51 protein-coding genes and 2 pseudogenes (1 of these 53 cut by a window edge) are annotated in these 56,887 nt (G+C 64.5%); 28 read left to right on the top strand and 25 right to left on the bottom strand.

The genetic code is table 11. The annotated features are described in order from the left end of the window. The 3 genes from QZ497_RS19200 to QZ497_RS19190 all read right to left on the bottom strand — a co-directional run. Positions 1–345, bottom strand: the 5' end (the start) of a protein-coding gene (locus tag QZ497_RS19200; RefSeq protein WP_295478092.1) for a LysR substrate-binding domain-containing protein. Its footprint begins 573 nt before the window's first position; the window shows 345 of its 918 coding nt (coding positions 1–345); the start codon lies at positions 343–345; the stop codon falls past the left edge of the window. Positions 346–556: 211 nt separating this feature from the next. Next, complete coding sequence (poxB, locus tag QZ497_RS19195; RefSeq protein ID WP_295478090.1) at positions 557–2,275, bottom strand: ubiquinone-dependent pyruvate dehydrogenase; 1,719 nt, start codon at positions 2,273–2,275, stop codon at positions 557–559. Between the two features lie 89 nt (positions 2,276–2,364). Continuing rightward, a complete protein-coding gene (locus QZ497_RS19190; RefSeq protein ID WP_295478087.1) occupies positions 2,365–2,775 on the bottom strand; it encodes a helix-turn-helix domain-containing protein in 411 nt (136 codons plus the stop codon). Between the two features lie 84 nt (positions 2,776–2,859). On the opposite strand from QZ497_RS19190, the gene QZ497_RS19185 reads away from it, so the two are divergent. Then, positions 2,860–3,717, top strand: a complete 858-nt coding sequence (locus QZ497_RS19185) for an SDR family oxidoreductase (protein WP_295478084.1) — start codon at positions 2,860–2,862, stop codon at positions 3,715–3,717. Between the two features lie 109 nt (positions 3,718–3,826). Beyond that, positions 3,827–4,129: an RcnB family protein gene (locus QZ497_RS19180; RefSeq protein ID WP_295478081.1), complete on the top strand. Its 303-nt coding sequence runs from the start codon at positions 3,827–3,829 to the stop codon at positions 4,127–4,129. A 54-nt stretch (positions 4,130–4,183) separates the two neighbouring features. Here QZ497_RS19180 and QZ497_RS19175 read toward each other — a convergent pair whose 3' ends face one another. Continuing rightward, the gene (locus QZ497_RS19175; protein WP_295478079.1) at positions 4,184–4,861 is read right to left on the bottom strand and encodes a type 1 glutamine amidotransferase domain-containing protein; all 678 of its coding nucleotides are present in this window, start codon (positions 4,859–4,861) and stop codon (positions 4,184–4,186) included. A gap of 154 nt (positions 4,862–5,015) precedes the next feature. On the opposite strand from QZ497_RS19175, the gene QZ497_RS19170 reads away from it, so the two are divergent. Next, positions 5,016–5,840, top strand: coding sequence for an AraC family transcriptional regulator (locus QZ497_RS19170; protein ID WP_295478076.1), 825 nt, complete (start codon positions 5,016–5,018; stop codon positions 5,838–5,840). Positions 5,841–5,847: 7 nt separating this feature from the next. On the opposite strand, the gene QZ497_RS19165 is transcribed toward QZ497_RS19170, so the two are convergent. Beyond that, the gene (locus QZ497_RS19165) at positions 5,848–6,435 is read right to left on the bottom strand and encodes a LysE family translocator (RefSeq protein WP_295478073.1); all 588 of its coding nucleotides are present in this window, start codon (positions 6,433–6,435) and stop codon (positions 5,848–5,850) included. Between the two features lie 191 nt (positions 6,436–6,626). Here QZ497_RS19165 and QZ497_RS19160 point away from each other — a divergent pair, with 191 nt between their 5' ends. After that, a complete protein-coding gene (locus tag QZ497_RS19160; RefSeq protein ID WP_295478070.1) occupies positions 6,627–7,121 on the top strand; it encodes a DUF3828 domain-containing protein in 495 nt (164 codons plus the stop codon). 15 nt (positions 7,122–7,136) lie between these two features. On the opposite strand, the gene QZ497_RS19155 is transcribed toward QZ497_RS19160, so the two are convergent. The 11 genes and pseudogenes from QZ497_RS19155 to QZ497_RS19105 all read right to left on the bottom strand — a co-directional run. After that, positions 7,137–7,361: a DUF6555 family protein gene (locus tag QZ497_RS19155; RefSeq protein WP_295478068.1), complete on the bottom strand. Its 225-nt coding sequence runs from the start codon at positions 7,359–7,361 to the stop codon at positions 7,137–7,139. Positions 7,362–7,652: 291 nt separating this feature from the next. Next, positions 7,653–9,203 (bottom strand): nitric oxide reductase transcriptional regulator NorR, encoded by a 1,551-nt coding sequence (gene norR / locus QZ497_RS19150; RefSeq protein ID WP_295478065.1) that lies wholly within the window; start codon positions 9,201–9,203, stop codon positions 7,653–7,655. A gap of 72 nt (positions 9,204–9,275) precedes the next feature. Beyond that, entirely contained in the window at positions 9,276–10,313 is a 1,038-nt protein-coding gene (locus tag QZ497_RS19145) for an NADP(H)-dependent aldo-keto reductase (protein ID WP_295478062.1), read from the bottom strand. Between the two features lie 31 nt (positions 10,314–10,344). Continuing rightward, the gene (locus QZ497_RS19140) at positions 10,345–11,448 is read right to left on the bottom strand and encodes a DUF1615 domain-containing protein (RefSeq protein WP_295478059.1); all 1,104 of its coding nucleotides are present in this window, start codon (positions 11,446–11,448) and stop codon (positions 10,345–10,347) included. 38 nt (positions 11,449–11,486) lie between these two features. Then, positions 11,487–12,395, bottom strand: a complete 909-nt coding sequence (gene glsB / locus QZ497_RS19135; RefSeq protein ID WP_295478056.1) for a glutaminase B — start codon at positions 12,393–12,395, stop codon at positions 11,487–11,489. Positions 12,396–12,536: 141 nt separating this feature from the next. Further along, positions 12,537–14,924 carry a TonB-dependent receptor gene (locus QZ497_RS19130; RefSeq protein ID WP_295478053.1) on the bottom strand — a complete coding sequence of 796 codons (2,388 nt, stop codon included), beginning with the start codon at positions 14,922–14,924 and terminating at the stop codon, positions 12,537–12,539. Between the two features lie 345 nt (positions 14,925–15,269). Further along, positions 15,270–15,872 (bottom strand): RNA 2',3'-cyclic phosphodiesterase, encoded by a 603-nt coding sequence (gene thpR / locus QZ497_RS19125; RefSeq protein ID WP_295478050.1) that lies wholly within the window; start codon positions 15,870–15,872, stop codon positions 15,270–15,272. A gap of 91 nt (positions 15,873–15,963) precedes the next feature. Further along, entirely contained in the window at positions 15,964–17,028 is a 1,065-nt protein-coding gene (locus QZ497_RS19120; RefSeq protein WP_295478047.1) for a nitronate monooxygenase, read from the bottom strand. Between the two features lie 144 nt (positions 17,029–17,172). Then, positions 17,173–17,697, bottom strand: a complete 525-nt coding sequence (locus QZ497_RS19115) for a glyoxalase superfamily protein (protein WP_295478044.1) — start codon at positions 17,695–17,697, stop codon at positions 17,173–17,175. Positions 17,698–17,891: 194 nt separating this feature from the next. Then, positions 17,892–18,758 (bottom strand): hypothetical protein, encoded by an 867-nt coding sequence (locus tag QZ497_RS19110; RefSeq protein ID WP_295478042.1) that lies wholly within the window; start codon positions 18,756–18,758, stop codon positions 17,892–17,894. 349 nt (positions 18,759–19,107) lie between these two features. Then, positions 19,108–20,157 (bottom strand): annotated as a pseudogene (locus tag QZ497_RS19105) (5-methyltetrahydropteroyltriglutamate--homocysteine S-methyltransferase); the annotation flags it as partial. A gap of 221 nt (positions 20,158–20,378) precedes the next feature. On the opposite strand from QZ497_RS19105, the pseudogene QZ497_RS19100 reads away from it, so the two are divergent. Then, positions 20,379–21,806: pseudogene (locus QZ497_RS19100) on the top strand (methylenetetrahydrofolate reductase C-terminal domain-containing protein); the annotation flags it as partial. 37 nt (positions 21,807–21,843) lie between these two features. Here the strand turns inward: QZ497_RS19100 and dapA are convergent. Then, positions 21,844–22,710: a 4-hydroxy-tetrahydrodipicolinate synthase gene (gene dapA, locus QZ497_RS19095; RefSeq protein WP_295478040.1), complete on the bottom strand. Its 867-nt coding sequence runs from the start codon at positions 22,708–22,710 to the stop codon at positions 21,844–21,846. 260 nt (positions 22,711–22,970) lie between these two features. Next, positions 22,971–23,933 carry a LysR family transcriptional regulator gene (locus QZ497_RS19090; protein WP_295478037.1) on the bottom strand — a complete coding sequence of 321 codons (963 nt, stop codon included), beginning with the start codon at positions 23,931–23,933 and terminating at the stop codon, positions 22,971–22,973. A gap of 113 nt (positions 23,934–24,046) precedes the next feature. Here QZ497_RS19090 and QZ497_RS19085 point away from each other — a divergent pair, with 113 nt between their 5' ends. Further along, positions 24,047–24,451 (top strand): RidA family protein, encoded by a 405-nt coding sequence (locus QZ497_RS19085; RefSeq protein WP_295478034.1) that lies wholly within the window; start codon positions 24,047–24,049, stop codon positions 24,449–24,451. Between the two features lie 63 nt (positions 24,452–24,514). On the opposite strand, the gene QZ497_RS19080 is transcribed toward QZ497_RS19085, so the two are convergent. Beyond that, the gene (locus QZ497_RS19080; RefSeq protein ID WP_295478032.1) at positions 24,515–25,951 is read right to left on the bottom strand and encodes a cytosine permease; all 1,437 of its coding nucleotides are present in this window, start codon (positions 25,949–25,951) and stop codon (positions 24,515–24,517) included. Between the two features lie 615 nt (positions 25,952–26,566). Between QZ497_RS19080 and QZ497_RS19075 the strand changes: the two genes are divergently transcribed. Both QZ497_RS19075 and QZ497_RS19070 read left to right on the top strand, forming a co-directional pair. After that, positions 26,567–27,052: a flavin reductase family protein gene (locus tag QZ497_RS19075; RefSeq protein WP_295478029.1), complete on the top strand. Its 486-nt coding sequence runs from the start codon at positions 26,567–26,569 to the stop codon at positions 27,050–27,052. Between the two features lie 99 nt (positions 27,053–27,151). Beyond that, the gene (locus tag QZ497_RS19070; protein ID WP_295478026.1) at positions 27,152–28,189 is read left to right on the top strand and encodes an LLM class flavin-dependent oxidoreductase; all 1,038 of its coding nucleotides are present in this window, start codon (positions 27,152–27,154) and stop codon (positions 28,187–28,189) included. A gap of 55 nt (positions 28,190–28,244) precedes the next feature. Here QZ497_RS19070 and QZ497_RS19065 read toward each other — a convergent pair whose 3' ends face one another. After that, positions 28,245–28,868 (bottom strand): LuxR C-terminal-related transcriptional regulator, encoded by a 624-nt coding sequence (locus QZ497_RS19065; protein WP_295478023.1) that lies wholly within the window; start codon positions 28,866–28,868, stop codon positions 28,245–28,247. Positions 28,869–29,084: 216 nt separating this feature from the next. On the opposite strand from QZ497_RS19065, the gene QZ497_RS19060 reads away from it, so the two are divergent. From QZ497_RS19060 to QZ497_RS19010, 11 genes are all read left to right on the top strand, one after another. Continuing rightward, positions 29,085–29,612, top strand: a complete 528-nt coding sequence (locus QZ497_RS19060) for a dimethylamine monooxygenase subunit DmmA family protein (RefSeq protein WP_295478020.1) — start codon at positions 29,085–29,087, stop codon at positions 29,610–29,612. After that, complete coding sequence (locus tag QZ497_RS19055) at positions 29,609–30,535, top strand: PDR/VanB family oxidoreductase (protein WP_295478018.1); 927 nt, start codon at positions 29,609–29,611, stop codon at positions 30,533–30,535. Before QZ497_RS19060 ends, QZ497_RS19055 begins: the two co-directional genes overlap by 4 nt. Positions 30,536–30,550: 15 nt before the next feature. Continuing rightward, positions 30,551–31,567, top strand: coding sequence for a DUF3445 domain-containing protein (locus QZ497_RS19050; protein ID WP_295478015.1), 1,017 nt, complete (start codon positions 30,551–30,553; stop codon positions 31,565–31,567). A 24-nt stretch (positions 31,568–31,591) separates the two neighbouring features. After that, positions 31,592–32,722, top strand: coding sequence for an aminomethyltransferase family protein (locus QZ497_RS19045; protein ID WP_295478012.1), 1,131 nt, complete (start codon positions 31,592–31,594; stop codon positions 32,720–32,722). 73 nt (positions 32,723–32,795) lie between these two features. Next, positions 32,796–34,166, top strand: a complete 1,371-nt coding sequence (locus QZ497_RS19040; RefSeq protein ID WP_295478009.1) for an NAD(P)/FAD-dependent oxidoreductase — start codon at positions 32,796–32,798, stop codon at positions 34,164–34,166. Positions 34,167–34,174: 8 nt separating this feature from the next. Further along, a complete protein-coding gene (locus QZ497_RS19035) occupies positions 34,175–36,520 on the top strand; it encodes a DUF1989 domain-containing protein (protein ID WP_295478006.1) in 2,346 nt (781 codons plus the stop codon). Between the two features lie 199 nt (positions 36,521–36,719). Beyond that, positions 36,720–37,724, top strand: coding sequence for a methyl-accepting chemotaxis protein (locus QZ497_RS19030; protein ID WP_295478003.1), 1,005 nt, complete (start codon positions 36,720–36,722; stop codon positions 37,722–37,724). Positions 37,725–37,905: 181 nt separating this feature from the next. Then, a complete protein-coding gene (locus tag QZ497_RS19025) occupies positions 37,906–39,261 on the top strand; it encodes an ammonium transporter (RefSeq protein ID WP_295478000.1) in 1,356 nt (451 codons plus the stop codon). A gap of 48 nt (positions 39,262–39,309) precedes the next feature. Continuing rightward, positions 39,310–39,489, top strand: coding sequence for a hypothetical protein (locus QZ497_RS19020; RefSeq protein ID WP_295477997.1), 180 nt, complete (start codon positions 39,310–39,312; stop codon positions 39,487–39,489). Between the two features lie 351 nt (positions 39,490–39,840). After that, the gene (locus QZ497_RS19015; protein WP_295477994.1) at positions 39,841–41,160 is read left to right on the top strand and encodes an ammonium transporter; all 1,320 of its coding nucleotides are present in this window, start codon (positions 39,841–39,843) and stop codon (positions 41,158–41,160) included. A gap of 11 nt (positions 41,161–41,171) precedes the next feature. Then, a complete protein-coding gene (locus QZ497_RS19010; RefSeq protein ID WP_295477992.1) occupies positions 41,172–41,510 on the top strand; it encodes a P-II family nitrogen regulator in 339 nt (112 codons plus the stop codon). Positions 41,511–41,599: 89 nt separating this feature from the next. Here the strand turns inward: QZ497_RS19010 and QZ497_RS19005 are convergent, their stop codons facing one another. The 5 genes from QZ497_RS19005 to glnT form a co-directional block, all read right to left on the bottom strand. After that, the gene (locus QZ497_RS19005) at positions 41,600–41,935 is read right to left on the bottom strand and encodes a multidrug efflux SMR transporter (protein ID WP_295477989.1); all 336 of its coding nucleotides are present in this window, start codon (positions 41,933–41,935) and stop codon (positions 41,600–41,602) included. Positions 41,936–41,998: 63 nt separating this feature from the next. Next, the gene (locus QZ497_RS19000; protein WP_295477987.1) at positions 41,999–43,321 is read right to left on the bottom strand and encodes an FMN-binding glutamate synthase family protein; all 1,323 of its coding nucleotides are present in this window, start codon (positions 43,319–43,321) and stop codon (positions 41,999–42,001) included. 14 nt (positions 43,322–43,335) lie between these two features. Further along, the gene (locus QZ497_RS18995; protein ID WP_295477984.1) at positions 43,336–44,019 is read right to left on the bottom strand and encodes a protein glxC; all 684 of its coding nucleotides are present in this window, start codon (positions 44,017–44,019) and stop codon (positions 43,336–43,338) included. A gap of 13 nt (positions 44,020–44,032) precedes the next feature. Beyond that, the gene (locus tag QZ497_RS18990; protein ID WP_295477981.1) at positions 44,033–44,938 is read right to left on the bottom strand and encodes a glutamine amidotransferase family protein; all 906 of its coding nucleotides are present in this window, start codon (positions 44,936–44,938) and stop codon (positions 44,033–44,035) included. Between the two features lie 141 nt (positions 44,939–45,079). Then, positions 45,080–46,414, bottom strand: coding sequence for a type III glutamate--ammonia ligase (gene glnT, locus QZ497_RS18985; protein WP_295477978.1), 1,335 nt, complete (start codon positions 46,412–46,414; stop codon positions 45,080–45,082). A gap of 276 nt (positions 46,415–46,690) precedes the next feature. Between glnT and QZ497_RS18980 the strand changes: the two genes are divergently transcribed. The 9 genes from QZ497_RS18980 to QZ497_RS18940 all read left to right on the top strand — a co-directional run. Beyond that, the gene (locus QZ497_RS18980) at positions 46,691–47,281 is read left to right on the top strand and encodes an XRE family transcriptional regulator (RefSeq protein WP_295477975.1); all 591 of its coding nucleotides are present in this window, start codon (positions 46,691–46,693) and stop codon (positions 47,279–47,281) included. Positions 47,282–47,623: 342 nt separating this feature from the next. Next, positions 47,624–48,490 (top strand): formyltetrahydrofolate deformylase, encoded by an 867-nt coding sequence (gene purU / locus QZ497_RS18975; RefSeq protein WP_295477972.1) that lies wholly within the window; start codon positions 47,624–47,626, stop codon positions 48,488–48,490. Continuing rightward, the gene (folD, locus tag QZ497_RS18970) at positions 48,487–49,380 is read left to right on the top strand and encodes a bifunctional methylenetetrahydrofolate dehydrogenase/methenyltetrahydrofolate cyclohydrolase FolD (RefSeq protein WP_295477969.1); all 894 of its coding nucleotides are present in this window, start codon (positions 48,487–48,489) and stop codon (positions 49,378–49,380) included. Before purU ends, folD begins: the two co-directional genes overlap by 4 nt. Then, positions 49,371–50,612, top strand: a complete 1,242-nt coding sequence (locus QZ497_RS18965; RefSeq protein ID WP_295477966.1) for an FAD-dependent oxidoreductase — start codon at positions 49,371–49,373, stop codon at positions 50,610–50,612. The genes folD and QZ497_RS18965 overlap by 10 nt, the downstream gene beginning before the upstream one ends. 13 nt (positions 50,613–50,625) lie before the next feature. Next, positions 50,626–50,928: a sarcosine oxidase subunit delta gene (locus QZ497_RS18960; RefSeq protein WP_295477963.1), complete on the top strand. Its 303-nt coding sequence runs from the start codon at positions 50,626–50,628 to the stop codon at positions 50,926–50,928. Next, the gene (locus QZ497_RS18955; RefSeq protein ID WP_295477960.1) at positions 50,925–53,831 is read left to right on the top strand and encodes an FAD-dependent oxidoreductase; all 2,907 of its coding nucleotides are present in this window, start codon (positions 50,925–50,927) and stop codon (positions 53,829–53,831) included. The genes QZ497_RS18960 and QZ497_RS18955 overlap by 4 nt, the downstream gene beginning before the upstream one ends. A gap of 2 nt (positions 53,832–53,833) precedes the next feature. Further along, entirely contained in the window at positions 53,834–54,397 is a 564-nt protein-coding gene (locus QZ497_RS18950) for a sarcosine oxidase subunit gamma (protein ID WP_295477957.1), read from the top strand. 267 nt (positions 54,398–54,664) lie between these two features. Then, a complete protein-coding gene (locus QZ497_RS18945) occupies positions 54,665–55,438 on the top strand; it encodes an IclR family transcriptional regulator (RefSeq protein ID WP_295477954.1) in 774 nt (257 codons plus the stop codon). Between the two features lie 173 nt (positions 55,439–55,611). Next, on the top strand, positions 55,612–56,887 hold a 1,276-nt coding region (locus QZ497_RS18940; RefSeq protein WP_295477951.1), incomplete at its 3' end, for a methyl-accepting chemotaxis protein.

Genomic DNA, 56,887 nt, shown 5'->3' with positions numbered 1-56,887 from the left:
CAGCAGACCGAACTCGGCGTCGTCCGACAGGCCGATGCGAAACACCTCGGTACTGCTCGCCGGATCGAAATCCTTGGCACGGCTCACGGCGCCGGAGATGGTATCCAGTGCCGGGCGGATTTCCTTGAGGATGTCCAGTGCCCGCGCCGTCGGCTCCATCACCCGGCCATTGCGCAGCAGCAACTGATCGTCGAACAGGTCACGCAACCGCCCCAGCGCGGCACTCACCGCTGGCTGGCCGATGAACAGCTTTTCCGCCACGCGGGTCAGGTTGCGCTCGAACATCAGCGCTTCGAAGATCACCAGCAGGTTGAGGTCGACACGGCGCAGGTCGTTACGGTTCATGGGCGGCTTCCGGGCTCTGATGTGCGAAGGCAAGGCTTTGCATCAGTAGGCACGAAAGTCGCCGCATGGGCTTGTATGCATGTGCCTTGCAACGCCGGCACAAGCGGCTTCAGCCGTGAGAGGCCGGCAGGATCAGCCTATCCGCTGTTATGAACATGCGCTCGCTTCGCGGCTGAAGCCGCTTACCCGGCCTGAATGACCAGCATTGCGGCTAGCGCAGGTTGGTCTTGGCCAGCTCCAGCACCTCGCTGCCTCGCCCACTCAGCACCGCCTTGAGCATGTACAGGCTGAAGCCCTTGGCCTGGGCCAGCTTGATCTTCGGCGGCATGGCCAGCTCCTGCTTGGCAACCACCACGTCGAGCAGCACCGGGCCGGGATGATCGAAGGCGCGGCGCAACGCCGCCGGCAGCTGCTCGGCGCTGTCCACGCGAATGCCGAGGATGCCAGCGCCCAGCGCGATGCCGATGAACTCGGTGGGGTGCAGATCGGTGCCGAACGGCACATAGCCGCCGGCTTTCATTTCCATATCGACGAAACCCAGCGAGCTGTTGTTGAACACCACCATTTTCACCGGCAGGTTCAGCTGGCGAACGCTCAGCAGGTCGCCGAGCATCATCGACAGACCACCATCACCGCACAGCGCCACCACCTGGCGCTGGGGAAACGCCACTTGCGCGCCCAGCGCCTGGGGCATGGCATTGGCCATGGAACCATGGCTGAAGGAACCGAGCAGCCCGCGCTTGCCGTTCATGTGCAGATAGCGCGCCGCCCACAGGGTCGGGGTGCCGACGTCGACGGTGAACAACGCATCATCATCGGCCAGCTGGTCGACCATACGCGTCAGGTACTGCGGATGGATCGGCTGGCCGGCCGGCGTCGGCGTGGCCAGCTCGTCCAGCTCGGCGCGGGATTTCGCGTAATGCTTGAGCGCCTTGTCCAGGAAGCGCCGATCGTCATGTGGCTTGAGGCGCGGCAACAGCGCCTCCAGGGTGTCGCGCACATTGCCGACCAGGCCGAGGTCGACCGGCACACGGCGGCCGAGCTGGGTCGGGTCGAGATCGATCTGCACCACCTTGGCCTTTTCCGGGTAGAAATTCCGGTACGGGAAGCTGCTGCCGAGAATCACCAGGGTGTCGCAGTTGAGCATGGCGTGGTAACCGGAGCTGAAGCCGATCAACCCGGTCATGCCCACGTCGAAGGGGTTGTCGTATTCGATGTACTGCTTGCCGCGCAAGGCATGCACCACCGGGGCCTTGAGCCGCTCGGCCAGGGCCACCACCTGGTCGTGGGCCTCGGCGCAACCGGCACCGCACAGCAGGGTCACTGCCTTGCTGCCATCGAGCAGTTGCGCCAGGGCCTGCAGTTCGCTTTCAGCCGGCAGCACCTGCGGGCGCAAGGCCTCGACCTTGCACAGCGGCGCCTCGGGCGCCGGCTGCAAGGCGACGTCACCGGGCAGCACGATGACTGCCACACCCTGCTGATGAACCGCCGCGCGCATGGCGCGCTCCAGAACCCTGGGGAACTGCTCGGCACTGCTGACCAGTTCGACGAAGTGACTGCACTCCTTGAACAACGCTTGCGGGTGGGTTTCCTGAAAATACTCCAGGCCGATTTCGGACGACGGAATGTGCGCGGCGATGGCCAGCACCGGCACCCGGCTGCGCTGGCAGTCGTACAGGCCGTTGATCAGGTGCAAGTTGCCCGGCCCGCAACTGCCCGCACACACCGCCAAGCGCCCGCTGGCCGCTGCCTGCGCGCCAGCGGCGAACGCTGCGGCTTCTTCGTGGCGGGTGTGCCGCCAGTTGATGGTTTTCAGGCGTCGCAAGCTATCGGACAGCCCGTTCAGGCTGTCCCCCGAAACGCCCCAGATGTCGGTGACGCCAGAAGCGGCGAGGCTAAGTGCGAGATAGTCGGCGATGGTCTTGGACATGCAGGCTTCCTGTATGAATGCGCAAGAAAGGCGTGAGCGGTATGGTTTTCTCGACCGCCCGCTGCGTCCTACAGTTCCAAAAAGCTGCGTCAGGCCATCTGGCTGGCGGCCTCGCGTGCTTCAAGGATGCGCGGCAGGTTGTCCTCGATCCAGCTGGCCAGCCCGTCGACCAGCGCGGCCACCTCCTCGCCCATCGGTGTCAGCCGGTATTCGACATGCGGTGGTACTACCGGCAGTGCCCGGCGCTCGACGAAGCCGTCCTGTTCCAGCTGCTGCAAGGTCTGGGCGAGCATTTTCTCGCTGACCCCGCCGATCTTGCGGCGCAGCTCGCTGAAGCGGTGCATGCCTTCACGCAACACCACCAGTACCAGCACGCCCCAGCGACTGCACACATGTGCCAGCGCCGAGCGCGACGGGCATTCACTGGCAAGCAGCTCGCCAGGTCGGCCAAGCATGGCCTGGGCAAACAGCGACGGAGAAGAAGCAGAAGAATCAGACATGGCACTAACCTTTTTGTACGTACTTACTAAAAGTTAGCACACGAATTAGTCTGCGCACATCCCCACAGAAGCAGAGGATTCACCATGATCGTCGTTACCGGAGCCACCGGCCAGCTGGGCCGCCTGGTCATCGAACAGTTGCTGGAAAAGCTCCCCGCGCAGCAGATCGTCGCCGCCGTACGCAGCCCGGACAAGGCGGCCGACCTCAAGGCGCTCGGCGTGCAGGTGCGCCAGGCCGACTACAACCAGCCCGCCACGCTGGACAGCGCCCTGCAGGGTGCCGAGAAAGTCCTGCTGGTATCGTCCAGCGAAGTCGGCCAGCGCCTGCCCCAGCACCAGGCGGTGATCGATGCCGCACAACGCGCCGGTACCGCGCTGCTGGTCTACACCAGCCTGTTGCATGCCGACCGTTCACCATTGGCACTGGGCGAAGAGCACGCTGGCACCGAGCGCTACCTGCAGGCCAGTGGCGTGCCGTTCGTGGTGCTGCGCAATGGCTGGTATACCGAGAACTATGCCGCCGGTATCCCCACGGCCTTGCAACTGGGCAGTCTCTACGGCGCTGCCGGCGAGGGGCGCATCAGCTCCGCAAGCCGAGCCGACTACGCTGCCGCTGCGGCAGCTGTGCTGCTGACCGCCCAGCCCCCCATTGGCGAGCACATCGAGCTGGGTGGCGACACGAGCTACACCCTGGCCGAGTTCGCCGCCGAGGCCGCACGCCTGACCGGCCAGCCACTGCCTTATGTCGACCTGCCCCAGGCCGACTATCAGGCCGCACTGCTCAAGGCCGGGCTGCCGGCCATTTACGCCGAGCTGCTGGCCGACTCCGACGTCGGTGCCGCGCAAGGCGGGCTGTTCGATGACAGCCGGGCCTTGAGCCGGCTGATCGGCCGTCCCACCACGCCTTGGCAGCAGACCCTGGCCAGCGCGCTGCAAGGCTGAGCCAAATCGGCAAGGCAGTGAATCGAGATGAATGATTTGAGTTGTCGCGGGTCCCACTCTGTAGGCATGGCATACAGCCGCCATTTTGCAGACTGAAGAGGGACACAGCATGAAAAGCATTCCACTGATCGCCGCCCTGACCCTGGCCGGTGCCCTGTGCGGCACCCGACTGGCCGTCGCCGCCCAGCAGACCGAAGCCGAACCCAAGGGTGGCGCGCTCCATCCCTCGGAACTGAAAGTGGGTGAAAAAGCGCCAGCGGACTCGGATCGTGAAAGCGCTGCCATCGACTGGAAGGCCAAGGGATTGCCAGAGCCCGAGAAAGAAAGCCAGTGGGTGCAGGTCAAAGACAAGTACGTACGGGTACAGATCACCAACAACCGGATCATGGAGATCGTGCCGGTCAAGAAGTGAAACGGCTGCAAAAAACAAGGGCGTGCCTGGCACGCCCTTGTCATTTCTGCGCAATCAGCGCAAGCGATTGAGCAGCGCCTTGGCCGCTGCCTCGGAGCTGGCCGGGTTCTGGCCCGTGATCAGGCGCCCGTCCTCGACCACGTAGGATGCCCAGTTCGGGCCTTTCTGGTACTGCGCGCCCTGACGCTGGAACTCGTCCTCCAGCAGGAACGGTACGACCTCGGTGAGCTGCACATCGGCCTCTTCAGCATTGCTGAAGCCGGTCACCCGGCGCCCCTTGACCAGTGGCTGGCCATCGGCGTTCTTGACATGGCGCAGCACGCCCGGCGCATGGCAGACGAAGCCAATCGGCTTGCTGGAACGGTCGAAGGCCTCGATCAGCGCAATGGACACCGGCGACTCGGCGAGGTCCCACAACGGGCCGTGGCCACCGGGGTAGAACACCGTGTCATAGTCGTCCGCCTTCACCGCATCCAGGCGCAGCGTGCTGGCCAGGGCCTGCTGCGCGGCCGGGTCGGCCTTGAAGCGGTGGGTCAGCTCGGTCTGGAACTCGGGCTGGTCGCTCTTGGGGTCCAGCGGCGGCTGGCCGCCGGCCGGTGACGCCAACACCACCTCGGCCCCCGCGTCCTTGAACACGTAATACGGCGCAGCGAACTCTTCCAGCCAGAAGCCGGTCTTGTGGCCGGTGTCGCCCAGCTGGTCGTGGGAGGTCAGGACCATCAGTACTTTCATAACAAGCTCCATGGGCTCGGCGGTCGCCCCGATGGCAACCGAGATGCTATTGAGGCCGTTAAAAGTCCGGCAAGTTCGCCCGGCGTGTCAACCCGCGTGACCTGCATGGGCCAATCGGGCTACCCTGCGGGTTCCGTCAACCCAGGAGGCCTGCATGTCCAGCGCGACCGCTCACCTCGCAGCGCACAAGCCCTACTTCTGGCGCGACGCCGAGCTGCCATTCATCGAAGCCCGCTCGGTCGGCGATGGCCGCCAGGTCTGCTATGCACCGCATTCGCACCGGATCTTCTCGATCGGCGCGATCACCTCAGGCTGCAATCTCTACCGTCTGGAAAAAACCACCACGCGCATTCAGGCCGGCACTGTGGTACTGATGAACCCCGGCCAGGTCCACGCCTGCAATCCCATCGACGACCAGCCCTGGTCCTACATCATGCTCTACGTCGACCCGCAATGGCTGGCCGACATCCAGCCCGATGGCGAAGGCACGGCCTTCCAGCCACTGGCGCCCTCGCACAGTCAGGATCCGGTGTTGTTCAGCGCACTGCTGGCCCTGTACGACACGCTGGTAGACAGCCAGGTGGCGATCCTGCACAAGCAGTGTGCCGCTGTAGAGTTCTTCGACCTCATGTACCGCCAGCTGGGTGGCATTCGACCGGCTACCGACAAACCCGCGCCGCGCATCGAACGGGCCGCCGAGTACATCGATGCGCACTTCCGCCAGCCCCTGCGTCTGCAGGACATCTGCCAGGCGGCGAGCCTGTCGCCCTCCTACCTGATCCGCGCCTTCGAGCAGCGCTACCACATGACGCCCCACGCCTACCTGCTCAACCGGCGTATCCAGCAGGCTCAACGCCAGCTGCGCGACGGCCAGCTGATCGCCGACGTGGCCTGCGACACCGGCTTTGCCGACCAGGCGCACCTGCAGCGCGAGTTCAAGAAACACCTGGCCGCGACGCCCGGGCAATACCGCCTGTAACGGGTCGTCAAGGCAACAGCAGATAACCCGCACAGCCCAGCAACGATGCAGCCATGCAGCGGTTGAAGCCGCGAATCCGCGCCGGGCGGTCCAGGTAACGGCTCAACCTGGCGCCCGCATAGGCCCAGCAGCCCAGCGACAGGTAGCAGATCACCAGATACAGCCCGGCAAACTGCCAGATCAGCACGGCTTGCCCGTCGCCGACGAAGGCCCCCATACCGGCGATACAGGCCAGCCAGGCCTTGGGGTTGAGCCATTGCATGATGGCCCCGGTCAGCATCGTCGGCCGAGCCCTGGCGTGCTCGACGCTCAAGCGGCCGTCGTCGGTGGCCAGTTTACAGGCCATGTACAGCAAAAAGGCCACACCGGCCCATTGGATGCCACGCGTCAGGAACGGCCATTGCTGCAAGGTCTCGTGCAGGCCGAAGCCGATCAGCACCAGCAGCAGCGTGAAGCCCAAGGTGGCACCCAGCACATGGCGCATGCTGGCGCCGAAGCCGAAACGCAACCCCGCGCTGAGCGCCACGATGTTCACCGGGCCGGGGGTAATGGACGACGCCAGCGCAAAGGTGGCCATGGAAATCAATACACTCATCTGTCTGCCTCACCAGAATCGAAAACGACCCTGGCAAGGTAGCGAGCGGCCGCGCGGGGGTATTGAAGGAAATTACCCTGCAGCGCGGGGACGCCCGCCCTGCTCGCCTCTTGCTTTTTTATCGTTTAGCTCTACAAATGCCAGTTATGGGCGGCATGCCGCCATCGTTGTCCTCTTACCGAGTCCACTCCATGTACAAAGCCCTCGCATTCGCTGCCGCCTTCAGCCTCTCCGCACCGGCGCTGGCCGCCTGCCCGGCGAACACACCTGCCGACACCGCACGCTGGATTTTCACCCAGCACGCCGACTTCTACGTCAAGGGCAAGGGCGGGCCGCAGTACCTGTCGGCCAATCTGCTGGACTGGTTGAAGAAGGATTGGGCCTGCCAGGCCAACGGGGATCTGTGCGCCATCTCGGCTGATCCCTGGACCGATGCCCAGGACGGCGAAGTGCAACAGCCGGTGACCTGGAAACAGGTGTCCAATGCCGATGGTCAGGCTGTGGTAGAGATGAGCTACCTGCTCGGCTACAAGAATGCGCCTGCGCAGCAGGGGGTCGAACAGACTACCCGCCTGCTGCTGGTGAAAAGCCCCGCCAGCCAGTGCTGGGTCCTGGACAACCTGCAGGGACCGGGTGACCGTCCCCTGCTCGATGCCCTCCAGGAGTTTCCCTACGACGGTGACTGACCGACGGATGACAACTTACGCCTGGCTCCACTCCACATTGGTGATACCGAAGTGTTCAGCGTAAGGCTTGGAGACGCGCGGCACTCGCTCCAGGCGGTATTTTGGAATTCGCGCCAGGCCGGCGTCCACGCTTGCGTGGTGCCAGGCTTCGGCGTTGTCCATGTGCTTGGCTCGGATGTAGAAACTCTTGAAAGCGCCGTTCAACAAGTAGTCGATCCGGTAGTGTTTTTCCTGGGCCATTAATGGCATTGCCTCCCTTATCTTGATGATCCTGTGCCTGGTCACGCCCTCCCATTGGCAGGTCTGATCGACAGCAGTCCACGTCGCCCCCGACGTGAACCCGCAACGTTTGTCTATCGATACAGTCCTTGGTTGCGTGACAGGACACTGCGAAGTAAGGGACCTGCAAGCTCCGCGAAAGATTCCATTTTTTTCCAGGCTGTCGATCAGCGAGCTGTCTGCATGGCCGCTTGCAGCCCGGTCGGGGCTCAGGTTTCGCAAGAGCAGTCGGCGTCCGAAGGCACGTTTCGCCTAGCGAATGCCCAGACGCCGAGCCAGCCGGCTCAGGTTGGCGCGATCCACGCTCAGCTCGCGGGCCACCTCGGCCCACTTGCCGTGGTGGCGTTGCAGCGCCTGCTCGATGAGGCGTCGCTGGAAGGCGTCCAGCGAAGCCTTCAGCCCTGCGCCCGGCTCTGGCAGCGCTACCTCGTCCTGCCCTTGCACCAGGTCGACAGCCTGTTCATCGCCTTCCAGGCCGAGCATGGCGGCTTCGATGGTCAATACCCTGGGGCGCTCGGCATGTGCCGAGAGCGCCTTGAGCACCGCGCGGCTGATCAGGTGCTCCAGCTCGCGCACATTGCCCGGCCAGCGCCAGGCCAGCAGGCGGTTCTGCGCGTCCTTGTGCAAACGCAAACTGCGCAACCCCATGCGCACGCGATTCTCTTCGAGGAAATAGCCCGCCAGCAGCAGCACGTCGCGACCGCGCTCGCGCAGCGGCGGCACCCGCAACGGGTAGACACTCAGGCGATGGTAGAGGTCGGCGCGGAAACGCCCCTGGCGCACCTCCTCGGCCAGGTCGCGATTGGTGGCGGCGATGATCCGCACATCGACGTGGTGCTCCTGGTCCGAGCCGAGGCGCTGCAACTGGCCGCTCTGCAGCACGCGCAAGAGCTTGGACTGCACCGGCAGGGGCAGCTCGCCCACTTCATCGAGAAACAAGGTGCCGCCGTCGGCCAGCTCGAACTTGCCACTGCGACCGTTCAGCGCGCCCGAGAAGGCGCCCTTCACATGCCCGAACAGCTCGCTTTCCACCAGGGTTTCCGGCAACGCCGCACAGTTGAGGCTGATCAGCGGCTTGTGCGCGCGCACCGAATGCAGATGAATAGCCTCGGCGACCAGCTCCTTGCCGACCCCGGTCTCGCCGGTCACCAGCACCGTCAACGGGCTCCTGGCCACCAGCTGGATCTCCTGCTCCAGGCGCTTGTGCGCCGGGCTCTGACCGATCAGCTCACGGGGCACCTGGCCACCCGCCACACGCTTGTACACCTCCACCAGTTGGCGCTGCTCTTCGACGCCGCGCACCAGCTGGGTGATGCGCTCGCTGGCCATCACCGTGGCCGCCGCCAGGCTGGCGAAGGCCTGCAAGGTTTCCAGGTCGACACTGCCGAACGTGGCAGGGTCCAGCGCGTCCAGGGTCAGCAGCCCCCACGGCGTGCCCTGGATGCTCAGTCGGCAACCCAGGCAGTCGTGTACTTCGAGCTGGCCATGGCCGTCGAGCAGACCGTCGTAAGGGTCCGGCAGTTCGCAGTCGGCAGCGAAGCGCACCGGCTGCTCGCTGGCCAGCAGCGCTTCCAGGCGCGGGTGCTCGACCACGCGAAAGCGCCGGCCTAGGGTGTCAGGACTCAGCCCCTCCACCGCCAGCGGCACCAGCACGTCGTCTTCGAGCTTGAGCAAGGCCACCGCATCGCAGGGCAGCAACTGGCGCAGGGAATGCAACAGGCGGCGGTAGCGCTCGTGGTCTGGCAGTTCACGGGAAAGGTCGGCTACCAGGGGCAGCAGCGAACGCAGTAGCGGATGAGGCATCGGGGCTCCGGTCAGCGGGGGCAGGTTGCGGTCATTATGACCGCAGCCTGCGCGCTGCACACCCGCTGCCGATCAGGGTGCCGGGTTGGGCTGGCGGGTGTGGATGGCTTCGATGCCAGCAATCACCTCATCGGACAATTGCAGGTCGATGCTCGCCAGGTTGCTGCCCAGCTGCTGCAGGTTGGTCGCGCCGATGATGTTGCTGGTCACGAACGGCCGGCTGGTGACATAGGCCAGGGCCATCTGCGCCGGGTCCAGGCCATGCTCGCGAGCCAGCTTCACGTACTCGTCGGTGGCCTGTACGGCCTGCGGGTTGTTGTAGCGCTGGAAACGCTCGAACAGGGTCAGGCGCGCCTCGGCCGGGCGGGCACCGTCGAGGTACTTGCCGGCCAGCACGCCGAACGCCAAGGGCGAATAGGCCAGCAGGCCGATCTGTTCACGGATGGCGATTTCCGCCAGGCCCACCTCGAAGCTGCGGTTGAGCAGGTTGTAGGGGTTCTGGATCGACACCGCACGCGGCCAGCCATGGGTTTCGGCCAAGTGCAGGAAGCGCTGGGTGCCCCACGGGGTTTCGTTGGACAGGCCGACATGGCGGATCTTGCCCTCCTTCACCAGGTCGTCGAGCACGGCCAGGGTTTCCTCGATGGCGACGAACTCGTCGCTGGCGTCATGCTGGTAGCCGAGCACGCCGAAGAAGTTGGTCTTGCGGTCTGGCCAGTGCAGTTGGTACAGGTCCAGGTAATCGGTGTTCAGGCGCTTGAGGCTGCCTTCCAGCGCCGCGGTGATGTTGCGCCGGTCCAGGCGCGGATTACCGTCACGAATGTGCTCCATACGTCCCGGCCCGGCCACCTTGCTGGCCAGCACCCAATCCTGGCGGTCACCGTACTTCTTGAAGTACTCGCCAATGATGCTCTCGGTGCGGGTGTAGGTTTCGCCGCGCGGCGGCACGGGGTACATCTCGGCGGTGTCGATGAAATTGACCGAGGCATCCTTGGCCAGGCGGATCTGCTCGAAAGCCTGCTCCTGGGTGTTCTGCTCGCCCCAGGTCATGGTGCCCAGGCAGATGGCGCTGACGGAGAGATCGGTCTTGCCGAGTGGACGATATTGCATCGGTGGCTCCCTTTTCTCGAATGATGACGGCTCATGGCGCCGCCTGCGGATTACGCCGCAGGCAGCGCTGATAGCGTTCGTTGACCCGCTGGGCGAACCAGGCGGTGGTCAGGTTACGGGTGATTTTCGGGCTTTGCAGCGTGATGCCGGGCAGTATGGCACGCGGCAGCTGTTTACCGGCTGTCTGCTCGGCCATTTCGAACACGCGCCGGTACACCTGGGTGTCCTCGAAGTCTGGCCCCACGCTGCTCTTCAGCTGCTTGTAGATCGCCGGATTGCCCAGCCCCAGGCGCGGGCCGAGGCTGCGTACCGCGCGCTCGGTGGCGCTGGGGTCCAGCGAATCGTGGAGGATCAGGTCACCGTCCAGCGCCAGGTCGATACCGGTGAGGCGGCTGAGCACGCTCTGGAACGCCGCGTTGCGGCTGGCGTACCAGCCGGCGTTGAAGTCGGCGAAGCGGTACAGCGGCTCGGGATAATCGGCCGGGTAACCCAGCAGGTGCAAGGTGCCGAAATACACCCCACCACGGCGGCTGAACACTTCGCGGCGCACAGTGCCGTCTACCGCGTAGGGATAGCCATCGGCGTGCTGCTCGGCGAAGGCGATGCTGACCTGCATGGGACCGCCGGTGTGTACCGGATTGAAGCGTCCGAACAGGGTCTGGCCCAGCGGCACCATGCCGATGAAGTCATCGAAGATCGCGCTCAGCTGGCCTTCGGTGCGCGCCGCGGCCAGGCGCGCCGCGTAGGTCTTGCCGTCTGGCGAGCGCAGGCCCAGCGCCGCGTCAACCAGGGCGCTGGGCAGGTGCAGGCGTGCGGCACGGCGGTCGATTTCCTGGCGCGCGATGCGTGCCAGACCCGGCACCGACGGATCGGCCTGGAAAGTCGACTCCTGCTCGGTGACCGCCAGCACGGAGCAGATGTTCTGCGGGCTGGGCTCGATGTCCTGGGCGCTCAACGCCACCTGAATATCCGTCGCCCAGCCCTGACGGTCTTTGACGTTGGCCGGCAACAGCGCCGCGATACGCTCGCGGGCCTGCTCGGCACTCAGAGGCGGTGGCCCGCCAGGGCGGCTGGCGCAACCGCCCAGCAACAAGGCCGCGACGGCCAGCAGACTGGGTAACAGGCTCGGACTCACTTCAGGCTCCTTGGCTGGTGAAGCGGATCGACTGGCCGTCAGAACACCGACCAGTCGATACGCGCGCTCAACCGTTCCAGCGCCGCCATACCGACCAGCGAATTGCCGGCAGCGTTCAATTCCGGAGACCACACACACACCGAGAAGCGCCCCGGCACCACGGCGATGATACCGCCGCCGACGCCGCTCTTGCCCGGCAGGCCAACGCGATAGGCGAAGTTGCCAGCTTCGTCGTACAGCCCGCTGGTGGCCATGATCGAGTTGAGCTGGGTGGTCTGCCGCGGGCTGAGGACCTGCTCGCCGCTGTGGGCGCAGAAGCCTTCGTTGGCCAGGAAGCCGAAGGCCTTGGCCAGGTCGACGCAGGTCATGCTCAGTGCACAGTGATGAAAGTAGCTGCGCAGTACGTCGTCCACATCGTTATGGAAATTGCCGAAGGACTTCATCAGCCAAGCCGCCGCGGCATTGCGTGAGCGATGCTGGTATTCGGACTCGGCGACCTTGGCATCGGAAATGATGGTGCGATTGCCGCACAGGCGCCGCACGAAGTCGCGCATCGACAGCGCCGGCGCGGCGAAGCGCCCCTGGTTGATGTCGCAGATCACCAGCGCCCCGGCATTGATGAAGGGGTTGCGCGGCTTGCCGCGCTCGAACTCCAGCTGCACCAGCGAGTTGAACGGCTGCCCGGACGGCTCGTAGCCGACGCGCTCCCAGATCGACTCGCCGGAATGCCCGATGGCCTGCACCAGGCTGAACACTTTGGAAATGCTCTGGATCGAGAACGGCGTCAGCGCGTCGCCCGCCTGATGCACCTCGCCACTGTTGCTGTACACGGCAATACCCAGTTGATCCGGGCGCACCAGCTCCAACGCCGGAATGTAATTGGCGACCTTGCCCTGGCCGATCAGCGGCCGCACCTCATCCAGGATTTCGTTCAACAGCTCTTGCATGCAACGCGCCCCGTGTTTTTGGGTGCGCACACTACACCAAGCGCGGAAAAATTGCGCCCGGTCCACCCGTTTTGTCCCCCGCTCGGCGGCCAGGTCGGGCGCCATCCGGCGCTCAGACCCGGCCCCAGCGCTCATGCCGCCCTACCAGCTGTAAGCCACCTGGGCGTAGTAGAAGGCGCCGCTGTAACCGTAGGGCGAGTAGGTGCTGTAAGCCAGGTTTCCGCCACTGCTGGCGAAGTCATTGAGCTTCTCGGGGTATTGGTCGGTGACGTTGTCGCCGCCGACGGTGAAGGTCCAGTTGCGCCACCGGTAGTCCAGCGCCAGGTCCAGCAGCCAGGCCGCACTGAACGTCTGGTCGTTGACCGGGTCGGCCTGGTAGCTGGTGAACTCGCCGTAACGCACCAGGTTCGAGTGCAGCACCCAGCTGCCGTAGGCGAAGTCGTTGCCAAGACTCAGCTTGTGCCGGGGCGTGGTATCGCCCAGTAGACCGACACGCTCACGACGGTCGACGCGTACCAGGTTGACCCCCAACTGATCGAGCACGCTGGGGTTGGCCTTCACATCGGTCACTCGGGTGTGGTTGTAGTTGTAGCCCAGGGTACTGTTCCAACCGAGCCCGTTGTCAAAGCGGTAGCGATAGTTGGCCACCAGGTCGACGCCGTCGGTGCGGGTGTCGGTGGCGTTGGTGAAGTAGCGCACCGAGGTGTAGTTGATGTCCCCCACCCCGTTGGCCCGCAGGTAGTTGGCGGCGGCATTGTTGAGCACCAGGTTGGACGACAGCGAGATACGGTCACGGATGTCGATGCGGTAGACGTCGGCGGTTACGGTCAGGTTGTCCAGTGGTTCCAGCACCAGGCCCAGGCTGTAGTTGCGTGACTTCTCGGCCTGCAGGTCCTCGGCGCCGAGCAGTTGTGCCACCCGGCTGCTGGCCGGAAAGGTGCCGGCCTCCTGGATGCTGTTGCCGATCAGCTGCGACGAGGTGAAGGCAAAGTTCTGCTGGGCCAGCGACGGTGCCCTGAAGCCGGTGGACACACTGCCACGTAGCGCAACGCGCTCGGTGAAGGCATAGCGCGCCGACAACGAACCACTGAGGTTGGAACCGAAATCGCTGTAGTCCTCGTGACGCAGCGCCGCCGAAGCGCTGAGCCGGTCGGTGAAGTCGGTTTCCAGATCCAGGTACTGGGCCAGGTTGTGGCGCGAGTGGCTGCCGGCATCCGAATCCCGAAAGCCCGCCAGGCCCGAGCTGCCACTCTGGAAGTACGACTCGGGCTGCCCCGCTTCGATCTGATAGCCCTGGCGCAGGTACTCGGTGCCGACGGCCAACGACACCGGGTTGGGCAGCCAGCTCAGCGTGAATTCCCGCGACAGATCCAGGCTCAGCTGCTTCTGGTCGTTGGTCAGAGTGCCGTTATCGAACGACCGTGGCGTGGCCAGGCCCAGCGCCGTATTGATGGTGCGCGTATGGATCTCGTAGCGATTCCTGCCGTAGTTGGCGGACAGATCGTAATGCCAGTCGTAGGCCAGTTCGCCACGCAGGCCGGCAACCAGGCTGGTGTCTTCCAGGCTGCCGCGGATCAGCGGCAGGTAGCCGTTGGGGAAGATTGCCGGGTTGTTGTTCGAGGCATTGCTGGCACGATAGAAAGCCGCTGTCTCGCCCCGGCGCTTGCTGTAGCCACCGAAGCTGTAGAACTGAGCGGCATCGTTGAACGAATATTCGCTGTTGAACTGCAGCTTACCCTCTTCGCTGGCCGGCTCGCCTTGGCGGAACACATGCTGACCATAGGTGGCGGAGCCGATGCTCGCGGCGCGAAAATCATCGCCGGCGCGGTCGGTGTAGTCGTTGTTGGCCCCTTCCCCCGTAAGGTTGATGAAGCCGTTTTCGCCCAGCGCGAAACCACTGTTGCCGGTCACCTGGCGCTGAATGCCATCACCTTTCCTGTACTGGCCGTAGCGGGTCGACACCGAGCCGCCATGGTCGTCTTGCTTGAGGATGACGTTGATTACCCCGGCGATGGCGTCCGAGCCGTAGCGCGCCGAAGCGCCATCGCGCAGGACCTCGATATGGTCGATGGCCGACAGCGGAATCGCGTTCAGATCGGCCGGCGCCGAGCCACGCCCCACCGCACCGCCGAGGTTGACGAAGGCGGAAGTGTGGCGACGTTTACCGTTGACCAGCACCAGCACTTGGTCCGGCGAAAGACCGCGCAGCTGCGCCGGGCGAGTCAGCTCGGCACCATCCACCAGGCTGGGACGGGGAAAGTTGATCGACGGGATCAGCTTGGCCAGTACCGTGCCCAGCTCTGCCGAGCCGCTGCTGCGCAAGGCGTCGCCACTGATGACGTCGATGGGGGCCAGCGAGGTGCTGGCGGTGCGTTCCTGGGTGCGCGTGCCGGTGACGATCACCGTGTCGAGGCTCGAAGCCGACGACGCCTTGTCGCCGTCCTCGAACGCCGCGCTGGCTTGGCCAGCACTTAACAGATTGGCCGATACCACGGCCGTGGCCAGCCATTGACCTCTGAAACTCCTCATACCGCTCCCTCTGAATCCCTTCGGTCGGAGCGTTCCGCCCGACCGTGACGAGCGATCCGTGCGGCGGACGGTGGCGGTCATCTTCTGGTTATGGTGTGTAGCCGGTGGCCCGATGGCATATATCCTAACGCGATTAATATCCCCTTTCTAAATTCCGATATTGAATATCCAAATAGCTGGCTGTTGCGGGTGTGGGCGGATGGCTCTATCCGCGCAGTCGCCGAATCGTGTTGGTGCAGACGCCGGTATTCCCTGCCGGGGACTCAGTCATTCAGCGTTTCAATCGCAGAAGCCAGACGTGGCGCTGACGGGTGACGCTCGCTGAACCGCCACCCGCTGCGACCTTCAAGGCATCTGAAACGGGTGCGACATCGGCCGCGGGCGCTCCGGTGCCATCGGCGCGGACTCGACCAGCGGCCACTGCGCGAGGGGTTCGTACTTGCCTTTGTATGACTCGTAAAGCACGAACTCCCGGGCGGCGATGCGAAACTCGGTATCCAAGGGCGCTTCCGGCACCGGGCCGCGGTAGTCGCGCATCAGTGTCAGGTGCGGCTGAAACTCGCGCGGGTCGACGGCGAAACCCAGCGGCAGCATGGCCTGCTGCAACTCATAGACCCAGCGCAGCAAGGCCGCTTGCGGCTGCTCGGGGACCAGGACCAGGGCCTGGCTACGTCGCCATACCTCAAGCTGGTCGAGAATGATCGCCGACGGCGCCGGCATCGGCCGCAGTCGCGCAGCGGCATCGAGAATGGCGGGCAACTGGCTGACCCCCACGTCACCGAGAAACATCAGGGTCAGGTGGAAGTTGGCAGTCGGCACCGGCCGCCCATTGCGCAGTTTGAGTGCCGAGCGCCAGCGGGAAATCGCCTTGCCCTGTACAGCGCTGCAAGGCAGCGCGAAGAACAGGCGCTTGAAAGGCTCGTGTGGCAAAAGATCATGGCTGTTCATTCGGCATCACTCCATCGGCTACGGCAGTCACCTTACCACCAATCAAATGGAGGGCTTCCAGGCCATCGAAGTTCACCGGCGCCGTGCAGCGTCAGGTATCCGCCGCCAGCTCACGCAGCAGCTCGGCCACCAATCGCTCAGCCGGCAACGCCCGGGCCAGCGCCGCGCCCTGCCCGGCCCAGTGTGCAGCGAACTGGTGATTACCGGCCTTGGCTGCCAGCGCATTGAGCTGCTTGGCGGCATCGTAGGCCAATGGATAGGCCGCCGGCTGAGGTGCACCCGCCTGCTCGGCGTGCTCGATGAACGCGTTGACGATGCCCCGCGCCGGACGCCCGGAAAGGCTGGCGGTCAACCGCGTGGCCTGAGCATCGGGGCTCTGCAGCGCAGCCCGGTAGCCGGCATTGGCCGCCGACTCCGGACAGAGGATGAAGGCCGTACCCAGTTGCGCGGCGCTCGCGCCCAAGGCCAGGGCGGCACGGATGCCCTGGCCGTCCATGATGCCGCCGGCGGCGATCACCGGCAGGTCGAGGCGTTCGACCAGCAGGCGCACCAGCACCGAGGTGCTCAGGCGTTCATCGGTGGCAGCGGGGTCGAACAGTCCACGATGACCACCGGCCTCGATGCCTTGGGCGACAACGGCATCGAAGCCCAGCTGCTGGATCTGCTGCGCCTCGTGCAGGTTGGTGGCGCTGGCCAGGGTATAGATACCGGCCTGGCGCAGGGCCTGCAATTGGCTGGCGCTGGGCAGGCCGAAGTGGAAGCTGGCCACTGCCGGGCGTGTGTCGAGCAGCAGGGCGAACTGCTCTTCGTCCTCGGCGAAGCTGTGGTAGATCGGCGCCAGGGTCGCTGGAGGCTCGGCACCGAACGCGGCGAACAGCGGACGCAGATGCTCCAGCCAGGTCTGTTCACGTTGGGCATCGCGCTGCGCTGGGGCATGGCAGAAGACATTGACGTTGAAGGGCCGATCGGTAAGCGCGCGGGTCTGTTCGATCATCTGCCGGGCCTGCGCCACGCTGCTGGCGCCGATACCCAGCGAACCCAGGCCGCCAGCGTTGCACACCGCCGCCGCCAGTTCCGGGGTGGCGACCCCGGCCATGGGCGCCTGGATGATCGGGTTGATGCCCAGGCGGGCCAGGAAGGCGTTGGATGAGCTCATGTACGACTCCATTGCGGGTTTATCTTCCGACGGAAAATGTAAACGCATCGTTCTTGAATGGCGAATCAGCGTAGCCCTTGCCAGCCTCTGCATGGCTGAAGCCGCGCCCAACGGAAGCCGCTTCAGCCACGAACGGCACATCGCTCAGTCCTCGCAGAACCTCAGGCGGTTGCCGAACGGATCGTGGACTTCCAGGAGCCGACCCCAGGGCTGTTCGACGATCTGCGGGCGCCCGTAGCCATACTGTTTACCGTGCAGTTCATCACGCAGTGCCTCGACGCCTTGCAAAGGAATGAATAAGGTCGCACCGGGGCTGGCATCGCCGTGGTGTTCCGACAAATGCAGTTGCAGGCCATCGCGAACGATGCCCAGGTACAGTGGCAGACCGGGCTCGAAGCGGTGCTCGAATTCGATGCCGAAACCCAGGAAGTCGAGATAGAACTCCCTGGCCTTGGCCTCATCGAAACTGCGCAGGATCGGAATGCAGCGCTGGAAACTCACCGCGGGCCGTGGCCGCTCGCTCGGCAAACGGGCGGCGGCGACATTCCAGTCCTTGTAGCCCAGTTGTCGGGCCACCAGTTCCAGCGCGGCAGAGTGAGACAGTTCGGCACCTGGCAGGTGCGTGCGCAGGGCCTTGGCCATGTGCTTGGCCTGTTCGAGGGTGATCATCAAAGCTCTCCGGTCGAGGCGATACGGTGCTCGCGTTACCAGACCCCAACATTAGAAAGCCATGAATGAAGAAGGGGCGAAACCGATGCTTTCACCGTCCCGGAACCCGGGGCGAGCGGCAGGCAGCATCCGGCCTGCCGCCGATCCTACACCCCCACGAGCAGCGCTGAAAGCCTTCGCGAGTTGCCGCTCTGTCAGCGCTCTTGCGGTTTCAGCTCCAGCACCCGGTCGCGACCGCCTTCCGCCACCAGGTAGGTACCGTCCTCTTGAGCGATGATCGCCTGCGGTGCCTTGAGCATCGACAACACGGTACGCTGCCGGCCTTGGGTATCGATCAGCAGCAGCCGGGCGCGGTGCGTGGAGTCCTCCGCCACCCAAAGGCCGCGCCCGTCGCACATCACGAAGGTCGGCTGGTTGAGGCCGACCAGCACCGCCGGGTCGCTGCCGTCGGCGGTCAGTTCGCGGACCACCCCCATGCCCTTTTCGGTGTAGAGCAAACGCCCGTCTGTGCAGCGGGTGATCGACTCGGGCTCGTGCAAGCCGGTGCGCACCACGTCCAGAGCGCCGTCGCGCCAGCGATAGCGCAGGATGCGCCCCTGCGCCTTGTGGTCCTCGACGGCATACAGCTCGTCGCCGTCATCCCACAGGCCCTGAACATTCGCGCCCTGGAACAGCGTGCTGACCTGGCCATCCTTGAGAAAGCCGACCTTCGCACCCGCCACTTCCTGGCTGAACACCCAGCCGCCACGGGTAGCGACGATACCGTCGGGCTTGGACAGGCCTTCGACCACGGAGGTGCGAGTGCCATCGGCCTGGATGCGCAGAATGCTGCCCTGCCCGTCACGCAGTTCCCGGCTGACCAGCAAGGCGCCGTTCTCGGCAGGCGCCATGGACGCCGCCTTGGCCACGTCGTCATGCACCACCCGGTAATGCCAGCCGCTTGCCGCCTGGACCGGGTAGTAGGCTTGCCAGGTGAAGAACCCCAGCACCATCAGCAACAGAAGGACTACGAGGCCGCAGGCAATGCGCAAGCCGGGGGTCGGCAGCCAGGTTCGGCTCATGGCTGACCCTCCTGCCGCAAGCGGGCGCTGACGACGGTGATGAGACGTGTCTGAAAGGAAAGAGCTGAAAGGATTAAGTTCACGATGCATGCCTGACCAGGCGCTGACACAACGACGCAGTCACACGCCCGGCCCAGAATGCGACTCCATCATCGGTCTCGCCAACCCGAAGGTGTCCGCGCCACGGCCGACTGGCCAGGCATGTTGACGCGAACGCTCCGGCATTGGCACCGGAGCAGGCTACTCCCCAACAAGTGGCGCCAGTCTAGTCACGCCCATGTGAAAAAAGCATCAACGGGCCAATCGCACGGCAGGGCGTGGCTTATGCGGCACGCAGGGTGCCGTGTGGCTCTGGCTGCCGCAGGGCCGAAGCCAGCAACGCCACCTCTTGGCACTTACGCAGCGCAACGACATGCACGCCATCGGGCACGGCGTCCTGCTGGTCAGCGTGCTTCTGCTCGGGCTGCAGTGCACAGGATGGCGCCACCCAGAGCCGTTCGCCCAGGCGTTCCTGGGCCTGACGCAGCAACGCGTGGGCCTTGCCCAGGTCGTCGTGGCCGGCGTTGCGACCATCGACCACGCCAAGGGACAGAATCTTGTAGGCCGGCAGACGGTCAACCACGATAGGGAGCTGTTCCGGAGCGCACACCAGGTCAACATGCAGGCCGTCCACCGGTAACCCGGCGGCCAGGCCCAGGTTGCTCGCCAGGGCGCCGAAACAAGTGGCCACCAGCTTCTTCAGTGGCTCGCGTTGTAGCAGGTTGTAGACCCGTTCGTAGGCATTCTTCCAGTCCTGCGGCAGCTCCAGGCCAAGGATCGGTTCGTCGATCTGCACCCACTCCACCCCTTGGGCTGCCAGGCGCTGGAAGATCTGCCCGTATAGCGGCAGCAGCCGGTCGACCAGTTCCAGCTTGTCGAACTCGGCACCTTGGCCCTTGCCCAGCCACAGATAGGTCAAGGGGCCGATCACCACCGGCTTGACCGCATGGCCCAGGGCATGAGCCTCGTCGACCTCCTCGAACAACGACTCCCAGTGCAGGGTGAAAACCTGCCCAGCAGTCAATTCGGGGACCGTGTAACGCGCAGGGCCGTCGAACCACTGCGCCTGCGGATGAGCCGCAGCGCCGTCAGCCAGGCCTGACAAGGTGTGCCGCCCGGGAGGAATCACGCCGAAGGCCTGCGAGTGGTTCAGCACCGTGTCGCCCCAGGCGAAGTCACCCACCGGCAGCAGCTCGATGCCAGCATCCTTCTGCAGTTGCCAATGCGCGGCACGCAGGTTGCGGCCCACCGCGTGCAGACCGGCTTCGTCGAGTTCACCAGCGCGGAACGCGGTCTTGGCCTTGTGCAGTTCAGAATCACGCCCGATGGACGGAAATCCCAGATTATGTGCCAAGGCCATGTCGTGTGCTCCGTTGCAAAGATTCGATGGCGGCATTCTGGTCAGGCTCGAACCCTGAGGCAAACTCATAAATTTGAAGATGGTCCTCAGTTTTATTCATGTTGAATGCCGCCGAGTGAACTTCCAGGCGGGCAAACCTCGTCCCGCAACGTCGTTTCTGGACAAGGTGCTGGCCCGACATTGCGGGACAATCAGCTATCCCAGCCTCAGGCAGCGACACCATGCTCACCCTCAGACAAGCCCTGCACAACGCGCCTTTCGTGTGTCTGGTGGAGTTCGTGCCCAAGCCCACGGACAAGAGCTTCGCGACGTTCGAAACGCAGATGCAGCGCACCCAGGTGTGTGGCTGGCCCCTGCTGGGTACCATCGCTGACCGAGTCGGCAGCCGCTTCGACCTGACGCCCCTGGATGCTTACCAACGACTGCGACAGCCGGTGCCGGCACTGGTGCATTTTTCCGGCAAGGATCGCGAGCGCAGCGACCTGCTCGCGCAGCTCGAACGCATGCAACGCCTGGGCCTTGAGCAGTTGTTCATCGTCACCGGCGACCGCCTGCCCGGCCATGAACCCGGCCAGCAACCGGTGCGTTACCTGGAGTCGGTCGCCGCCCTGCAGATCGCCCGTCAGGCGCGCCCGAACTGGCTGCTGGGCGCCGCGCTCAATCCCTTCAAGTACCGCGAAGAAGAACGCGGCGCACAGTATTTCAAGGCCGAAAAAAAGCTGGCCGCCGGTGCGGACTTTCTCAGCCTGCAACTGGGCTACGACCCCGAGTGCCATGTGCAGGCACTGCAATGGATGCGCCGCCAGCCCTCGCCCCGTCCGATGCTGGCCTGTGTCATGGCGCTCACCGCCGGGCGGGCGAAGATGCTCGAACACGTCGCCGGCACCGTGGTCAACCCGTCGATGCTGGCTGCCGTCAGCGCCGAGGCCGAGGTTTCCAAGGCGTTCGCCCAGCAACGCAGCCTTGAGCGCCTGGGCCTGCAGATAGTCGGCCTCAAGCTGATGGGCTACGCCGGCGTGGAGCTATCCGGCATTCACGACGCCGAACAACTGCAAGCGCTGGAGCAGGCCATCGAACACTGGCAGGTGCGCATCGCCACGCTGGATCAGTGGTTCCCCGCCTGGCAGGCCAGCTGGCAGCTGCCGGGCCACCCCGCCGTGACCTTCGCACCGGCACAGCCTGCCGGGCAAACCGACCTTTCGCCGGCCAGGGCCAGCCTCAAGGAGCGGCTGCGCTACCACCTGCTGCGGGGTCTGCACCATCAACTGTTCAGCCGTACCACCCTGCTCAGTCGTACCTTCGGCTGGACGGTGCGTCGCCCCATGTGGGCGACCCCAGGCGGCGCAAGGGCTCTGGAAAAGCTCGAACGCAGCCTCAAGCGCCCGCTGCTGGGCTGCGACACCTGCGGCCGATGCCGTCTGGAAGACACCCTCTACGTCTGCCCGGAAAGCTGCCCCAAAGGCCTGGCCAACGGCCCTTGCGGTGGCACCCGGTTGAACCGCTGCGAGTTCGGTGACCGCGAGTGCATCCATAGCATCAAGTACCGCATCGCCGTGTCCGCGCGCCAGACCGACGTACTGACCCAGCGGCTGATTCCCTGCGTTGAGGCCCCCAGCCGCCATCGCAGCTCCTGGCCGGGCTGGTTCGCGCCCCCTTCCCAGGCAGGCGCCGATCCAGTAACGGCGTTCAACCCTCCCCCAGCTCGGCCAACACCTCGCGCAAACGAGCCACAGCCGCTACCGAACAGGCCTGCATCGGCGCCCGCAGCTCGGGCGCCAACCACCCCTGCAGCGCCAGCGCAGCCTTGACCGGTGCCGGATTCGGCTCGATGAAAGCCGCCTGCAGCCACGGCAGCAGGCGGTAGAAGTTCTGCCGCGCCAGCGCCAGCTCGCCGTCCTCGACCTGACGCTGCAGCCTCACGTAGAGATCGGCGCGCACATGTGCCGACACCGAGATAGCGCCGGCGCCACCCAGGCATAGGTTGTTGAAGATCTGCAGGTCTTCGCCGGTGAGAATTTCCGCATGACCGTCGTGGATCAGTGCGGTGGTGGTTTCCAGGTCGCCGCCGCAGTCCTTCACTGCTGCGATGCGCGGGTGACGCACGATACGCCGCAGCGTCTCGCGCTCGAAGCGCACACCGGTGCGGTAAGGGATGTCATAGAGCACCAGCGGCACGCTGGCGGCATCGGCAACCGTCTGGAAAAACGCCTCCAGGCCGGCCTGGGACGGACGGATGTAATACGGCGCCGGCACCAGCAGCCCGGCCAGCGGGCGGGTCTGCACCTGCTGCTGGAAAACCAGCAGTTCGCGCAGGTTGTTGCCGGCCAGGCCCATGATCACCTGCTGGCCCGGCACCCGTTGCAACACCGCATCGAGCACCGCCAATTGCTCGGCATGGCTGAGCGCCGCCGCCTCGCCGGAAGTGCCACACACCACCAGACCCCGTACGCCGTCGTCCAGCAGTTTGCCGGCGAGGTCCTGCAACGCGGGAAAATCGATTTCACCGTCACGAAACGGTGTGACCAGGGCTACCCAGATACCACGAAATGACATGCATGTTCTCCTTGAACTGACCGTTGGGTCTCGTCAGGGAGGGAGGCGGGAGCGAGTGCTGGGAGGGGGTTACCTGGCGCCATCGTGTCCTGTCAGCCCATCTGACGGGACAGCGCGCCCCGGTCAAATGAGCGACTGTTTCTTGGATTTCTTGGCAACGGACAGGCATGCGCCAGCCTGCAGGCGGGAGCCTGGCAGCAGGGGCGTATGGTCAAGGCTCGAAAGCATTGGGAGTCCGTTGCGATGAAAGTGCCCGGTGATCATGGAGCGCCACTGTATCCACTGTCAACAGACGGTAACCGATTATTGCGTACATGAATGGGTTGCCACTCCCCCACTACCTCCACCACCCAGTCGATGAACACCCGCAGCTTGGCGCTGACATGCCGACTTGGCGGCCAGGCGATATGCATCGGCATGGGCGCCAGGTGCCAGTCCGGGAACAGCACCTGCAGCTCATCGCGCTGCACGGCCGGCTCGGCCATGTAGTCGGGCAGCCAGAGCACGCCCAGGCCCGCCAGGCCGGCGGCCAGGTAGGCATTGCCGTCGTCGACCAGCAAGGCGTACCGCACATTCACGACGAGATTTTCAGCCTCGCGCTGCATGGCATAGGGCAATGGCTTGCCGGTGCGCGCCCATCGGAAGCCCACAGCACGGTGGTGCGGGTTTTCCAGGTCGCGGGGATGGACAGGCATGCCAGCCCGTTGCAGGTAGGCCGGTGCCGCATAGACCCCTAGTTGCAGATCGCGCAGGCGCCGCGCCTTGAGTGACTGGTCGCTGAGTTCGCCGCCCCGCACTACGCAGTCGACGTTTTCATCGATGAGATCGACCTTGCGGTCGCTGACGCCCATCTCCAGCTGGATGTCGGGGTAACGCGCATAAAAGTCCGGCAGCGCTGGAATCAGCAGCAGGCGCGCCAGCGGGCTGGGCACATCGACACGCAGGCGCCCACGTGGCAAGGCCGTAGCCGCAGACAGCCCGGTCTCGGCGTCGTCGAGGTCGGCGAGCAGGCGCACGACCCGTTCGTAATAGGCCGCGCCATCGGCCGTGACATTGACCTTGCGCGTGGTGCGGTTGAGCAGCCGCACTCGCAGGCGCGCCTCCAGTTGCTGAACCAGCTGGGTCACGCTGGTCTTGCTCAGGTGCAGGGTGGCGGCAGCCTTGGTGAAGCTGCCGGTTTCCACCACGCGAGCGAAGGCGCGCATGGCATCGAAGCGGTCCATGGAATCTCCTGATTGTTTGGCCGATGCAAACAGTGATGGGCGCGATGGCGAGTTTATCCCTCCGACGCGGCGGCCTAAAGTGCCAGGCATTCCCAGCCACTGGAGCTACTACCATGACCACCCGTGATGTGATTTTCCCCGCCGGCCGCCAGGCCCTCTATGAGCGCAATCGCTACTCCCCGGCGATCCGCAGCAATGGCTTTCTGTTCGTGTCCGGGCAGGTCGGCAGCCGCGAGGACGGCTCGCCCGAAACCGACCTGCAGGACCAGGTGCGCCGCGCCTTCAGCAACCTTGATGCGATTCTCAGCGCAGCAGGCGGCAGCTTCGCCGATGTGGTCGATGTGACGATATTCATGGTCGACCCGCAGCAGACCTTCGAGGCCATCTGGCAAGTGGTGCCGGAGTTCTGGGGCGAGGCGCCCTACCCCACGTTGACCGCCGTGGGCGTGACCTGGCTGTACGGCTTCGATTTCGAAATCAAGGTGATTGCCAGGGCACCAGAGACTGAAGAGGGCTGAGCGCCAGGCAACTGTGCAAACGCCCCGACGGGTGTGTCGGGGCGTTTTTCGTCGTGGCGAATGTCAGTCGTTGTAGCGCAGCTGCGCCGCACGACGCGCTTCACTGCGGCTGCGGGTCGCCAGGCAGTAGTACAGCGGTGCGGTTACTACCAGGCCCACCAGCCACGACAGGTCGGCGCCTTCGATGTAGTGGGCATAAGGGCCGACGTACAGCGAGGTATTGGCGAACGGCAGTTGCACCAGGATGCCGATGGCATAGGCAACGATGGCGTGATGGTTGAAGCGCCCGTAGATGCCGCCGTCGTTGCGGAAGATCGACTCGATCTCGTAGACCCCGCGCTTGATCAGGTAGAAGTCGATGAGGTTGATCGCCGCCCAGGGAACCAGCACGATCAGCAGCGCCAGGATCAGCCCGATGAACTGGCCGATGAAGTCCTTCGACGCGCTGATCGCCACCAGGCAGCAGCCGACCAGCACCAGGGTCGACAGCAGCACGCGCAGGCGTACGCTGGGCGTCCACTGGCCGGCGAAGGTCTGAATCGAGGTGACGATGGACAGCACCGCGCCATACAGATTGAGCGCGTTGTGGCTGATGATGTTGAGCAGGAACAGCACCATCAGGATCGGGCCCAGCCAGCCGGTGGATTGCTTGACAGCGGCCATGGCCTCGGTGCCCTCCGGGGTGGCCAGCGCAGCCACCATGCCGAAGCTGAACGAGGCGATGGTGCCCAGGCTGGCGCCCAGGTAGGTGGCCCAGAACGGCTTGCCGATACCGATTTCCCTGGGCAGGTAGCGCGAGTAGTCCGAGGTGTAGGGCGAGAAACTGATCTGCCAGATGATCCCCAGCGACAGCGTGGCGATCCAGCCCGCCGCATCGAAGCCGCCACGGATGAAGAAGTCATTCGGCAGTTCGCCGAGGAAGATCATGCTGAAGCCGGCCAGCAGTGCCGCGCCCATCACCCAGGTGCCAATGCGGTTGAGGGTATGGATGAAGCGGTAGCCGATCACCCCGATGGCCGTGGCGCTGAGGGCACCGATGAGAATCCCGGCAGGCATCGGCACCGACGGCGCCAACCCCTGGATCGACTTGCCCGACAGCACGATGTTGGAAATGAAGAAACCGACGTAGATCAGCGCGGTGATGAACACGATCAGCAAGGCGCCGTAGCGGCCGAACTGACCACGACTCTGCACCATCTGCGGGATGCCCAGCTGCGGGCCCTGGGCCGAGGCCAGGCCGATCACCACGCCACCGATCAGGTTGCCCAGCACGATGGCCAGCAGTCCCCAGAAGAAGTCCAGGTGAAACACTTGCACGGCCATGGCCCCGGTGACGATGGGCAATGGCGCGATGTTGGTGCTGAACCACAGGGTGAACAGGTCACGTGCGCGGCCATGGCGTTCGGCCGGCGGCACGTAGTCGACGGTGTGATTCTCGATCAGCGGCGCGGCCGTGCCGTCTGCTGGGGTGGAGTTCGCGGGCTGTGAGGTATGGGACATGAGCGTTCTCTCGAAACCGGTTGGCCGACGCGCGCAGGCGCCGGATGACAGATCCATCAGAGCCGTAGGCATTTTCCGGGCGAGCGTCGACACGGCCTGCGTCCGCAAGCCCCCGCTGCTGTCTCATCCGTGCGTGGAAAAGCGCCAGGCTCGGGCCTTATGAGCAGCCCATGGCAGTTGAGAAATCCGTTGCGCGTCGTCCGACGCCAGGAGGTGTGGTGCCTGTCAGCACCGGGCTGGAATGAAAAAACATCGTCTCGCCTGAAATTGTTGTTGTGCGGAGCCAAACCATGCAGCGCCCCGAAACAGCGGGGCCCGGAATGAGTGTCCGGCAGTGACGGCGTCGATGCGGCCATTCACTGCGTCGATAACACCATATTATGGTATGCCATAATCCGACAACCCCCAGTGATCGCCTTTCTTCGCTCACGGCGCGCGCATCGACCTTCCCGTTGGTCGCTTCGAGTTTCGCTCAACCTCAGAATACACAGGGGTTTGCGGTCGACTCACGGACGCCGGTGACGCAGCCCTGCAGCAAAAAACACTTGCGAATAAAGTATTACGGTATACCATCAGACAAAACATCCCAGCCCCGGCTCCGTCCAGAGGTCTGCAATGATCGACTCAGTTGTCTACAAGAACGTCATGGGCGCCTTTCCTTCCGGCGTAACCGTCATCACCACCCTGGATAACCAAGGCCAGGTGGTCGGCCTGACCGCCAGCGCCTTCAGCGCGCTGTCCCTTGAGCCGGCACTGGTGCTGTTCTGCCCCAACTACAGCTCCGATTCATATCCGGTATTGATCGACAACAAGCGCTTCGCCATCCACCTGCTCTCGGCGGACCAACAGGCCGAAGCCTATGCTTTCGCACGTAAGGGCAAGGACAAGGCCGAGGGCCTCGAATGGACCCTCAGTGAACTGGGCAATCCCATCCTGCCCGGCGCCACGGCGGTGATCGAGTGCGAGCTGTGGCGCGAATACGAGGGCGGCGACCACGCGATCATGGTCGGTGCAGTGAAGAATCTGATTCTGCCCGAGCAGCCTGTCACGCCCATGGTGTATTGCCGAGGAAAAATGGGCGCACTGGCATTGACGGCTTGATCTGCGTCAGCACACGATATTACGGTATACCAATAAAATTCAGGCCCAGCCCCACTTGGGGCGCTTCTGTAAACGGCCCCGACAGACCGAGGTAGCGTCATGAAATTTTCGTTGTTCGTGCACATGGAACGCTGGGATGAGCAAGTCAGCCACCGCCAGCTGTTCGAAGACCTGACCGAACTGACCCTGATGGCGGAAAAAGGCGGCTTCAGCACCGTGTGGATCGGCGAACACCACGCCATGGAATACACCATTTCCCCCAGCCCCATGCCTACCCTCGCCTACCTGGCGGCGCGCACCACCACCATCCACCTGGGCGCGGGTACCATCATCGCGCCGTTCTGGCACCCGCTGCGGGTTGCCGGCGAATGCGCGCTGCTCGACGTGATCAGCAACGGGCGCATGGAAGTGGGCCTGGCCCGGGGCGCCTACCAGGTGGAGTTCGACCGCCTGGCCAACGGCATGCCGGCCACCGAAGGCGGCAAGGCCCTGCGCGAGATGGTTCCGGTGGTCAAGGCCCTGTGGCAGGGCGACTACGCCCACGACGGCGAGCTGTGGAAATTCCCCACGTCCACCAGCGTGCCGAAGCCGATCAATACCCCGCCGATCTGGATCGCCGCTCGCGACCCGGACTCGCACAACTTCGCCGTCGCCAACGGCTGCAACGTGATGGTCACGCCGCTGATGAAAGGCGACGAAGAAGTACTGGACCTGAAGAACAAGTTCCAGGCCGCGCTGGACAACAACCCCGACGTGCCGCGCCCGCAACTGATGGTGCTGCGCCACACCCACGTACACAGTGCTGACGACCCGGAGGGCTGGAAGGTCGGCGCCAAGGCGATTTCCAAGTTCTACCGCACCTTCGACGCCTGGTTCGGCAACAAGACCGTACCGGTCAATGGTTTCCTGGAGCCAAGCCCGGAATCCAAGTTCGCCGAACGGCCGGAGTTCGAGCTGGAGAACATCCGCAAGAACACCATGATCGGCACCCCGGAAGAAATCATCGCGCGCATCCGCTACTACCAGGAACTGGGCGTCGACGAATTCAGCTTCTGGTGCGACAACAGCCTCTCCCACGCCGAGAAGAAAAAGTCCCTGGAGCTGTTCATCCAGCACGTGGTGCCGGCCTTCCGCTGAGCGCATCGAGATCCGCAAGAGCCGGGCATGTCCCGGCTTTTTCGTGCCTGGCGACTCAGCCTGCCACTTCGAAAATGGCCCCTTCCACCCCCAACACTTCACCATTGGCCGAGTACACGCCCACACCGGTCTCGCAGACCTCCTTGATTCGCCCATCGGCGCAGCAGATGCGGTAACGCAGTTGAAACGGCTCGCGCTTGAGCAATGCGCATTGCACGCAGTACCACACGTAGTCGGCATACTCGGCCAGAATCAGTGAGCCGAAGCTGTGCTCGGGGTCGCGGGTCAGGTACTCGGCCGGATAGCCGGTCAGTTGCAGGCACCCTTCGCTGACATAATCCATGTACCAGGCACGGGCGTTGTCACCGCGATAGACCAGCACCGGCAGGTCGTTGATCAGGCCGGCGACCGCAGCGGGATCGAGGTCGGCCTTGAGCGTCGCGGTCGTCTTGTCGGTATGCCGATGCACCCAGGTCGCCAGCTCAAGGCGCGAGTGCAGATGAAACTTGCGCAGGAGGCTGCGCACGTAGGTTTTCACGGTGCCATCACTGATTCCCAGTGTCCGGGCGATCTGCTTGTTGCTGTTGCCGGCCGCGATCAGCTGCAAGGTCTGCTCTTCGCGTTCGGTCAGCGCCGTGGACGCTGCGTCAGGTGCCGGCCCCAGAGCGGCTGCACGCATGGCCTCCTCCCCGTCTCTCTCGGTGTTGGAGCGGCTGATGCAGCAACTTCCATGCCTCCCTGTCGGCCTCTATTCCTTTTGGCCTATGCCCTTTGGCGGATTGAGTCTTTACGCCCCACAGGAAATTATCTTGCCTGTAGAGAAAGCGGCAGCCCCTGCACCAACACATGACCCGCCGCTTCAATCCGGGGCACCCCCCGTGCAAAAAGGACCGCCATGAACCGCACAGTCGATTTGCATCCCTTCAGCGTGCCACGCTACCCCACTGGCCAGCCCGCCCAGCGCGCCGCCGTGCACGTGCTGGTTACCCAGGATGACGGGCAGCAGGCCGTTACCCAATGGCGAGCGGCCAACCGCGAGGCCCGGCTGCATCACCTCGCTCTCCCCCACTACCCCTGTGAAGCCGAGCTGCTGCAGGCCCTCGTCGAGCTGCTGGGTGAGGCGCGAGTGGGTGTGCATCTGCAGTTGCAGGGAGATGAAGCCTTCATCTGGACCTTGAACCCAGTGGCCAGGGACGCCGGGCTGGAGGCCGAAGAAATCGACCTGCAATGCAGCAACGCCAATCGACGCCTGCTGTTCTGCGTACACTGCGCCACCCGCCAGGCAACCAGCACGGCCGACCTTCACACCTGCGCGCAATGCGGTGTACGGCTTGAGATACGTCGGCACTTCTCCGAGCGCTTGGGCGCCTATATTGGCGTCTGCGCCGATGCCGACCAGCCCTATGCGCAGGCCCGCCCATGAGCGCCTTCGAGGTCAGGGTCAGCGCGACGCGGATGATCACGCCGGTGATCCGCGAACTGTCACTCGAAGCGCTCGATGGCACGCTGCCTGCCTTTTCTGCCGGCAGCCATGTGCAGTTGCACTTGCCCAACGGCAAGCGCAACGCCTACTCGCTGATCAGCGACCCCGGCGACACGCGCCACTATCGAATCGCCATCCGCCTGCAGGCCCACTCTCGTGGTGGCTCGCGCTACGTACACGAGCAGTTGCAGGCCGGCGACCACGTGCGGATCTCGGCACCGGCCAACCTCTTTGCCCTGCACAGCACCGCACGGCTGCATATCCTGATCGCCGCCGGCATCGGCATCACGCCATTCCTTGCCCACATTACCGAGCTGCTACGCCGCAGCGCGGCATTCGAGCTGCACTACGCCTACCGCGCCGGAGTCAGCGACGCCTACGTCGAGACCCTGCGTGAACGTCTGGGCGAGCGTCTACATGTCTACGCAAGCGGCCAACGCCGTCTCGACCTGCAGCGGGTGCTGGGCCAGCGACCGCTCGGCAGTCACGTGTATGCCTGCGGACCGCAGTCACTGCTCGATTCCGTGCGCGAACAGAGCCAGGCCCTTGGCTGGCCCAGCACGCGCGTGCATTGGGAAGCCTTTACCGCCCCCGAGCCGGGTGAGCCGTTCCGGGTGCACCTGGTACGCAGCGGCCGACAGCTGGACGTGGCCGCCGAGCAGAGCCTGCTCGAAGCCCTGGAAGCGGCCGGCGTGGAGCTGCCCAACCTGTGCCGCGGGGGCGTCTGTGGCCAGTGCCGAACGCCCTACCTGCAAGGCGACGTGCAGCACCGCGACCTGTTTCTCGCCAGCGATGAACGCGCCAGCAGCCTGATGCCCTGCGTCTCGCGTGGCTGCGGCAGCCCGATCCTGCTCGATATCTGACACCGGAGACGCTTCATGACCCTGACCTTCAAGCCGGCAGAAACCTACCGGGACGACTTCAGCTTTCGCAACAGCCCCGCCGCCATCGCGCGTTTTCCCTTTCCTTTTCCGGAGGACACCTACCAGTACTCGGTGAACATCGAGCCGGCGCTCTCGCGTGACCCAGGCTCGGTGTTCGAACACAGCTTCGACGTGGACGAGCACTACCTCTCGGAGATGGCCGAGCGCGCGCGGGTGCTGGAGCGCGACCCGGGGCGCTGCCTGGTCATGCCGCACATGGCCGTGGCTGCCTGGGACCTGCTGGAAATGCTCATGGAACGCCTGGCGGCTGATTACCCGCAGTATTTCCAGCTGCAGCGTGATGGCACGGCTTGGCGCTGGCAGAACCTGACCATGGGCATCGACCAGTCGTTCACCTTTGGCGATGCCGAAAGCCTGCCGTACGAGCCTCTGGAATACATCACCCGGCAGATGCAGGGCGACTTCGCGCTGCTGGATCAACGCAATGGCGACCTGTTCATGGACGCCGGCATGGTCACCTGCCCGGCCGACTGGTCGCTGCGCTTCGATGCCGGCATGAGCTTCAAGCAGTGGCATTCGCCCGTGCCGATGGCCCACCAGATGGGCATCTTCGAACGCGCCCTGAAGTTTCTGCTGAACATCCAGGTCGGCCACCCGGTACGCCGCCTGAACTGGACGCTGACCATCAACCCGCGCCTGGACACCTCACCGGAAACCTTTCACGAATGGGGCAGCGACCGGGGTTCGGTGACCGCGGATAACGTCGGCCGCCTGGTCCACCTGCGCGTGGAGCTACAACACATGGCCCGCCTGCCGCGCTCCAACGCCCTGCTGTTCAGCATCCGCACCTACCTGATCAGCATGGACGAACTGGTCGGCAACCGTGCCTGGGCGCGTCGTATGCACCGAGTGATCCGCGATTTGCCAGATGCCATCGCCGACTACAAGGGCATGACCCGCTACCGCCAGACCCTGGTGGACTGGCTGCGCCCGTTCGACCCCGAAGCCTGACAACCACCCTACGAGGATTTTTCCATGGCCAACTCTTGGCGCCTCAGCGCGCTCCGCGAACGCCACCTGGCACTTGGCTCGAACCTGGAAGACTGGAACGGCATGGGCACCGCCTGGACCTACGCCAGCGACCTGGCCGACCACCATGAAGCGATCCGCACCCGCGCCGGGCTAATGGACGTTTCGGGCCTGAAGAAGGTGCACTATGTCGGCCCGCACGCCGAAAGCCTGCTCGACTACGCCACCACCCGCGACATGGCCAAGCTGTACCCCGGCAAATCGGTATACGCCTGCCTGCTCGACGAAGACGGCACCTTCATCGACGACTGCATCGTCTACCGCACCGGGCCTAACGCGTTCATGGTGGTGCACGGCGCCGGCAGCGGCTACGAGATGCTCATCCGCTCGGCCCAGGGCCGCCAGGTCGCGGTACTGTTCGACGACGACCTGCATGACCTCTCGCTGCAAGGTCCGGTCGCCGTGGACTTCCTCGCCGAGCATGTGCCCGGGATCCGCGAGCTGGCGTACTTTCATCACCTGCAGACCCGGCTGTTCGGCCGCCCGGTGATGATTTCGCGCACTGGCTACACCGGCGAACGCGGCTATGAAATCTTCTGCAAGGCCGCCGATGCGCCGCTGATCTGGGACAGCATCCTTGAGCGCGGCAAGCCGTACGGCATCATCCCCTGTGCCTTTACCGCCCTGGACTGGTTACGGGTAGAGAGCTACCTGCTGTTCTTCCCCTACGACAACTCGCAGATGTACCCCTTTGCCGATCAGAAGGCCGGCGACACCCTGTGGGAGCTGGGTCTGGACTTCACCGTGTCGCCCGGCAAGCGCGATTTCCGCGGCGCGGGTGAGCACTACCGCCACCAAGGCAGGGAGCGCTTCAAGATCTTCGGCGTGCTGCTCGACGGCCAGGTCGCTGCCGAGGCCGGCGACACCCTCTGGCATGCCGGAAGCCAGGTCGGCGTCATCACCTGCGCCATGTATTCGCGCCTCAGCGGCCGCTCCATGGCCATCGCCCGGGTCGAACCGGATATCGCCGAGCAAGGCGTAGCACTGCAGGTGCGCGGCAGTCTGCAGGTGAGCGCCATCGCCCACCGCCTGCCCTTCGATGACCCCGAGAAAGCCAAACGCACCGCCAAAGGCTGAAGCCCTCGTCACCTTCGCTATGCCCGCCCTCCAAGTGGGCTTGATCGCACACCGGCATACAGGAGAATCCAGCATGAAACCACGCGTCGCCATCATCGGCGCCGGCCCCTGTGGGCTGGCTCAGTTGCGCGCCTTTCAGTCAGCCCAAGCCGCCGGCGCAGAGATTCCCGAACTGGTCTGTTTCGAGAAGCAGGCCGATTGGGGCGGTATGTGGAACTACACCTGGCGTACCGGAGTGGACGAACACGGCGAACCGGTGCACGGCAGCATGTACCGCTACCTGTGGTCGAACGGGCCGAAGGAATGCCTGGAGTTCGCCGACTACAGCTTCGATGAACACTTTGGCCGGCCCATGGGTTCCTATCCACCCCGCGCCGTGCTGTGGGACTACATCAAGGGCCGCGTCGAGAAAGCCGGCGTGCGCGCCTACATTCGCTTCTCGACGGTCATTCGCGAGGTCAGCTACGACGACAGCCAGGCCCTGTTCAGGGTGACCGCCCACGACCACCTGAACGACCGCACCTACAGCGAAACCTTCGACTACGTGGTGGTCGCCAGCGGCCATTTCTCGACCCCGCAAGTTCCGGAATTTCCCGGCTTCGCCGCCTTCGCCGGGCGCGTGCTGCACGCTCACGATTTCCGCGACGCGCTGGAGTTCAAGGGCAAGGACGTGCTCATCGTCGGTGCCAGCTATTCCGCCGAAGACATCGGCTCGCAGTGCTACAAGTACGGCGCCCGGTCGATCACCAGTTGCTACCGCAGCGCGCCGATGGGCTACCGGTGGCCAACCAACTGGGAGGAAAAACCCCAGCTCAGCCACGTCCAGGGCAGCACCGCGTTTTTCGTCGACGGCAGCAGCCGGCACATCGACGCAATCATCCTGTGTACCGGCTACAAGCATCATTTCCCCTTCCTGCCCGAAACGCTGCGCCTGAAGACCGGCAACCGCCTGTGGCCGCTGAACCTGTACAAGGGCGTGTTCTGGGAGGCAAACCCGAAGCTGATCTACCTTGGCATGCAAGACCAGTGGTACAGCTTCAACATGTTCGATGCCCAGGCCTGGTACGCCCGCGACGTGATCCTGGGGCGCATCGCCCTGCCTGCCCGCGCGCACATGCGCGCCGAGAACCTGGCCTGGCGGCAGGAAGAAGAGATGCTGGAAACCGCCCAGCAGATGTTCGAGTTTCAGGGCGAGTACATTCGCCAGCTGATCGAGGCCACCGATTACCCGAGTTTCGACATCGCCCAGGTCAACGCCACCTTCCTGCAATGGAAGAAGGACAAGTACGAAAACATCATGGGTTATCGCGACAAGTGCTATCGCTCGTTGATCACCGGCACCCTGGCCACGCCCCACCACACGCCCTGGCTGGAGGCGCTGGATGACTCGCTGCAGGCCTACCTGGCCGACGCACCGGCCGACCGCCTGAAGTCTGCCAGCTGAGGGTCGCCATGAACCTTCCCGTGATCAGTCGGCCACTGGAGCCGGCACTGTCCGTCATGACCCGTGACAGCGAGCAGCACCGTGTCGCCCCCGGCGGGCTGACCGTAGTGGCCCTGGAAGCCGGTGACCGTCTGGCGGTCATCGACCTGGAGGGCGACCAGCCCGCGCAGTTGCTGGCCTTCACCGAGGATGGCGGCGAAGCGCTGGGCGCCCTCGGCCTGGCCGGGCAGCGCGGCGCCGATGGCATTGCCCGCCTGTTGCACGCCCCCAGCCATACGGCGCGACATGTGGCCGCCGGCCTGCGTCGACAGCACATCGACTGCCGCCATCTGCCCGATGCCGCCAGCCTGTGGCCCGCCGAAACCCCGGCAGGCTTCAGCCGGCAGTTCGTCGCCAGCACGGCGTTGACGCTGATCGTCGCCGCGCCGGACCGGCACACGGCGGTGGACAGCCAGCAACGCGCCAGCGAGTTGCTGCTGCGGATCCAGCGCGCCAACCCACGGCGCATCTGGACACCGCCCCTGCCTGCGCCCCTGGGCGAGCTGGTCGACGAGTTCACCATCAAACCGGGAAGCGCCCGCGACTACCCGGTTGCGGCGGGTCAGTTCATTCAGGTGATCGATGTCGCCGGGCGGCAATGTTCGGACTTCGTCGCCTTCGACCGACGCGCCCTGGATAGCGGCCGCGAAGTGGACCTCGACCCCACCGTCACCCGCACGCTGAACGGCAGCGCCTATCCGGGGCCGGGGCTGTTCAGTCGCTTCTATGACCACACTATGCAACCCATGCTGGAGGTGGTACGCGACACCGTGGGCCGCCACGACACCTTTGCCCTGGCCTGCACCGCACGCTATTACGAAGCCCAGGGTTATTTCGGCCACGCCAATTGCAGCAGCAATATCAGTCGTGTCCTGCATGCCCACGGTGTCGAGGCAAGGGCCGGCTGGCCGGCGATCAATTTTTTCTACAACACCGGCCTCGACGCGCAGCAGCAACTGACCCTGGATGAGCCCTGGTCGCGGCCCGGCGATTATGTGCTGCTCAAGGCCCTTACCGACCTGGTGTGTGCCAGCACCTCCTGCCCGGATGACATTGACCCGGCCAACGGCTGGCAGCCCAGCGACATTCATATCCGCGTGTATTCCGAGAAGGAGCGTTTCAGTCTAGCCATGGCCACTCGAAAAACCCCTGACGCCGAGCCGCTGCTGACCCGCGAAAGCGCCTTTCACCCCGCGACCGCAACGCTCACCCGTCAGTTCGTCGATTACCGGGGGTTCTGGACGGCCTCGCACTTCGACGGCTACGGCGCCCTGGAGGAATACCACGGCTGCCGCGAACGCGTGGCGGTGATGGACCTGTGCGCCTTGCGCAAATTCGACGTGCTCGGTCCGGATGCCGAAGCGCTGCTCGACTACTGCCTGACCCGCGATGTACGCAAGCTCGCGATTGGCCAGGTGGTCTATTCGGCGATGTGCTACCCGCACGGCGGCATGCTCGACGACGGCACCCTGCTGCGCCTTGGCAATGACGCGTTCCGCTGGATAGGCGGTGAGGACTACGCCGGTATCTGGCTGCGCGAGCAGGCTGAGACGCTGGGCATGAAGGTCTGGGTGAAGAGCGCCTCGGAGCAGATCAGCAACCTCGCCGTGCAAGGTCCACTGAGCCGTGAGTTGCTGGCCCGGATGATCTGGACGCCCGGCACCCAGCCACGGCTGGAGGCACTGGGCTGGTTCCGTTTTCTGGTCGGCCGCCTGGATGACTACAACGGGCCGCCGGTCATGGTTTCGCGCACCGGCTACACCGGCGAACTGGGTTACGAGCTGTGGTGCCACCCCGACGACGCCATGCAGGTGTGGCAGCGCCTGTGGCAGTTGGGCGAACCACTGGGCCTGGTGCCCATGGGCCTCGAAGCGCTGGACATGCTGCGGATCGAGGCCGGCCTGGTGTTCGCCGGCCATGAATTCGACGACCAAACCGACCCCTTCGAAGCCGGTATCGGCTTTTGTGTGCCACTAAAGAGCAAAACCGCCGACTTCATCGGCCGTGACGCCCTGACAAGGCGCACCGCCGCTCCCCGCCATCGGCTGGTGGGGCTGCAGCTCGAAGGCAATGAAACCGCGGCCCATGGCGACGACGTGCACAGCGGCCGGGCGCGGATCGGTGTGATCACCAGCGCAACCCGCTCGCCAGTACTGGGCAGCAATATTGCGCTGTGTCGGCTGGACGTGGGTTATTGCGAGCCGGGCACGCAGGTAGAGATCGGCAAGCTCGACGGTCAGCAAAAGCGCATCCGCGCCCGGGTCGCCAACAGCACGGTGGCCTACGACCCGGAAAAAACCCGGGTGCGCGGCTAGGCGCAATACTGGTCAGTTAGGCCAGGTAGGAGCGACCGCATTTTCGCAGCAGATGCAGTGAATTTCCTGGCGCTTTCGCGGCTAAAGCCGCTCCCACCAAGCCACAAGCCGGTGGTTGGGCTTAACAACCGGGACTGCGGCGGCAGGTTGGAAAGAGAATTGCTAGATACGGGGTGAACACAATCAAGGAGGATGGCCCATGTGGTTCAACAATGCGTCCCGCAGCCTGGCCGACGAACTCAGTCAATGGCTCGAACGTCTCTTTGCAAGCCAGCCGGATACGGCCAGTGCCCAGCCTTACCTGCAGCGCAATCCCCGCTTGAACGACAGCCTGCACAGGCTGCAACGCCAGTGGGATGAACTGCAGCGCATCCGTCGGCAGGCTGAAGAGCAACCACCCTCACCCTGCACCGCAGAAGAATACGCGGCGCTCAACCAACAGCTGGCCGCAGCCACGGCGCAGATCAGCGAACTGCTCGGCGAACGCGACGTCTGCGAGCAACGCCTGCACGCCCTGCAGGCCGAACGCGAACAGTGGAACGAAGAACGGCAGGTGTGGGACCTGACCAAACGCACGCTGACCGAGGGCTGCTGGGCCATGAACGTGGTGGATGGCGACCCTGACCACGAGCAGAACGTGATTCGCTGGTCCGAGCAGTTCCGTGAATTGATCGGCTACAGCGCCGAAGAATTCCCCGACGGTTGGGACAGCTACTTCAAGGTGGTGAATGCCGACGACCTGCAACAGGTCATGCAAGCCTTCAACGCCGCGATGGTCGCCAGCGCGGGCGATGGTTGCTACGCCGTCGAATACCGCATGCGCCACAAGACGCGCGGTGAACTGTGGTTCCGCGAACGCGGGCGCTGCCTGCGCGATGCCCAAGGCCAGCTGCGCTACGTCACCGGCGCGGTGCGTGAAATCAGCGACGAAAAAATCGCCGCCACTTCGCAGCTGCGCGAGCAGGCCAGCATCCAGGCCACTTACCAGCAGATCGCCCAGGTCGCCGGCGGCATCCGCAGCGTGGCCGAACAGACCAACCTGCTGGCACTCAACGCCGCCATCGAGGCGGCCCGCGCAGGCGAGCAGGGTCGCGGCTTCGCCGTGGTGGCCGACGAGGTACGCAACCTGGCGCGACGCACCCAGGAGTCGGTGCAGCAGATCCAGGGCATGTTGCAGAAGGAAGGCTCGGGCGGACCTGTTTGAGGCACCTGCCCACACGACGCACCGGCTCGGCGCACCCCACGCTTCACCGAGCCGCCAGGCCAGCCCGGTCGGGCTGCCGCGTGGCACACCCCAATAAGAAACTCAGTCAGCAACCGTCGACCTCTTGCCCCTACCTGCCGGTGTATCTCTATTCCAATCAATCGTTTCGAGGGATCCCGTGATGGAACAACAGAAGACACCGCCTACGCTCGAAGAGCTCAAGGCCATGATCGAGATGACCAATACCCTGAACATGGAAATGTTCTACTGGTGGTGCATCGCCTTGATGATCTGCATCCACGCAGGCTTTCTTTCCTACGAGATCGGCGCCTCGCGCCTGAAGAATGCCCTGGCGGCCGGGGTGAAGAACATCCTCGCGTTCGGCTTCATCGTACCGAGTGTGTTCCTGCTGGGCTGGGCGGTTTATAACGCCTTTCCCGATGGCCTGGTGCCGCGCATGGACGCGCTGATGGCGGGCATGCCCTGGAGCCAGTCCATGGGACCCAACGTGAAAGACAACGTCACCGGTATCTTCTGGGGTGCCTTTGCGCTGTTCGCCGCCACCACCGGCTCGATCCTTTCTGGCGCGATCATCGAGCGCGCACGCATGAGCGCGTTCATCATCATGACCATCGTGCTGGGTGGGTTCCTGTGGTTGCTGGCGGCGGCCTGGGGCTGGCATCCGCAAGGCTGGCTGACCGTCCAGTGGGGCTACCATGATGTCGGCGCCGCCGGCGTCGTGCACATGATCGCCGGCTTCTTCGCCCTGGGTGTGCTGATCAACCTCGGGGCGCGCATCGGCCGCTTCAACCCGGACGGCAGCGCCAACGCCATCGTCGGCCACAGCATGCCGATGAGCGTGGTCGGCCTGATGCTGATCATCGTCGGCTTCTTCGGTTTTCTCGGCGGCTGCATCATCTACCAGTCCGGCGCCCAGTGGATCAACATCTACGGGCAGCCGACCAACCTTTCGGCGTTTTCCTTCAACACCCTGATGGGCTTCGCCGGCGGCCTGATCGGCGCTTATCTCACCACCCGCGAACCCTACTGGATGATGTCCGGTGGGCTGGTGGGCATCATTTCCGTCGCGCCAGGCCTGGACCTCTACCACCCCGGCCTGGCGTACCTGATCGGCATGGGCGTCGCCGCCCTGGCGCCGCTGGTCAACAACCTGCTGCTCAAGCTCCGGCTGGACGACGCCGTCGGCGCCTTTGCGGTGCATGGCTTCGGTGGCTTCGCCGGGCTGGTCATCAGCGGCCTGTTCCTGGCCGGCTACCCGAACGTCAACGGCATGCCGGAAATCAGCTTCTTCGGCCAGCTCGGTGGCGCCCTGGTGATGGCAGCGCTGGGCTTCTTCCCCGGCTACGGCATCTCCTACGCCCTCGCCAAGGCCGGCATCCTGCGAGTGCCGGCGCATGCCGAGGAACGTGGCCTGGACCTTACCGAGGTGCCAGCGCAGGCCTACCCGGAGTGGGGTGGCCTGTACGGGCAAGGCAGCACTGCCGAGCGCACCTTGAGCACCGCACCCAGTCAATGATCCCGTGCCGGCCGCCATACGGCCGGTACCCTGCACAGGAGTCTCATCATGAGCATTACCACCTACGACGGCGCCAGCGCCGTGTTCACCTTCGCCGACAAGCCCGCCATCCTGGTGTTCATCAGCTTCATGGTCGCGGCGGTCAGCCTCTATGCCCTGATTGCCACCATGATTCACGAGCAGCACAGTTATGCGCTGCCTGACGAACAACTCGACAAGCTGAAATGATCCTCCTCAGCCGGTGGCCAACGCCACCGGCTGACCTGCGCATACGCCCCGCAAGTGCCCCCACGCGTGACCGTACGCAGCTTCGAGCACCAGCACGATGCAAAGGTCTGCTCCCCGTGCCGTGCCCCTCTCCCATACCCCTGTAACAAATTGTTTACCGCTCAGTGAGTTAGCCGAAGCCCTGCCCGGCAGGGCATTTCTGGCAGACCTATTGCTTTACTGAAAAGGAAATTAATTACCCCTCAGGAATAAATATCAGTGCACTGGCCTGGTCTTTAGAGGGGAATTCCGTCCGGCCCGCATGCCGACAGCGGCCGGATCTTTTCTCGGTCGGCTTGGAGGCAACAGCTAATGGTTCGGTTTGCATCGATGTGCCGCAGCATCTGGGTTCTACCCCTGGTATCGAGTAGCAGCGTCGCCCTCGCCGATGAAGCGGCGCCCGCCATCAACAGTGGCGACACGGCGTTCGTGGCGCTCTGCTCGCTGGTCGTGCTGCTGATGACCCTGCCGGGTCTGGCGCTGTTCTACGGCGGCATGGCACGCACCAAGAATGTTCTGTCGATCCTCATGCAGGTGTTCTGCACTGCCTCACTGATGTCGGTCCTGTTCGCGATCTACGGCTACTCCCTGACCTTTACCAGCGGCGGCTCGCTGCAAGCGGTGATCGGTGGCCTGGACAAGCTGTTCATGCTCGGCATCACCAAGGACGCGGTAGTGGGTACGATCCCGGAATACCTGTACTTCCTGTTCATGCTGCTGTTCGCCGCCATCACCCCGGCGATCATCGTCGGCGGCTTTGCCGAACGCATGAAATTCTCCGCCGTGATGGTGTTCATGGCCGTGTGGCTGACCATCAATTACATCCCCATGGCGCACATGGCCTGGGGCGGTGGCTGGGTGTTCAACCTTGGCGTGCAGGACTTCGCCGGCGGTAACGTGGTGCACCTGAACGTCGGCATCGCCGCGCTGGTCGGCGCCGGGTTGCTGGGGCGGCGGCGAGGCTTCGGCACGGCGGCACTGGCGCCGCACAACATGACTATGACCCTCACCGGCGGTTCGCTGCTGTGGGTCGGCTGGCTGGGCTTCTGTGGCGGCTGCGCACTGGCGGCCAACGGCTACGCCATGCTGGTGATGGTCAATACCATGCTCGCCAGCTGCGCCGGCGCCATGGGCTGGATGCTGGTGGAATGGAAACACCGTGGCCGCCCGAGCCTGTTCGGTGCGCTGTCCGGCGCCATCGCCGGGCTGGTGGCGATCACTCCGGCGTGCGGCTTCGTCGGCCCCATGGGCGCCATCCTGCTGGGTTTCATCGCCGGCCCGGTGTGCGTCTGGTCGGTGGAAAAACTCAAGCCCATGATCGGCCTGGACGATGCCTTCGACGTGTTCGGCGTGCATGGTGTTGCCGGCATCCTCGGCGGCCTGCTGACGCCGGTGTTCGCCCTCACCGCCATCGGTGGCCAGGGCTTTGCCGAAGGCCGCGACCTGTTCAGCCAGTTGCTGGTCAACGGCGGCGCGATCCTGTTCAGCGTGCTGTTCTCGGCCATCACCAGCCTGATCGCCTATCAGGTCGCCAGCGTGCTCTGCGGCGGCTTGCGCGTGAACGAAGAAACCGAGGTCGACGGCCTTGACCTCTCCACCCATGGTGAAGTCGGTTACAAATACTCGAACTGAGGGCAACGCCGATGAAGTTGATCACCGCGATTATCAAGCCATTTCTGCTCGACGCCGTACGTGAGGCACTCACCGAGGTGGGCGTCAATGGCGTCACCGCCACCGAAGTCAAAGGCTTCGGACGCCAGGCAGGCCACACGGAAATCTATCGGGGCGCCGAATACGAGGTGCAGCTGTTGCCGAAGATCAAGCTCGAAGTGGTAGTAAGCGACGCCCTCTGCCAGCCGGCCGTGGAGGCCATTCTCAAGGCGGGCCACACCGGCAAGATCGGCGATGGCAAGGTGTTCGTGCAGAACGTCGAAAGCATCGTACGCATCAGAACCGGCGAACTGGACGACAACGCCGTCTGATCAAAGCAGCCGGCCCCTCCGGGCCGGCTGACCTCCCTGCTCCCCTGCACGACGACCAAATCCCACCGATCCGCATAACGTTCAACCGGTCAATTCACCGGGCTGAACATCTTCAAACCGGCAACCCCGCAGATGATCAGCATCAGGCAGACGATGCGCGCCACGCTGGCCGGCTCGTCCAGGTAGAAGATCCCGTAGATGGCCGTACCGACCGCACCGATGCCCACCCATACGGCATAGGCCGTGCCCATCGGCAACTGGCGTGCGGCAAGCGCCAGCAGGTACATGCTCAAGGCGATGAAGGTGATGCAGTACAGGCTGGGCCAAAAGCGGCTGAAGCCTTGCGTACGGGGAATGGCAGAGGCGTACATCACTTCGCAGATGCCGGCGGCGAGCAAGGCCATCCAGGCCCAGGTTGCAGTCATTCGAACTCCTTCAGATGCACAAAAGCCGGCCTCTCCTGGGGAAAGGCCGGCCACTGGGTTGAATCAGTAACCCTGGCCAGGCACCCAGTTCGTACCCGCCAGCGGCACCCGTGCCATGGCCGCCGACTCCACGGTCAGCGCCACCAGGTCCTCGGGGTCGAGGTTGTGTAGGTGGCTCTTGCCGCAGGCGCGAGCCATGGTCTGGGCTTCCAGCACCAGTACACGCAAATAGTTTGCCAACCGGCGCCCACCTTCCACCGGGTCCAGGCGCTTGGCCAGTTCCGGGTCCTGGGTGGTGATGCCGGCCGGGTCACGGCCGTTCTGCCAGTCGTCGTAGAAACCGGCCGCCGAGCCGATCTTCTTCAACTCTTCATCCAGGCGTGGATGGTTGTCGCCCAGCGCCACCAGTGCTGCCGTGCCGATGGCCACCGCGTCGGCGCCCAGGGCCATGGCCTTGGCCACGTCGGCGCCGTTGCGAATGCCGCCGGAGACGATCAGTTGCACCTTGCGGTGCATGCCCATTTCCTGCAGCGCCTGCACCGCCTGCGGAATCGCCGGCAGGATGGGAATGCCGACGTGCTCGATGAACACTTCCTGGGTCGCGGCAGTGCCGCCCTGCATGCCGTCGAGGACGATCACGTCGGCACCGGCCTTCACCGCCAGCTTCACATCGTAGTAAGGCCGGCTGGCGCCGATCTTCACGTAGATGGGTTTTTCCCAATCGGTGATCTCGCGCAGTTCAGCGATCTTGATCGCCAGGTCATCCGGACCGGTCCAGTCCGGATGGCGGCACGCCGAACGCTGGTCGACGCCGATCGGCAGGGTGCGCATGCCGGCCACCCGCTCGGTGACCTTCATGCCCAGCAGCATGCCGCCGCCACCGGGCTTGGCGCCCTGCCCCAGGACGATCTCGATGGCATCGGCCTTGCGCAGGTCATCGGGGTTCATGCCGTAGCGCGATGGCAGGTACTGGTACACCAGATGCTGCGACTGGCCGCGCTCTTCCGGGGTCATGCCGCCGTCGCCGGTGGTGGTGCTGGTGCCGGCGATGCTCGCGCCGCGGCCCAGGGCCTCCTTGGCGTTGGCCGACAGCGCGCCGAAGCTCATGCCGGCGATGGTCACCGGAATCTTCAGGTGCAGCGGCTTCTTGGCGAAGCGGTTGCCGAGGATCACATCGGTGCCGCACTTCTCGCGGTAGCCCTCCAGCGGGTAGCGCGACACGCTGGCGCCAAGTAGCAACAGGTCATCGAAGTGCGGCAGCTTGCGCTTGGTGCCGCCGCCACGGATGTCGTAGATGCCGGTTTCGGCGGCGCGCTGGATTTCCTGGATGGTCAGGCGGTCGAAGGTGGCCGATTCGCGCAGCACGGGGGTGGGTTTGTCAGTCATGGTAAGGCTCCTGATCAGTACGCGCTGGCGTTGTCGACTTTGAAGTTGTACAGCTGGCGGGCCGAGCCATAGCGCTTGAAGTCGCTGGCTTTCTCGTTGAAGCCGGCCTTGTTCAGCAGCGCCTGCAGCTCTTCGAGGTGCTCCGGGCGCATCTCTTTCTCGATGCAGTCCGAGCCCAGCGACTCGACCTTGCCCTTGACGAAAATCTTCGTCTCGTACAGCGAGTCGCCCAACGCATCACCGGCATCGCCACACACCACCAGGCGCCCGGCCTGGCCCATGAAGCAGCTCATGTGGCCGATGCTGCCGCCGACCACGATGTCCACGCCTTTCATGGAGATGCCGCAACGCGCACCGGCGTCGCCCTCGATGACCAGCAGCCCGCCGTGGGCGGTGGCGCCGGCCGCCTGGGAGGCGCTGCCCTTGACCCGCACGTAACCGCTCATCATGTTCTCGGCACAGCCGACGCCGACGTTGCCATGCACGGTGACCGAGGCCTTCTGGTTCATGCCCGCGCAGTAGTAGCCGGCATGCCCCTGGATATCGATGGAAATCGCTTCGTTGACGCCCACGGCCAGGTTATGCGCGCCGTTGGGATGGGTGACCAGCCATTCGCGCTGCTCGACGACGCCCGCCTGGTCGTGCAGAGCCTGGTTCAACTCGCGCACGCTGGACACGCTCAGATCGATGGTTTTCATACAGGTGTGCTCCTCAGGCCGACTGGCGTTCCCAGATGTACATGGTGGCGGGAACCGGTTCCCAGACCTTGGCGTTTTCGATGCCCGGCAGGCTGGAAAGCGCCTGGTATTCCGAGGCCATGGCGACGTAGTCGTCGGTTTCGGCGAGGATCGCCGGCTTGCAGGCGATCGGGTCGCGGATCACCGCGAAACCGTTGCGGGTGCCGATGGCGAAGGTGAAGAAGCCATCGAGGTCTTCCAGCGACTTGTCCAGCGCCTGCTTGAGGCTGTCGCCCTGCTGCAGGCGCCAGGTCAGGTAGCCGGCAGCCACTTCGGTGTCGTTCTCGGTCTCGAAGGCGATGCCTTCGCGGCGCAGGTTCTGGCGCAGGCGCGAGTGGTTGGACAGCGAGCCGTTGTGCACCAGGCACAGGTCGGCGCCCGTGGAAAACGGGTGGCTGCCCTCCATGGTCACCGCGCTTTCGGTGGCCATGCGGGTGTGGCCGATGATGTGGCTGCCCTTCATGCCGGCCAGGCCGAAACGCTGGGAGATTTCCCTGGGCAGACCCATGCCCTTGAGAATCTCGATGCTCTGCCCGGCACTCATGATGCGCACGCTCGGCGCCAGCTCGGCCAGGGCGGCACGCACCTGGGCTTCAGGGGCCTTGATCTTCAGCACGATGGCACTGGCGTTCTGGAACCAGTCCAGTTCGGCGCCGAGCCGTTCCTGCACGGCGCTCACCAGGGCGGCGAAGTCATAGCCCTCGGTGGTGGCCTGCAGGGTCAGCTTGACCCAGCCGTCAGCCACTTCATCGCCATAGATGGCAAAGCCGGCACTGTCCGGGCCACGGTCGGTCATGGCTTCGAGCATCGGCTCGAACAGCTCACCGAGCCGCGACTCCAGCGCCGGGTTCTTCAGGTACAGACCCACGATTCCACACATAAGGCAGTCCTCACTTTGTTCGGCAGTTATCAGCTGCAAGCTTCAAGCTGCAAGCTGAACGGGGTTGATAAAGCGATCCTTGCAACGCCACGAAACCGCGTTTGCCTGCGGCTTGTGGCTTGCAACTTGTCGCTGCGCAGCTCAAAAGAATTCGGTGTAGCGCTGAATCTCCCAGTCGCTGACGTGGCGGCTGTACTCCACCCACTCCATGCGCTTGAGCTTGATGAATTCGCCGACGATCTGCGGGCCGAGCACTTCGGCGAACAGGGGGTCGGCTTCCAGTGCGTCGCAGGCTTCCTTGAGCGACTGCGGCAGGGTCTTGATGCCACGCGCGGCGATGTCCTCCAGGCTCAGCTTGTAGAGGTTCTCGTTGCACACGGTGGGGACTTCAAGCTGGCGGTCGATGCCATCCAGGCCGGCGGCGATGATCGCGGCGGTGACCAGGTAGGGATTGCAACCGGCATCCGGCAGGCGGAACTCCAGGCGCCCGTACGGGACCCGGACCATCGCCGAGCGGTTGTTGGCACCGAATGCGATGAACGCCGGTGCCCAGGTGGCGCCGGACAGCGAGTTGCCCACCACCAGGCGCTTGTAGGAGTTGACCGTGGGCGCGGCGAAAGCGCATAGCGCCGGGCCGTGAGCCAGCAGGCCGGCGGCGAAGTGATAGGCCAGCTTCGAAAGGCCCATGCCGCTCGGGTCGCTGGCGTCATGGAACAGGTTCTTGTTGCTGGCGCTGGCCAGCGACAGGTGAAAGTGCATGCCGTTGCCGGCGCGCTTGGGATCGGGCTTGGGCATGAACGAGCAGATCATGCCCATGTCGTTGGCGATCTCGCCGGCGGCCATGCGGAAGAAGGTGAAGCGGTCGGCCGACTCCATGGCATCGCTGTAGGTGTAGTTGATCTCGAACTGGCCGTTGGCATCCTCATGGTCGATCTGGTAGATGTCGAAGCCCACCGGCTGCAGCGCCTCGGTGAGGCGTTCGAGGAATTCCCGCGAACGCGACAGGCCCTTGTAGTCGTAGCAGGGCTTGTCCAGGCTGTCGCTGGCGTCCACCAGTTGCAGGTGTCCGGCGCCGTCGCGCTTGAACAGACTGAACTCCGGCTCCAGCCCGGTATTCAGGGTCCAGCCGCGCTGCGCCAGGCGCTCGACCTGTTGCTGCAGCACATAGCGGCTGTCGTAGGGCCAAGGCTGGCCATCGACGTGGCCGATGCACACCACGCGGCCATAGCCGGGCTGCCAGGGCACCGGGATCAACGAGGCCAGGTCGCCGCGAGCCATGAAGTCCGGGCCATGGGGCTCCATGCCCATGCCGCAGATGGCGAATCCGGCGAAACCGGCGCCCTCTTCGGCGACCATCTCCAGCCCGCTAACCGGTACCGACTTGGTCTTGGACGAACCGTGGATGTCCACGAATTGAGCCAGTACGTACTTGATGCCGTGTTCCTGGATCAGGCGCTGTGTTTCGGTTGGCAACATGGGACAGGACTCCTGGGACGAAAGCGAGGTGGGTTACGCTTCACTGTCCGGTCTTGTTATTCCGAACAGGAAACTTAATTTCCCCAAAGGAATGCAACGTCCTTGCCAGTTTTGTCACTGCTCCAGGAATTTCAGCGCAATGGGCTTTTTGCGCTGTATATATGGGAAACTCGTTTTCGCCCCGCGAATATTTCACCGGCAAAATCGCTGGCCCGACAAAAAACGCACATTCTCAGTGCGAAATAAAAATTACTGAACAGAAACCGTGCAGGATTTATGAATCACGAAGAACCGCCCAAGCTCAAGCTGGAGCAGTACATCGGCATCCAGATCAAGCGCCAGCGCCAGGCCCAGGAACTCAAGCTGGCTGATGTGGCGCGCATCGCCGGGATCAGCCAGGGCATGCTCAGCAAGATCGAGAACGCCCAGGTGTCCACCAGCCTGGACAACCTCAGCCGCCTCTGCGACGTGCTAGGCATGCCGATGTCCAAACTGTTCAGCCAGTACGACCAGCAAGGCAGCAGTGCGCTGCTGGTCAAGGCTGGCGACGGCATGGAAGTGGTGCGTCGGGGTACGGAGAAGGGTCACACCTATCATCTGCTCAATCACACCCGTGGGCCGAAAAAGCACTTCGAGGCCTACATGGTGAGCATGGATGACGCCAGCGAGGAGTTTCCGACCTTTTCCCACCCAGGTACGGAGTTTCTGCATTTGCTTGAAGGTGAGCTGATCTACCGGCATGGCAACCAGCTGTATCCGATGCGCGCCGGCGACAGCCTGACCTTCGACGGCGAGGTGCCGCACGGGCCTGAGCAATTGGTGCAGGTGCCGATCCGCCTGTTGTCGATCATGAACTACGGCGACTGAGACGACCTCTTTGTGGCTGAAGCCGTTCCTGGTGGGAGCGGCGTCAGTCGTGATGACTTTGGCGGTTGCAGCGCCAAGCCAGAGGCCGCTCAGGCGCCCCGTCGTGGCTGGAGCCGCGACAGACTTGAGCCGGCTTCCGCTCCCTGTCCCTGCGGAGCCAATAAATTCCCTTCAAGAAAAAAACTTTCCAGATTTATCTGGACGGCGTGGCTGCATTCGCATATAAAACCGATCTCATGAATATTTAATTCCCTGCAGGAAATTTTATTCATCTGTCAAATTCCATTTCGCCCATGAATGAACGCCCCGCGCCGGGCCGTCGCCCCTTCCAGAGGACACGCCATGCAGCATGAGAAGAACCCTTTCATCCTGAAAATCAGTTGCCCGGCGACCTCGGGCATTGTCGCGGCGGTGACCTCCTACCTGGCGGGCAACGCCTGTTACATCGGCGAAATGGCGCAGTTCGACGATGAGTTCAGCGGGCGCTTCTTCATGCGCGCGGTGTTTCGCTTCAACGATGGCCATGACGGGGACATCGCCCGGCTCAAGGCCGGTTTCACCGATGTGGCCACCGACTTCGACATGGACTGGGAACTGCACGACACCCGTCAGCCGATGCGCGTGCTGCTGATGGTCAGCAAGTTCGACCACTGCCTCACCGACCTGCTGTACCGCTACCACAAGGGCGAGATGGACATGACCATCACCGCCATCGTCTCCAACCACCTCGACCTTCGGCCGATGGCCGAGCGTGAGGGCATCCGCTTCATCTACCTGCCGGTCAACCGTGACAACAAGACTGCCCAGGAGGCTGCGCTGATGCAGGTGGTCGACGAGACTGGTACCGAGCTGGTGGTCCTTGCCCGCTACATGCAGATCCTCTCCGATGACCTGTGCAAGCAACTCTCGGGCCGGGCGATCAACATCCATCACTCGTTCCTGCCCGGCTTCAAGGGCGCCAAGCCCTACCACCAGGCCTACGAACGTGGCGTCAAGCTGATCGGCGCCACCGCCCACTACGTGACCAGCGACCTGGACGAAGGCCCGATCATCGAGCAGGAAGTGCAGCGCGTCGATCACGCCTATCGCCCCGACGACCTGGTGGTGATTGGCCGCGATACCGAAACCGTGGCGCTGTCCAAGGCGGTCAAGTACCACCTGGAGCACCGCGTCTTCCTCAACACGGACAGAACGGTGGTGTTCCGGTGAACCAGACTCGACTGATCGATGGCAAGGCCGCTGCCGAACGCGTGCTGCAACAGGTCCGCGAACAGGTGCTGCGCCTCAAGGGCGATGGCTTGCAGCCAGCCCTGGCGGTGATTCTGGTCGGCGAAGATGCGGCCAGCCAGGTGTATGTGCGCAACAAGGTGCTGCGCGCCGAACAATGCGGCATTCGCTCCATCGAGTACCGCCTGGCGGCCGATTGCAGCGAACAACGGCTGCTGGCGCTGATCGACGAACTCAACCAGGACGACTCGGTGCACGGCATCCTGCTGCAGTTGCCATTGCCCGCGCACATCACCGAAACCCGCGCCCTGCAGGCCGTCGACCCGCGCAAGGACGTCGACGGTTTCCACAGCGACAACGTCGGTGGCCTCAGCCAGGGCCGTGAGGTGCTGACGCCCTGCACGCCAGCCGGTTGCCTGCACCTGCTGGAAGAAACCCTCGGCGAGCTGAGCGGCAAACATGCAGTGGTGATCGGCCGCTCGAACATCGTCGGCAAGCCGATGGCGGCGCTGCTGCTCAAGGCTCACTGCTCGGTCACCGTGGTGCATTCGCGCAGCCGCGACGCCCAGGCACTGTGCCGCCTGGCCGATATCGTGGTCGCCGCCGTGGGGCGGCCGCGCATGATCGACGCCAGTTGGCTCAAGCCCGGCGCGGTGGTTATCGACGTCGGCATCAACCGCATCCAGGACGGCGAACGCAGCCGCCTGGTCGGCGATGTGGACTTCGATAGTGCCCTGCCCCAGGTCTCGGCGATCACCCCGGTGCCCGGCGGCGTCGGCCCGATGACCATTGCCTTCCTGATGAAAAACACCGTCCTCGCCGCCCAGCGGCAGTTCGCCCTCAGCCGCCAGCCGGAGTCCCTATGCCTTTAAGTCTCTTGAAATACGGACTGAGCTCCGAATACCCGGTGGAGGTCGACCTACCGCCGCCCAGGGAACTCAAGCCGGCCTACGACGTGGTGATCATCGGCGGCGGCGGCCACGGTCTGGCCACCGCCTACTACCTGTCGCGCTACCACGGCATCAACAATATTGCGGTGCTGGAAAAAGGCTATCTGGGCGGCGGCAATACCGCGCGCAACACCGCGGTGATCCGCTCCAACTACCTGACCAGCGAAGGCGTGCGCTTCTACGCCGAGTCGGTGCGGATGTTCGAGGGGCTGTCCAACGAGTTCGACTTCAACATTATGTATTCGCACCGCGGCCAGCTGACCCTGGCGCACACCGACGCCACGGTGCGCGCCTTTCGCCAGCGCGCCGAGGTGAACAAGCACTTCGGCGGGCGCACCGAGATGATCGACCGCCAGCAGATCCGCGAGCTGGTGCCGATGCTGAACCTCGACCCTGGTCACCTCCCGGTGATCGCCGGCCTGTGGCACATCGACGGCGCCACCGCGCGGCACGACGCCGTGGCCTGGGGCTACGCCAAGCAGGCGGCCAAGCGCGGCGTGGAAATCCACCAGTTGACCGAGGTGCAGGAGCTGGTGATCGACAACGGCGCCATCACGGCGGTGAAGACCAATCGTGGCACGGTGCGCTGCGGCTGCGCGGTGCAGGCGGTGGCGGGCATGAGTTCGCAACTCATGAAGAAGGCCGGCATCCGCTCGCCGATACAGACCTTCCCGCTGCAGGCCATGGTTACCCAGCCGTTCAAGCCGTTCCTCGACCCGCTGGTGAGTTCCTCGGCACTGCACTGCTACGTGCAGCAGACCAGCCGTGGCGAGGTGGTGTTCGGTGGCGGTTCAGACCCCTACCCGCTGTTCAACACGCGCTCCACGCTGGACCTGAAAGAGAGCCTGCTGGCCCACGCCATCGAGATGTTCCCCTTCCTGGCCAACGCCAAGTTGATGCGCCAGTGGGCAGGAATCACCGACATGACCCCGGACTACAGCCCGATCATGGGTCTGTCGCCGGTGAAGAACTATTACCTGGACGCCGGCTGGGGCACCTGGGGCTTCAAGGCCACGCCGATCTGCGGCAAGACCATGGCCGAGCTGGTGGCCAGCGGCGGTCGGGTTCCGGAGCTGATCCGGCCATTCGGCCTGGAACGCTTCTCGACCTTCCAGCAAGTCAACGAAATGGGCGCCACGGCGGCCAGCCACTGACAGGGGCAGCACTATGAAAGTCATGACATGCCCGCTCAACGGGCCGCGCAACATCAGCGAGTTTACCTACGGCGGCGAATTCAAGGTCATGCCCGACCCGCAGACCTGCTCGGATGCCGAATGGGCCGACTACGTGTTCAACAGCGAAGACACCCTGGGGGTGATCCGCGAATGGTGGATGCACACGCCGTCCAGCTACTGGTTCCTCGCCGAGCGCCACACCGGCAGCGATGAAATCATCCGCACCTTCGACCCGCGTGAGCTGTTCAATCAGCGCGTGGAATTCAGCGCCGCCCCGCAGGAGATCGCCGGATGAACAGCGCCAACCGCCTGCCCGCCCCCATGGGCCTGCTGATCGACCGCGATAAACCGCTGACCTTCAGCTTCGACGGCCAGACCTACCAGGGTCTGCAGGGCGACAGCATCGCCAGCGCCCTGCTCGCCAATGGTCGCCACCTGCTGTCACGCTCGTTCAAGTACCACCGCCCGCGCGGCCCGCTGAGCATGGCCGGCCAGGACGCCAACACCCTGGTACAACTGCCCCGCGAACCCAATGTGCTGGCCGACACCTTCAACCTGGAAAACGGCCTGCGGGTCAGCGGCCAGAATTTCAACGGCTCGCTGGACAACGACCGCGGCGCCTGGCTGGGCAAATTCTCCAAATTCATGCCGGTGGGTTTCTATTACCGCGCCTTCTACAAGCCCAGGGGCATGTGGAAGGTCTGGGAGCCGCTGATTCGCAAGAAAGCCGGCCTGGGCGTGCTGGACCTGACCTTCCAGCCCGAGTACTACGACAAGGCCTACCTGTTCACCGACGTCGCCGTGATCGGTGCCGGCCCGGCCGGCCTGCAGGCGGCCCTGACCGCCGCCGAAGCCGGGGCACGGGTGCTGCTGATCGAGCAGCAGCCGCTGTTGGGCGGCTCGCTGACCTACGCGCGCTTCGATATCGACGGGGTGCGTGGCGAACAGTTGCGCCAGGAGCTGGTCAGCGCGGTGCAGGCCCACGCCAATATCCAGGTGCTGACCCAGGCCACCTGCAATGCCTGGTTCGCCGACAACTACCTGCCGGTGATCCAGGGCAAGCGCCTGTACAAGGTGCGCGCCCAGCAGTGCCTGGTGTGCAGTGGCGCCTTCGACCAGCCGGTGGTGTTCCGCAACAACGACCTGCCCGGGGTGATGCTGACCAGCGCCGCCCAGCGCCTGATGAAGCTCTATGCGGTCAAGCCCGGCCAGCGCGCCGTGGTGCTCACCGGTAACGATGACGGCTATCTGGCCGCCCTCGACTTGCACGACCAAGGCATCCAGGTCGCTGCGCTGGCCGACCTGCGCGAGCAGCCGGGCGACTCGGCGCTGTTGAGTGCCCTGGCCGCACGCGGCATCGCCTGCCATGCCGGTACCACCGTCTACGAGGCACTGCACGAACCCGGCATGCGCCATGTCAGCGGCGTGGAACTGCGCAAGATCACCGGCCAGGGCCAAGTAGCGCCACTGGGTGTGACCCTGGACTGCGACCTGCTGTGCATGTCGGGCGGTTACATGCCGGTCTACCAGCTGCTGTGCCAGGCCGGTGGCAAACTCGACTACGACGATGACAACGCCAGCTTCAGCCTCAGCGGCCTGCCCGCCCACCTGCGGGTGGCCGGCTCGGTAAACGGTTACCACCGCCTCGACAATGTGCTGGCCGATGCCCGCCGCGCCAGCGCCGCCGCCCTCGCCAGCCTGAACCTGCTGGCCGAGCAAGGTCCGGCCGTGCTGGCGCCGGAAACCCCGGTGAATGTGCCATGGCCGATCTTCAGCCACCCCAAGGGCAAGGAGTTCGTCGACTTCGATGAAGACCTGCAGGTGCAGGACATCATCAACGCCACACGCATCGGCTACCGCGACGTGCAACTGGTCAAGCGTTACTCGACGGTGGGCATGGGCCCATCCCAGGGCCGCCACTCGGCATTGACCACCGCCCGCCTGGTCGCCGCCGCCACCGGGCGCAGCGTCGGGCAGACCGGCGTGACCACCGCCCGCCCACCGTTCGAGGCCGAGAAACTGGCGCATGTCGCGGGCCGCGCCTTCGACCCCTACCGCCAGACCCCGCTGCACAAGCGGCATGTCGAGGCTGGCGCAAAAATGATGCCCGCCGGTATCTGGCAGCGCCCGGCCTATTACGGCACGGCGGCGCAGCGTGACGCCTGCATGCAGGCCGAAGCGCGCCACGTGCGCAGCAAGGTCGGGATCATCGACGTTTCCACCCTGGGCGGCCTGGACGTGCGTGGCCCGGACGCCGCCGAACTGCTGAACAGGATGTACACCTTCGCCTTTCTCAAGCAGCCGGTGGGGCGCTCGCGTTATGCGCTGATGACCAACGAACAGGGCGTGGTGATCGACGATGGCGTGTGTGCACGTTTCGCCGACAACCACTTCTACGTCACGGCGACCACCAGCGGCGTGGACCGAATCTACCAGCAGATGCTCAAGTGGAATGCGCAATGGCGCCTGGACGTGGACATCGCCAACGTCACCGCGGCGATCAGCGCGGTGAACCTGGCCGGTCCTGATTCACGCAAAGTCCTGCAGAAGGTCTGCCAAGACCTGGACCTGTCGGCCGAGGCCTTTCCGTACCTGGCGGTGCGCCAGGGTACGGTGGCCGGCATCCGCGCACGCCTGCTGCGGGTCGGCTTCGTCGGCGAGCTGGGCTACGAGATCCACGTGCCGGCGCGCCATGCCCTGGCGCTTTGGGATGCGCTGATCGAGGCCGGCAAGGACTACGACATCAAGCCGTTCGGCGTGGAAACCCAGCGCCTGCTGCGCCTGGAAAAGGGCCACGTGATCATCAGCCAGGACACCGACGGCATGACCCACCCGGCAGAGATCGACATGGGCTGGGCGGTCAGCCGCAGCAAACCGTTCTTCGTCGGCCGCCGCTCGGTGGACATCCTCGAAGCCCAGCCACTCAAGCGCAAGCTGGTCGGCTTCAGCCTGCCCAAAGGCAGCGCGCAGCCGCTGGAGGGTCACCTGGTGCTCAAGGGCGCGGACATCAGCGGCAACGTCACCTCTTGCGAGTACTCCGAGACCCTCGGGCAGATCATCGGCCTGGCCTATGCAGCCCCGGACCAGAGCCGGCCCGGCCAGCGCATCCCGATCCGCGTGGAAGGCGGTGAGGTGGTGCAGGCCACGGTGGTGAGCCTGCCGTTCTTCGACCCCGACAACCAGCGCCAGGAGCTTTGACCATGTCCAGCCTTGCCACCGCCAGCAACACCCTGGCCAGCACCTCACTGACCGCCTGTGCCCTGCAGGACCTCACCGACCTGCCGCGCACCGGCTTTCGCGGCGCGCACAGCGCCGAGTACCTGCAGGCCCGCGGTTTCACCCTGCCGGGCGCGCCCAACCGCGCCACGCCCCAGCAAGACGGCTGCCAGGTGGCGCGCCTGTCGCAGACCGAGTACCTGCTGCTGGGTAGCGCGCTCGACGGCGGCGAACGCATCGCCGACGAAGAAGCGCGCTGGGAGCTGGACCACCAGGCCAACTACCTGCTGCCGCGCCAGGACAGCCACGCCTGGCTGCAGCTGTCCGGCCGCCGCATCAGCGAGGTGATGGCCAAGCTCTGCGGCGTCGACCTGCACCCCCGCGCCTTCGGCCCCGGAGCCGTGGCGCAGACCTCGGCGGCGCGCATCAACGTCATCGTGATCAACACCGGCAGCGACCTGGCGCCGTGCTTCGAGCTGCTGTTCGACCGCTGCTCGCTGGACTACTTCAAGGCCGCCGTGCTCGATGCGATGAGCGAGTTCGACTGACGCGCGGAAGGGCCGACCTGTGGGACCGGCTTCAGCCGGGAAGCTTTTCGCGGCTAAAGCCAATACGGTTCGGTTAGACCGGGTAGGAGCGGCTTCAGCCGCGAAGCGACCGCATCTTCACAACAGATGCACTGAATTTCCTAGCGCTTTCGCGGCTAAAGCCGCTCCTACCGAATCACATAACGACTAACTGAACGGCATTGTGGCTAAAGCCGCCCCCGTCCTGTCCCACAACGACCGCCGTCCGGCCATACACCTGGAGAGGCCATGCTCGACACCACGGAAAAAGACACCGACTACATCGTCCCCGCCCTGGCCCGTGGCCTGGCCGTGCTGGGCCTGTTCAACGCTCAGGTGCGCTCGCTGGGCATTCAGGACATCGCCACGCAGCTGGGGGTCAGCACCTCGGCGATCTACCGCATCCTGGTCACCCTCACCAGCACCGGCTACCTGAACAAGCGCAATGGCCAGTACGAGCTGGGCGCGCGGGTGATCAACGACGGTTTCAGCTACCTGGCCAGCCGTGACATCGTCGACGTGGCCATGCCCTACCTCAACGAACTGCGCGACCGCACCTCGCTATCGTGCCACCTGAGCATCCGCGAGCACACCGACTGCCTGTACCTGTACCGCGCCTTCGCGGCCCAGCGCCTGTCGGTGAACATCCCCATCGGCACACGCATCGCCTGCCACTGCACCGCCATGGGGCGCATGCTGCTCACTGGTCTGGACGCCGATGCCCTGGCCGCGCTGTACCAACACGCGCGGCTCGACGACTACCCGGCCCCCGCGCCCCGTACCCTGCCGGAACTGCAAGCGCTGATCGCCGAAGACCGCCAGCGCGGCTGGGTGCTGCACCGCTCCGATTACGCCACCGCCATCGCCGCGGCCGTGCACGACCATACCGGTCAGGTCAGCGCCGCGATCAACCTGTCCGGTCCCGACGCGGTCATGGATTGCCCACGCACACAAGAGGGTTTTCGCGCGCTGCTGCTCGATTGCAGCGCCCGCATCAGTCAGGCCCTGGGATTGCACAGATAGCTCGTTGCGACCTGAAATCCTGAACGCGACAAGGGGCCTCAAGATCCGCCTCTGCGCGCCGACGATATTCAGGCATGCCCCGGACTGCGCGGCTTTGCTGAAGCCGACACAGGGAGTGCACCCGCAGTCATCAGGTATGCACAGCACAGGCTGCGCATGGCAAAGGAGCCAACATGAATATCAAACAGAAGCTCACCGGGGCCTTCGCGGTCATCGCGTGTCTGCCCGTGGTGGTGGTCGCCACCATCGTCATCGTCAATTTGCGTACCGACGCTCTGGAGAGCTTCGTCGACAACAGCGGCCGAGAGATCCGCCAGGTCGACAACGCCATGCAGCTGTTCTTCGACGGCATCAGCCAGAACGTCGAATACCTGGCTGCCAACCCGCTGCTGGCCAATGCCGGCAACGACGTGAAGAACTTCACCGGCGCCGATCCGTTCAGCACGCCGCTGTCGGAAACCGACAAGCAGCTGTTCGATCTGTTTACTCGTCTGGCCAAGAGTCACCCGGCCTATTCCTACGTGTCCTACGGCCTGGCCAACGGCAGCTACGCCATGTGGCCCGAAGACAAGACCCTGAAGAACTACGACCCGCGCGTGCGGCCCTGGTACAAGACTGCACTGGCCAACCCCGGCAAGACCGTACGCAGCGACGCCTACTACTGGGCCAACGACGACGCTGTGCTGGTGAGTACCATCCGCGCCATTCCCAACGTGCTGGGCAACCCCGGCGGCGTGGTCAACATCGACGTGTCGCTCAAGCAGCTCACCGGTATCGTCAAGCAGATCAAGCTGGGCGAAAGCGGCTACCTGCTGCTGGCCGAAAGCAACGGCAACGTGCTGGTCGATCCGCAAATGCCCGAGCACAACTTCAAGAAGCTCGGTGACCTGGGCGGTGGCTACGCCGAACTGGCCAAGGCTGGCAAGGGCATGACCGAAGTCGTGCTCAATGGCGAGCGTTACATGGCCAACGTCTACCCCGCCGAGAAGCTGGGCTGGACCTTCATTGGCCTGATCAAGCGCGACGAAGTCATGGCCTCGGCCAACAGCCTGACCCTGCTGATCGCCATCATCGCCGTGGTGCTGGCGGTGATCTTTGCCATCGCCGGTGCCAGCTTCGCCAGCCTCATCGTGCGCCCGATCAACAGCGTGTCCAGCGGCCTGGAAGGCATCGCCCAGGGCGAAGGCGACCTGACCGTGACCCTGGCCGTGCGCGGCAAAGACGAAACCGCGCAACTGGCCGGCTGGTTCAACCAGTTCCTCGGCGCGATTCGCGGTCTGATCCAGCACATCGGCCGCGCCGCGGGCAGCATCCTGGAGGCTTCGCGCAGCTCCACCCAGGTCTCCAACGACATGGCCGATGCCGCCAACCGCCAGCGCGAAGCCGTGGACATGGTGTCCACCGCCTTCCATGAAATGGTCGCCACCGCCAACGAAGTCGCACGCTCCT

It is taken from the genome of uncultured Pseudomonas sp. (genome assembly GCF_913777995.1).
Classification (GTDB): domain Bacteria; phylum Pseudomonadota; class Gammaproteobacteria; order Pseudomonadales; family Pseudomonadaceae; genus Aquipseudomonas.
This window is presented reverse-complemented; position numbering and strand designations above follow the sequence as displayed.

What these genes read in the sequence shown, in the direction of transcription:
- dapA (WP_295478040.1), bottom strand. Translation starts at nt 22,710, where the DNA reads ATGTCATTTCGTGGTATCTGGGTAGCCCTGGTCACACCGTTTCGTGAC.
- QZ497_RS19050 (WP_295478015.1), top strand. Translation starts at nt 30,551, where the DNA reads ATGACCCTGACCTTCAAGCCGGCAGAAACCTACCGGGACGACTTCAGC.
- QZ497_RS19175 (WP_295478079.1), bottom strand. Translation starts at nt 4,861, where the DNA reads ATGAAAGTACTGATGGTCCTGACCTCCCACGACCAGCTGGGCGACACC.
- QZ497_RS19145 (WP_295478062.1), bottom strand. Translation starts at nt 10,313, where the DNA reads ATGCAATATCGTCCACTCGGCAAGACCGATCTCTCCGTCAGCGCCATC.
- QZ497_RS19170 (WP_295478076.1), top strand. Translation starts at nt 5,016, where the DNA reads ATGTCCAGCGCGACCGCTCACCTCGCAGCGCACAAGCCCTACTTCTGG.
- QZ497_RS19020 (WP_295477997.1), top strand. Translation starts at nt 39,310, where the DNA reads ATGAGCATTACCACCTACGACGGCGCCAGCGCCGTGTTCACCTTCGCC.
- QZ497_RS18945 (WP_295477954.1), top strand. Translation starts at nt 54,665, where the DNA reads ATGCTCGACACCACGGAAAAAGACACCGACTACATCGTCCCCGCCCTG.
- QZ497_RS19045 (WP_295478012.1), top strand. Translation starts at nt 31,592, where the DNA reads ATGGCCAACTCTTGGCGCCTCAGCGCGCTCCGCGAACGCCACCTGGCA.
- QZ497_RS19060 (WP_295478020.1), top strand. Translation starts at nt 29,085, where the DNA reads ATGAACCGCACAGTCGATTTGCATCCCTTCAGCGTGCCACGCTACCCC.
- QZ497_RS19160 (WP_295478070.1), top strand. Translation starts at nt 6,627, where the DNA reads ATGTACAAAGCCCTCGCATTCGCTGCCGCCTTCAGCCTCTCCGCACCG.
- norR (WP_295478065.1), bottom strand. Translation starts at nt 9,203, where the DNA reads ATGCCTCATCCGCTACTGCGTTCGCTGCTGCCCCTGGTAGCCGACCTT.
- poxB (WP_295478090.1), bottom strand. Translation starts at nt 2,275, where the DNA reads ATGTCCAAGACCATCGCCGACTATCTCGCACTTAGCCTCGCCGCTTCT.
- QZ497_RS19005 (WP_295477989.1), bottom strand. Translation starts at nt 41,935, where the DNA reads ATGACTGCAACCTGGGCCTGGATGGCCTTGCTCGCCGCCGGCATCTGC.
- QZ497_RS18960 (WP_295477963.1), top strand. Translation starts at nt 50,626, where the DNA reads ATGAAAGTCATGACATGCCCGCTCAACGGGCCGCGCAACATCAGCGAG.
- QZ497_RS18990 (WP_295477981.1), bottom strand. Translation starts at nt 44,938, where the DNA reads ATGTGTGGAATCGTGGGTCTGTACCTGAAGAACCCGGCGCTGGAGTCG.
- QZ497_RS18965 (WP_295477966.1), top strand. Translation starts at nt 49,371, where the DNA reads ATGCCTTTAAGTCTCTTGAAATACGGACTGAGCTCCGAATACCCGGTG.
- thpR (WP_295478050.1), bottom strand. Translation starts at nt 15,872, where the DNA reads ATGAACAGCCATGATCTTTTGCCACACGAGCCTTTCAAGCGCCTGTTC.
- QZ497_RS18995 (WP_295477984.1), bottom strand. Translation starts at nt 44,019, where the DNA reads ATGAAAACCATCGATCTGAGCGTGTCCAGCGTGCGCGAGTTGAACCAG.
- QZ497_RS19035 (WP_295478006.1), top strand. Translation starts at nt 34,175, where the DNA reads ATGAACCTTCCCGTGATCAGTCGGCCACTGGAGCCGGCACTGTCCGTC.
- QZ497_RS19025 (WP_295478000.1), top strand. Translation starts at nt 37,906, where the DNA reads ATGGAACAACAGAAGACACCGCCTACGCTCGAAGAGCTCAAGGCCATG.
- QZ497_RS19120 (WP_295478047.1), bottom strand. Translation starts at nt 17,028, where the DNA reads ATGAGCTCATCCAACGCCTTCCTGGCCCGCCTGGGCATCAACCCGATC.
- glnT (WP_295477978.1), bottom strand. Translation starts at nt 46,414, where the DNA reads ATGTTGCCAACCGAAACACAGCGCCTGATCCAGGAACACGGCATCAAG.
- QZ497_RS19070 (WP_295478026.1), top strand. Translation starts at nt 27,152, where the DNA reads ATGAAATTTTCGTTGTTCGTGCACATGGAACGCTGGGATGAGCAAGTC.
- QZ497_RS19110 (WP_295478042.1), bottom strand. Translation starts at nt 18,758, where the DNA reads ATGAGCCGAACCTGGCTGCCGACCCCCGGCTTGCGCATTGCCTGCGGC.
- QZ497_RS19190 (WP_295478087.1), bottom strand. Translation starts at nt 2,775, where the DNA reads ATGTCTGATTCTTCTGCTTCTTCTCCGTCGCTGTTTGCCCAGGCCATG.
- glsB (WP_295478056.1), bottom strand. Translation starts at nt 12,395, where the DNA reads ATGCAAGAGCTGTTGAACGAAATCCTGGATGAGGTGCGGCCGCTGATC.
- QZ497_RS19000 (WP_295477987.1), bottom strand. Translation starts at nt 43,321, where the DNA reads ATGACTGACAAACCCACCCCCGTGCTGCGCGAATCGGCCACCTTCGAC.
- QZ497_RS19080 (WP_295478032.1), bottom strand. Translation starts at nt 25,951, where the DNA reads ATGTCCCATACCTCACAGCCCGCGAACTCCACCCCAGCAGACGGCACG.
- QZ497_RS19165 (WP_295478073.1), bottom strand. Translation starts at nt 6,435, where the DNA reads ATGAGTGTATTGATTTCCATGGCCACCTTTGCGCTGGCGTCGTCCATT.
- QZ497_RS19075 (WP_295478029.1), top strand. Translation starts at nt 26,567, where the DNA reads ATGATCGACTCAGTTGTCTACAAGAACGTCATGGGCGCCTTTCCTTCC.
- QZ497_RS18980 (WP_295477975.1), top strand. Translation starts at nt 46,691, where the DNA reads ATGAATCACGAAGAACCGCCCAAGCTCAAGCTGGAGCAGTACATCGGC.
- QZ497_RS18950 (WP_295477957.1), top strand. Translation starts at nt 53,834, where the DNA reads ATGTCCAGCCTTGCCACCGCCAGCAACACCCTGGCCAGCACCTCACTG.
- QZ497_RS19155 (WP_295478068.1), bottom strand. Translation starts at nt 7,361, where the DNA reads ATGGCCCAGGAAAAACACTACCGGATCGACTACTTGTTGAACGGCGCT.
- QZ497_RS19180 (WP_295478081.1), top strand. Translation starts at nt 3,827, where the DNA reads ATGAAAAGCATTCCACTGATCGCCGCCCTGACCCTGGCCGGTGCCCTG.
- QZ497_RS18955 (WP_295477960.1), top strand. Translation starts at nt 50,925, where the DNA reads ATGAACAGCGCCAACCGCCTGCCCGCCCCCATGGGCCTGCTGATCGAC.
- QZ497_RS19055 (WP_295478018.1), top strand. Translation starts at nt 29,609, where the DNA reads ATGAGCGCCTTCGAGGTCAGGGTCAGCGCGACGCGGATGATCACGCCG.
- QZ497_RS19015 (WP_295477994.1), top strand. Translation starts at nt 39,841, where the DNA reads ATGGTTCGGTTTGCATCGATGTGCCGCAGCATCTGGGTTCTACCCCTG.
- QZ497_RS19010 (WP_295477992.1), top strand. Translation starts at nt 41,172, where the DNA reads ATGAAGTTGATCACCGCGATTATCAAGCCATTTCTGCTCGACGCCGTA.
- QZ497_RS19115 (WP_295478044.1), bottom strand. Translation starts at nt 17,697, where the DNA reads ATGATCACCCTCGAACAGGCCAAGCACATGGCCAAGGCCCTGCGCACG.
- QZ497_RS19040 (WP_295478009.1), top strand. Translation starts at nt 32,796, where the DNA reads ATGAAACCACGCGTCGCCATCATCGGCGCCGGCCCCTGTGGGCTGGCT.
- QZ497_RS19090 (WP_295478037.1), bottom strand. Translation starts at nt 23,933, where the DNA reads ATGGACCGCTTCGATGCCATGCGCGCCTTCGCTCGCGTGGTGGAAACC.
- QZ497_RS19085 (WP_295478034.1), top strand. Translation starts at nt 24,047, where the DNA reads ATGACCACCCGTGATGTGATTTTCCCCGCCGGCCGCCAGGCCCTCTAT.
- QZ497_RS19185 (WP_295478084.1), top strand. Translation starts at nt 2,860, where the DNA reads ATGATCGTCGTTACCGGAGCCACCGGCCAGCTGGGCCGCCTGGTCATC.
- QZ497_RS19065 (WP_295478023.1), bottom strand. Translation starts at nt 28,868, where the DNA reads ATGCGTGCAGCCGCTCTGGGGCCGGCACCTGACGCAGCGTCCACGGCG.
- QZ497_RS19130 (WP_295478053.1), bottom strand. Translation starts at nt 14,924, where the DNA reads ATGAGGAGTTTCAGAGGTCAATGGCTGGCCACGGCCGTGGTATCGGCC.
- purU (WP_295477972.1), top strand. Translation starts at nt 47,624, where the DNA reads ATGCAGCATGAGAAGAACCCTTTCATCCTGAAAATCAGTTGCCCGGCG.
- QZ497_RS19030 (WP_295478003.1), top strand. Translation starts at nt 36,720, where the DNA reads ATGTGGTTCAACAATGCGTCCCGCAGCCTGGCCGACGAACTCAGTCAA.